The organism is Ruegeria atlantica, from assembly GCF_001458195.1.
GTDB classification, from domain to species: domain Bacteria; phylum Pseudomonadota; class Alphaproteobacteria; order Rhodobacterales; family Rhodobacteraceae; genus Ruegeria; species Ruegeria atlantica.
The window spans coordinates 1-57,074 of the sequence record NZ_CYPU01000031.1; the positions used below are offsets into that span (position 1 = coordinate 1).

The following is a 57,074-nucleotide window of genomic DNA, read 5'->3' on the forward strand; positions in this document are numbered from 1 at the left end:
ACGGAGGACCAAGAATGGCAAACAAGCGACCGAAGCCGGAAGAAATTGTCTCGAAGTTGCGGCAGGTTGAAGTTCTGATGGGGCAAGGGATGCCGCGTCTGGATGCGATCAGACAGATCGGCGTTGTGGAGCAAACCTATTACCGCTGGCGCAAGCAATATGGCGGAATGGGTGTAGACCAATTGAAGGAACTTAGGCGGCTTCAGAAGGAAAATGAGCGGCTCAGGCGTGCGGTATCAGACCTGACGCTCGACAACATAGCAATCATGTCTGGAGCTATGACTTCGTGCATTGTCGCACCGATGATGGGAAACCTTTCCGGACGTTGAACATCATCGACGAGTTCAGCCGGGAGTGCTTGGCAATCAGGGTAAAGCGAAAACTAAACTCGGCGGATGTGATCGATGCTCTGACGGATTTGTTCATTCTGCGCGGCACACCGTCCTACATCCGTTCAGATAACGGTCCTGAGTTCGTTGCTCTGGCGGTTCGCGACTGGATTGCAGCTGTCGGAGCCAAAACGGCATACATCGAACCAGGCTCGCCTTGGGAGAACGGATTTTGTGAAAGCTTCAACGGTCGCATGAGGGACGAGCTGTTGAACGGGGAAATCTTCTACTCGCTCAGAGAAGCGCAGATCATCATCGAAGAATGGAGGAAGCACTACAACACCAAACGACCACACAGTGCACTGGGTTATCGCCCTCCGGCACCAGAAACCATCATCCCGATGGAACACAGGCCGATCATGCACTAACAATCACGTTGGACCCGTCAGATAGGGCTGCTCAGTCAGTCGCCCGGATGATTGGGTATGCCTTTTTGCTTGAATTGCTTTAGTCAAACGAAAGCCCTGAAACGCTACTAAACTAAGGATCTATCAAGTTGAAGAATTACAGTAGGATAGCGCCAGCGTTCTTTACGGCCACCTTGTCGGTTTACGCAAGTTCTGTTGCTGCTATGACCTGCACAAAGACAAACAGTAAACACGGCAATTACTACCAAGTTGTTGGAGACAACATTTTAGACGTTTGGCTTTGGGAAGTTGGTAACGAAAAAAAAGAAAAGGTGATGTCGATTTTCAAATGTGACGTTTCAAAATTTGGACAGCAAGGTTCCGATATCCAGTGTGTTGGGGAAAGCTCGACATTAGGGGGATATTCGGTTATCGACTTGCGGCCTGAAGAAGGAATGGCGCTCCTTTCTTGGGGCAATCACGAATTCGATAATCACGTTGTCACGTATGAACCAGTGGAATGTACAGACGACTGACCAATGACATCGGTACCAGCGCCGGACCCCCGCCATCACTGGCGGGGGTTTCCTTTTCTGGGTGAAAGGAAAGTGAAAGCGCCGAGCGACGCCCCTGCCTTATTTGTCCTTGGATCCGTCGCGTATGTTTTTTGGTGGGCGGTCACCTGTGTAAGTCGGGGACTCCTACCCTCAGGGGGCTTACACGCCTATTTGACAGGCCACCCCTTCAATCTAAATAGCGAGGGGTGCCAATCCCGTGAGTGTGGCACGCAGCCCCACCGATACCCCATAGAGCCGCTAGTCTGTCATTCTCTATGAAGGCGTAGGTGGGGCACCTTTAACAGCCCTAGCTATGGGTGAGACAGAATGACCGTTTGCCCACCCAATTACTCAGCCTATCTTTTTCACGTGTCTAAACGTCCTCAGGCACACAGCCTCGCTCATACCTCATGGATGAATCTCTTCCAGCAGTTCCCCTGTCAAGATGTGAGCGAGGCACCTATCCAGCTCACGGATATTCATATTTATCCAGAACCCAAAGCCTGTATTTTTCTGGGCAAATATTTTTCTGCGCAGTTCACACTTGTATCCGAGCAGTTAGAGCCAGCCTACGTTTGGACATCCCGATGATCCCTGTTTTGTGCGTCACAAGGAAAATACACGAATAATCGCGTGAGGTAGCCTAGACAGGAAAACGGCTTACCTAGTAGTTCAGAAATAGTTCGCTAAGTGATTGATTTTATTGGTACCGCCTGCTGGATTCGAACCGGCGACCTCTGGATCCACAATCCAGCGCTCTAACCAACTGAGCTAAGGCGGCACTCGTGAGGGGCGATGTACCGAACACGCGCAGGGAATGCAAGAGAATTAAAGACGAATTTCCCAGCTTTGTTCGACAAGATCACAGCCAAAGGAATGAACCTTTTTGCTGCCGGTTAATTGCCATCCGGAAGCCCTGTAAAGTGCACAAGCTGCCCGATGGCTTTCATGGGTCCATAAGGCCATATCACGATAACCGGAATCGCGGGCGAACCCCATGCATGTGTTGAGCATGCGTTTACCCAAGCCCTGTCCACGGGCCTCTGGCATCAACAGAAGCAACCTCAATTTTGCGGTGTGGTCGTTCAGCGCGACACAAAAAATACTGCCAAGGCGCACGCCATCCCGTTCCGCGATCCAGCCCTTCTCACGTGTTGGATCGTGTGATGCCATGAAATCCGCCAGAATCTGTTCAACCAGAGGCGCGAATGTGTCATCAAACCCCTCGTTCCGCTGATAGAGGCGGCCGTGCTGTTCTACCAACCAGGGCGCATCATCTGGCCGGAATGGTCTGATCAGAACATCATTCATACCTTACCTGACCTCAAAGGCGGCTTGATTCTCAACCCTTTGCGCGCTAGCAGGAACGCTCAGTCCCGGAGGCGCAAATGGGCATCAACACCGAACGTGACATTCAGGCAAACCTTCAGATCGGCCCGACCGACCACGGCATGGTGCGCCTGTTCATCGAGGCCGACGGCGTCGAAATTCCGATGGATTTCGAACCTGAAGAAGCGGAAGAAATCGCGGACGAAATTCTCGCCGCTGTGCAAGCTGCCCGGATCGTAAAAGACTGACAGTTCAAATTCTTGGATCACGCAATGCCTGCAATCTGCGGGCTGTATCTGTTGCAAACTTCTGAATCATCTTCTTGCGCCGCGCAGGTGCCAGCTTATCTTCCGGTGCCATTCGGATAATTTCGGCGTCATATGCATCTGCGATGATCAGCCCGGTTTCCTCGGGCAACAGATCGGTTGGGAAATCGGTATCGACGGCCCAGAAAAAGCGATCGCACCAATCCAGATACCCCTGCCATTTGGAATCCGTCAGATAATCTGCGCGGCTAGATTTGCACTCGATCACCCACAGTTCCCCCTTGGGGCCCAATCCCATGACGTCGACGCGCAAACCGCGGGTGGGAACAAATTCCTCAACAGATACAAAGCCATGCGCCAACAAGTGGCGCGAAACCCCACGGGCCAGTTTTTGTCCGGGCTGTAAATCCAGTGTCATTCCTAAAATGTGAACAATTCGTGAACAAAAATCAAGCACCTGCAAGACTCTTGACATGATACCATTTGGTACCCCATAAATCGCAATACCAAATGGTATCACTATTGAGGTGACCAATGCAGATGCAAATTCAAAACGCGTTCCGTGCCCTTGCGGACCCGACCCGACGGGAGATCGTCCAGATCCTTGCGTCCGGCGACATGACGATCGCTCAGCTGACCGATCAGTTCGATATGACCCGTGCAGCCGTCAAAAAGCACCTAACCGTTCTTTCCGATGGCGGCCTTATCACCGTCGAGGCGCGTGGACGCGAGCGCATAAACCGACTGGAGCCGAATGGATTGGCCCCCATCCTCGACTGGTTCAGCTATTTTGACCAGTTCTGGGATGATCGCCTGAATAATCTGAAGGAAGCTATTGAAAGGAATAAAAAATGACGAATGCAGTTCTGCAAAAGCAAATTTTCCTGAGGGCCACGCCGGAAACCGTTTGGGCCTATTTGACCGAACCCGCCCGCTTGGCAGAGTGGTTTCACAAACCAGAGCGTCCGTTGGCCGCCGGTCAGAAGCTTGAGATGTTCGGTACATCCAGTGGCGATCTTCTGATCTGGGGTGAGGTACGCGCTGCCCGTCCGCCCGAATATCTCGAATATACATTTACCATCAAACCCATGGGAGACGCTGTTAGTGTCGTAAAATGGACGCTGGACCCGGTACCGGGCGGTACCCGGCTGGGCTTGGTTCACGAAGGGCTGCCGCAAGGCGCAGAGGCATTTGGCCTGATCCTTGCACTCGATGACGGTTGGGACGAACATTTGGGCAAGATGCGCAATGCGCTGCACGAAACTGTTGACGCCTGACCCCTTGTGCAAACCCGCCGCAACCCCTACTTAGGCCCGTGGCGGGTTCTGCCCTTCTTGTGATTGGTAGCATTCTGGTGGCCTTAAGCAATTCCGAGGGGGCTGGCTCTGTTCAGGTCCTGGCCTGATTACCTGGCGCCCACCTGTACATACAGGTCCTCGGGAATCACACCGCACGGTTGACTGGCGGTCCCGCCACATAAACTTATCTCTCGCCCGGTCTGGGTGAGTCTTCATTTTCCGAAATAGGTTGGCTCAGCCCTTGTCCACCGCAACGCGGGCGGGTTCGAATTTGGCCGCAACAGGTGTACCGCGTCTAGGGCCCTGCGGCTTTTCCGCCATACTCATGATCGCGTAAGCGAACTGAACACCGGCGAAAACAATGCCATTCATGAACCAGATCATTGCAAGAGCGATTAACCCGATCTCGGATCCGAAAATCAGGCCGCGCAAGTTGGCCACGTTCAGCGCCAGCAGCACCCCGACAAACAGGGCCGAGATGACAAATCCCCATGCAACTTGCGTGATGTAAAGGCGGATCAGTTTGGGCACGACAAAGCTCCTTGTCTGATACCGTGATGATAGCGCATGGTCGTGCTGAGTAAACTGCAGCCTCAACGGGTGCGACACTATATTCGGAGTCTCTATGAATGCCCTCAGCCTGTTCACGCTTGATCTTCTCGAAGAGCTGTCATTGCGCCATGATGATCAGGAACGGTGGGAGTTCACGTTAGACCGTCTGACTGAGATCGGATTTAACGCTCTAAACATGCTTTGCTTCACACCCGAGACTGGCGCAATTCATTGGGTTCGAAGTTCAATGTCCAAAGGTTGGCTGAACCGCTATGACAGCCAAGGTTATGCCGAAGCGGATCCGATGCTGGCGCAGGTTCAAAATGGCAAGGAAAGCCTCTACGTGCAGGCCGCAAGCCTCCGGTCTGCGGACGGCCATTCCTCCAAGGCGCTGGGTCTGAATCACGATCTGGAAAAGGCCGGATATATCCACCTTTACTCTCTGGTGGTTCCCTGCCCCAACAACGAGGCCAAGCTGGTGGTTCTGTCATCGGACCGACCGGACGCCCAGGCTCAAATGACTGAACGGCAGCGCCAAATGCGTGTCCTGGCAACCGTGCTGGCCACCAATCTGGGATCGGATATTCCCAGTAATCACGGTCGTGTGTACGACATCACAAGTATTGCTCCAACCACTCCGGACCTGACACCGCGTGAGCTGCAGGTCCTGGACCTTTTGGCTCTTGGGCACCGAAACGATAGAATCGCCGAACTTTTGAACCTCTCGGAAGTTACGGTACGAACCCATTTGAAGAATGCGCGCGAAAAATTGAGAGCCCCGACCCGAGAATCCGCACTGGTCCGTGCGATGCAACTTGGCCTGATCAATCCGCCGGGCTATCGGAATCGATAGGTGGCACGCCGGATGCGTTCCGATAAAATGCTGGTGTCTTTGGAAAAAACTGTGAGTGGTGGAGGCCGAAGACTTGTTTGAACAAGTGTATTTGTAGATTTCAGGCGCAGCGCTTTGTGTGGCTGCGCCTTATTCATCTGGACTAAGGCTTTACTTAAAACGCCTCTGGCTGTGCTTCGCGGGCCATGTGATCCAAAACTGCGTTGACGAATTTCGGTTCTTTACCTTCCGGGAAGAACGCGCGCGCCACATCAACGAACTCGGTGATGACGACCTTTGGTGGCGTATCGCCTTGGGTCAGTTCGGCCCCGGCTGCACGGAAGGTGGCGCGCAGGGTCGGGTCAATGCGCGCGATAGGCCATTTGGCGACCAAAGCGCGGTCGGTCATCTGGTCAATCGGTGCCTGATAATTCACCGCGTCTTCAACCAACTTGCGGAACACGCGGATATCGCCGTCCAGCATTTCCTCACCCTCATAGACAGCGCCAAACCGATGATCCAAAAACTCGTTCACGACTGCTTCCGTCGTTTGGCCCGATTGCTCCATCTGGAACAGCGCCTGCACGGCATAAAGCCGGGCGGCGGATTTCATCAGGCGTTTCTGGTTGGCCGGTTTCGGCGCGTCTGTCTGGGTCATGCTGTCGTGGGTCCGTTGTTGTCGCCCGCCACAAGGATGGACTCGGACGGCGGCTTGAACCCGACGCCCTTTTTGGAAGAGCCCCACTTACGGCTGAGTGCAATCAGATGCAAGGCCGCAGCTGCAGCGCCGCCACCTTTATTCATCTTTTTAGGATTTGCGCGGACTTCGGCCTGATCGTCATTTTCGACCGTCAGGATGCCATTCCCAATAAGAAGACCCTGCAGACCCATCAACTGGATCGCCCGGCTCGAGTCGTTGCACACCGTTTCATAGTGCGTGGTCTCGCCACGAATGACACAGCCCAGCGCCACGTAGCCATCATAGTTGCACTGGCGATCTGCCATGGCGATGGCGGTCGGGATTTCAAGCGCGCCCGGAACCTCAACAACTTCGCAGGTACCGCCAGCGGCTTCGATCTCGGCCATGGCACCAGTAACCAGATTGTCGGCAATGGCGCGATAGAACGGGGCCACCACGATCAAGAGTTTCACAGGCTTGTCGAATGTCGGCGTTGGCAGTACGCCATGTTTGTCTTGTTCAGCCACGATCAATCATCCTTGAGAATGGAACGGGTTCCGACGATGGAGATTCCAAACGCGTCAAGACCCAGATATTTCGTTTCCGGTGTATCGGTCAGCAACAACAGTTCCTGGATACCCAGCTTGGACAGGATCTGCGCCCCTAGACCGGTTTGCTTGATGGTGCGCGGGCCTTCGTCATCGGTTGCGTAAAGCGCATTGCGCGGCTCACGAAACAGGCAAACCACGCCGCGTCCTTCGGCGGCGATCTTTTCCATAGCACGCGGCAGTTCCTGCGGCGATTTTGGACCCAGGCCCAGAACATCAGGCGCTTCATGCAGTGCATGGGTTCGGGTCAAAACTGGCTCGGGCGTGGTGATGTCACCCTTGATCATGACGACATGTTCGATGCCATGTGTCTGATCCGTGAACAGACGCATTTCCCATTCGCCGCCGTATTCTGACGTCACAGTCCTGCGCGAGGTTTCGACGACCAGATTGTCGTTGCGCGAGCGATACGTGATCAGATCGCTGATCGTACCGATCTTCATGTCGTGCTCTTTTGCAAATGCAACCAGATCGGGCAGACGTGCCATAGTGCCGTCAGGCTTCATGATCTCGCAAATCACCCCTGAGGGGTTCAACCCGGCAAGCCGAGAGATATCGACCGCCGCCTCTGTATGACCGGCGCGCACCAGCACCCCGCCCCGCTTGGCGCGCAGCGGAAAGATATGACCCGGTGTCGCGATGTGCGCCATCGTATTTTGCTCGTTGATCGCCGTTTCAACGGTCAGCGCGCGATCTGCTGCTGAGATACCGGTCGACACGCCTTCGCGTGCCTCTATGGACACGGTAAACGCGGTTTCGTGACGAGATGAGTTGTTCACAGCCATCATCGGCAGGCCAAGGGCGTCGACGCGCTCTGCCGTCATCGGCAGGCAGATCAACCCGCGCCCATGGGTGGCCATAAAGTTGATTGCCTCGGCATCCGCAAACTCGGCCGCGATGACCAGATCACCCTCGTTCTCGCGATCTTCATGATCGACCAGGATATACATCCGGCCCTTGCGCGCCTCTTCGATGATATCTTCGATCGGGCTGATAGCGTCGCGCAGCTGGGCCTCGACGGGACCGGGGGTTTCAAAGCTCATGGGGCAGCCTTTCACAAGAGCGTGTCTGGACGGCTGGATAGACCACCAAGCGCTCAAATACCAGAGCGCTTGCGGCCACGGATCGTCAAAACGCGGCGTCGAAACCGTTGGGTCAGGACATCTCGGCCAAACGGGCGACGTACCGCGCCAACGTGTCAATCTCGAGGTTCACCTGATCACCGACCGAGACATCGCCCCAGGTTGTCACTTCTTTGGTGTGGGGGATGAAATTGATCCCAAAATCGCAACCGTCCACGTCATTGACCGTCAGCGAGGTTCCATTCAACGCAACTGATCCCTTGGGCGCTATAAAGCGGGCCAATTCTCTGGGCGCGCGCAACGTTACACGGGTGCTGTCGCCTTCGTCCTGCAGGGCAACAACCTCGGCCACGCCGTCGATATGGCCGGAAACGATGTGCCCACCCAGTTCGTCCCCTACCTTGAGGGCGCGTTCAAGGTTCACGCGTTTGTCAACTTGCCATGTGTTCAGATTGGTTTTCGACACAGTCTCCGCACTGATCTGCACATCGTACCAATCATCCCCAAGGGCAATCACAGTCAGACAGACACCGTCACTGGCGATGGATGCGCCAATATCAATACCCGCAGTGTCATAGCCGGTTTTGATCCGAGCGCGCAGATCCCCTTGCTGGTCCAACTCGGTAACAATTCCGATATCGGTGACGATCCCTGTGAACATTGCTTCACCCTTAGCTTATAACCTGTGCGTATGTGTAACCGCCGAGGTAAGCCCAAGAAACGCTGCGGGCAAGCCCTGCCTTGCCCGCATCGATGTATACAGGCATAATTTTGTTACGAAACGATAAAGAGCAGACCAGGATGCATCCACTCGCCTCGCGCTCGCATCGCCGTGTATTCCTGTTTTTGCAGGGACCGCATGGCCCTTTCTTTAGCGCACTGGCACGCGCTTTGCGCGCCGCCGGGGCTGATGTTCTGCGAGTGGGGTTTAACGCGGGCGATCAGGCGTTCTGGTTTGATCGCAGCACCTACATCCCGTTTTTGGAAAATTCCGAGCGATGGCCCGAAACCCTTAGGGAACTGATCCGGTCACAGTCGGTCACAGATATCGTTCTATACGGCGACACCCGCCCAGTTCATGCCAAAGCTGTGGATGTTGCGCGCGAAATGGGCGTGACTGTCCATGTCTTCGAAGAGGGGTATCTGCGCCCTTGGTGGGTCACCTACGAACGGAACGGATCAAATGGACACTCACGGTTGATGTCTTTGGACGTCGCCCAGATGCAACATGCGCTTGATCAGTCCGAGGCACCGGTCCCACCGCCACCGTCCCATTGGGGGGATATGCGACAGCACATATTCTACGGCGCGCTTTATCACTGGTTTGTTCTGTTCCTGAACCGGAGGTACTCCAACTTCAAGCCGCACCGGGAATTGCCGGTATCAACAGAGTCTCGCCTGTACTTCAAGCGGCTTTCGCTGATGCCTTTCCATAGGATTAGGCGTCGCTGGGCCACCATGCGCGTACGGCAAAACGGTGCACCCTATCACTTGGCTCTGTTGCAACTGGGTCATGACAGTTCGGTGCAAGCCCATTCAGACTATACCTGCATGTCAGACTTTTTGGAGCATGTCATATCAGGTTTTGCCAAAGGCGCCCCGGCCCATCACCTTCTGGTTCTGAAGGAACATCCGCTGGAAAATCATCGCGAGCCGCTGCGCCGCAGAGCGCGCGAAATAGCCCGCGCGCATCAAGTGGCGGATCGCGTGCACTACGTTCCCGGCGGCAAACTGGCCCGGCTGCTGGATGACGCGAACACGGCGGTGACGATCAATTCCACCGCAGGTCAACAAGTTCTGTGGCGCGGAATCCCGTTGCGCAGTTTTGGGAAATCCGTCTACGACAAACCCGAGTTTGTTTCACAGCAACCCATTGCCCAGTTCTTTGCCGATCCAGACGTACCGGATCACAAAGCCTATCGGGCTTACCGGCAATTTCTTCTGAAAACCAGTCAGTTACCCGGCGGCTTTTATTCACTGCGTGGGCGACGGCAACTGCTGCGCCGCGCCGCCGACATGCTGTTGCAGGCGCATGATCCCTATCAGTCCGTTCAGTCCGACAACGAGGCGTCGACGCCACAGTTGAAGCTCGTCGAATAAGCCGGGTTGGTTGGTGCTGGATGTTGAACCCCGAACAAGCTAAGTTGACGCAAACAAAAGACGACTGAGGATAATCGGCAGTGCAGTGCTTTCCAATTGGCTGGGTGCGAGGGACCGCCCTTGTGGCTGTATGTGGCGTGCTTGCCGCGTGCCAGCTTCCTAAATCTGGCCCCAACAAGTCCGAGATTTTGGCGGGTTCAGTTGAAAATGGTGGCAATGCCTTTGTCGTCGAGGTGGATGACAGGGTCGCACAAGCGACATCCAAAGTCCCCCAATTTGGGTTCTCGTCGTCCTTCACCAGCGCGCAAAGCCTAACGGCGGATACCGTTCGCCCTGGCGACGTATTGGGATTGACGATCTGGGAAAACGTCGATGACGGCCTGCTGTCGGGTGAAGTCGGATCCTCGACCACACTGAGTGAAGTTCAGGTGGACGCCGACGGATTCATCTTCGTGCCATATGCCGGACGTGTGCGTGCGTCTGGAAACACACCCGAGCAGCTGCGTCAGGTGATCACTGCAAAACTACAGGATCAAACGCCAGACCCTCAGGTCGAGGTCCGCCGGTCCGCCGGGGATGGCGCAACTGTCGCGGTGTCTGGAAGCGTCGCGGCGCCGGGTATCTATCCAATCGAACTCCCGACCCGCACGTTGACCGGCATGTTGTCAAAGGCCGGAGGTGTATCAACTGGTGCAGGTGCATCAGGTGGTACTGACATTTCGCTCGTGACATTGATCCGCGGAAACCAAAAAGGGACCATCTGGTACGATGACCTCTTCGGCAATTCCAAGCTGGATGTAGCCCTTCGCGGCGGCGACCGAATTCTGGTCGAAGCGGACAGCCGGTCGTACATTGCCCTTGGTGCTACTGGTGGCCAGTCGCGCGTGGCGTTTGACACGCAGGACCTTTCGGCGCTTGAGGCTTTGGCGCAAGTCGGTGGCCTGCTGTCGCTGTCTTCGGATCCAACGGGGATTTTTATCCTGCGTGACGAACGTCAGGATATCGCGCGCTCGGTGATGGGACGTTCGGACCTGCAGGGTGATCAGCGTATGGTCTACCTGTTGAACCTGACCGCCCCCAACGGGCTGTTCGTTGCACGGGATTTCGTGATCCGCGACGACGACACTATCTATGTGACCGAAGCACCATATGCGCAGTGGACCAAGTCAATTTCCCTGATAGCTGGTGGCCTTACGCCGCTGGCCAATGTCGCTACGCTGACAGGCAACTGATGTCGCCTGAAACAACAGCCGGGTCTGAACGTACCCGGCTGCTTGTCTACAATGGTGGTTTCCTGACATCCCGCCGAATTCGCCGAATATTGTCCCTGTCCGGTTACGACATCCGGATTGGCCTGCCCAAAGACGGTGATGCCGTCGGAGTTTGGGGCAACAGCCCGACGGCCCATCGCGGCCTTGCTGTTGCGGCTCGGCACGATCCCCCAGTGCTGCGCGTCGAAGACGCCTTTCTTCGGTCTTTGCATCCCGGCCGCAGCGGAGAGCCGCCTCTTGGCCTGTTGCTTGATCGATCCGGCTTACATTTCGATGCGGCTCAGGCGTCGGATCTGGAAACGCTGTTGGCCACCGATCCCTTGGACGACACCGCCCTGCTGAACCGCGCACGGGGCGGGATTGAACGGATGCGCGACCTGCATCTTAGCAAATACTCGGCCTTTGATCTGACCGCTCCGCCCCCTGACCCCGGCTATGTACTGGTGGTGGATCAAGTTCGCGACGACGCAGCTGTGACGGCCAGCGCTGGAGATGAGGCCCGGTTTCGCGAAATGCTGGTCATGGCGCAGGAAGAGAATCCTGGCGCCAAAGTTCTGATCAAGACACATCCCGACACCATCGCCGGGCATCGTTCAGGCTATTTCTCCACCGCTGACCAAACCGATCGCGTCTCGGTCATCAGCACATCGGTCAGCCCGTGGGCTTTGTTGGAAGGTGCGGTTGGCGTTTACACCTTGTCCTCACAGATGGGGTTCGAGGCGATTTTGGCCGGACATAAGCCGCGTGTTTTTGGCCAGCCCTTCTATGCAGGTTGGGGACTGACGCAGGATGAAGCACACCTGCCACGCCGCCAACGCAACCTGACGCGCGCGCAATTGTTCGCTGCAGCGATGATCCTCTATCCGACCTGGTACGATCCATACCGGGACCAGCTGTGCGAGATGGAAACCGTTCTGGACACGCTTGAGGCGAGAACCCGCGCCTGGCGGCAGGATCACAAGGGATGGACCGCCTCGGGTATGCGCCTGTGGAAACGCAAACACTTGCAACGGATGTTTGGGCGCGAGAAAACGATCCGCTTCACCGACGATCAACCAGCGCAGTCAGATCGACCTCATATGGTCTGGGCAAGTAAAGCCAAGGGCACGGAAAGTGCCGTCCGGGTCGAGGATGGCTTTCTACGCTCGCACGGGCTGGGCGCAAAACTTGTACCGCCCCTGTCATTGGCAACGGACAATAAGGGGATCTATTACGACCCGACGCATCCCAGCCAACTGGAAGGGTTTATTGCCGCCCGGGAAACTCTGCGGCCAGATCAGGAATTGCGTGCCGAAAGGCTGATCGCTAAAATCGGGTCCGCCCAAATCACCAAGTACAACACAGGGGTCGGCGCACCGGATTTGCCAGTTGGGCATCGCATACTCGTCCCCGGTCAGGTTGAAGACGATGCTTCAATCCAGTTGGGCACCAGCACTGTTCGCACAAATGCTGATCTGTTGCGCGCCGTGCGCGAGGCAAACCCAAACGCCATTCTGATCTACAAACCGCACCCCGATGTCGAAGCGGGCTTGCGCGATGGGGCAGTCGAGGCCGCAGCCCTCGCCGATGTCATCGCCACCCATTGCGACCCGGCAGCTCTGCTGTCGCAGGTCCAGGAGGTCTGGACCATGACCTCATTGCTAGGGTTCGAGGCTTTGATGCGCAGTGTCAGTGTGACCACCCTGGGCGCGCCTTTTTATGCGGGTTGGGGGCTGACGAACGATTTGGGAACCGTCCCTGTCCGCAGGGGCGCACGACCAACGGTTTTAGGTTTGGTTCACGCGGCGCTGATCGATTATCCCCGGTATATGGACCCTGTGACAGGTGAGCCCTGGCCCGTAGAAGTTGCAGTTGAACGGCTGTCACAAGGTGCGACGCCCGCAGGCGGTCCACTGCTTCGAGTTTTGTCAAAACTACAAGGCGCATTCGCGACCCATGCACATATCTGGCGTCGTTAACGCAGCGCCCGCGCCCAACGGTGCATGATGTCCGGCCCGATGACCTGGGTCTCGATCAACTCAAAACGCGGGGCATTGTCCAACTTGTCCAACCCAAGTGTGCCGATGGCTGACAACCCTTCGGCACCGATCGCAAGCCCGGCGGTGAACCCGACCAATTCATCGACCAAATCCGCAGCAAGCAGCGACGCCGCCAATGCCGCCCCGCCCTCGCAGAATACGCGGGTCAGACCTGCTTTACCCAACTGCTGCAACAAGTCCGCTGCATCGATCTGGTGATCGTCCAGCGCGCAAGGCAGCAGTTGCGCCCCAAGCCCGTCCCACGCGCGGGCACGCTCGGCATCCGGGGATGGGCCGTGACATAGCCATACGGGTATCTCAGCAACCGTGCGCGCCAACTGCCCCAACAAGGGAATGTCCAAATGGCGCGAGACCACAATTCGCACAGGCTGAGCGTCGACCCCTATATCCCGAACAGTCAAGGATGGGTCATCGGCGCGCGCAGTGCCCGCCCCGACCATCACCGCATCATGACGCGCACGCATGGCATGCACGGCACGCCGCGCCTTTGGGCCAGTGATCCATTGGCTGTGCCCCGTTTCGGTAGCAATGCGTCCATCAAAACTGCTAGCCAGTTTCAGGGTTACGAAAGGACGCCCCTGTTCGGTTTTCAAGAAGAACCCCGCAAGATCCTGGGCTGCCTGTTCGGCCAGAACGCCGGTGGTCACTTCGATCCCCGCCTCGCGCAGCATGGCAAAGCCTTGTCCTGCAACACGCGGATCGCTGTCTTCGATGGCCGCGACAACACGGGCCACACCGGCAGCGATCAGGGCCTCGGCGCAAGGCGGTGTTTTGCCGTGATGGGCGCAGGGTTCAAGCGTGACATAGGCCGTGGCACCCCGTGCCGCGTCTCCGGCTTGTGCCAGCGCTTGCGGTTCGGCGTGTGGGCGACCACCCGGCTGGGTCCAGCCGCGTCCCACAATGCGCCCGTCACGCACGATCACGCAACCGACGGCTGGGTTTGGCCAGCACGTCCCTTGACCGCGCCGCCCCAAAGACAAGGCAAGCGCCATGTATCGCTTATCTGTTTCGCTCACTCGTCCGTCGAAGGCTGCGGCGGGCGCAGTTCGTGGACAAACTCCTCGAAGTCATCGGCCGCCTGGAAATTCTTGTATACGCTCGCAAAGCGAACATAGGCGACGGTGTCGATCCGCGCCAGAGCTTCCATGACGATCTCGCCAATTTTGCTGGACGGGATGTCGGTCTCGCCCATGCTTTCCAGACGTCGCACGATACCAGAAATCATCTGGTCAATACGTTCCGGATCAATCGGGCGTTTCTGCATCGAAATGCGGATCGAACGCTCCAACTTGTCCCGATCGAAATCTTCGCGTTTGCCGTTGGTTTTGATTACCACCAAATCACGCAACTGGACACGTTCGTAGGTCGTAAACCGCCCCCCACACGCGGGGCAGAACCGGCGTCGGCGAATGGCCGCATGGTCCTCTGCCGGGCGTGAATCTTTGACTTGAGTATCGATATTTCCGCAAAACGGGCAGCGCATCCACCGTCTCCTCGTCCCTGGTTCCGCCTCTTATTGTAAGCACTATGACTTACTTATCCACAACTATAGGGTAGCCGCTAGGATTTGGGTAGTCGGAAATTTCCACCGCAAGATAAAGGGGTCAGGCAAAATGTGCCGCGACCCTTCGCACATGCGCTGCGGTGCGGTGTTCAAACAGGTAAATACCTTGCCAGATGCCTAACACCGGTTGCCCAACGGACACGGGAATAGTCAGTGAAACAGGTAAAAGAGCCGCCTTGATATGGGCGGGCATGTCGTCGGGGCCCTCGTAAGTATGGCGCAGATAGGCCATCGCGGGGTCGTCGGACGGCGGCACCAATCTATCAAAAAAGGCGCGCAGGTCCGATTGCACCTCGGGATCGGCGTTTTCCTGAATGGTTAGCGAACACGAGGTATGCCGCACGAACAATGTCAGCAAACCATCGCCTGAGACCGAGTTAAGCCAGTTGCGCACGTCCCGGGTGAATTCATACAACCCCGGCCCGTTCGTCGAAATAATAAACTCGGTCTGCATATGGCGATCAGTCCTCGATCAGTTGCGGAATGGGCGGATGTTGCAACGTCCGTTTGCCCCCTGAACCGACATGCTTTCGCCAGCCTTGAAGCCGACTGAGATCGAACTGCTTTGCTGGGCAACGTTTGTAGGTTGCTGCAGCGAGAATTGAACCGCGGTGCGGCGACCCGTTGCTTCGCTGGGGCCATAGCCGCGCACCACATAAATTCGTTGCTGCCAACCTGCACCCAAAGTCCGGCGCGCAAAGTCTGCAGCCGCGCACCAATACCCGTCCACGTCCTGACGGGCCCGCGGGATCACTTCGAACATATTGCTGTTGACGGCAACCGTCTGAAATCCGTTTCGCGCAGCCGAGGCCGACGATAGGGGCACAGACAGCAAGATCGCGGCAGAAACCGCCAATGTCATAACCTGTTTCATAATCATGCTCTCATTCATTTCGAGGTAGTTTCTCAAATAGTATACATTCTTACCGGGCAAAGCTGGTTCACAATCAATTCAGTCAACGCGGGTCCTCGCGTGATCGAACGTTAGCCAGCCCTGATACCGGATCAAAGCCCCAACAAGCGGCATCCGGGCCGACACGTTAAACCGAAACCGTCCTTCATCATCCTGCCATTCCTCGGTCTTTGATTGCGGCAGAAGCACCTTCGGGAAAGGAACTCGCAACAGGCTGAGGCGCATGATCTGGATCTCTAACCTCTCGGGTGCAAATACCGGCTTTAACCATACGGAGACCTGCCCAAACTGCTCGCAGACGCATCTCTGGTCCTGGTCCAAAGTCAGCCGCGATCGGGTGATGTGACCATCGAAATCGCGCGTCCATATCCAAGCGTTCCCCTCTTGCTCGACCCTGAGACGCACCGGGATGTCGTCACCCCCGGACGGCATGCCGGCAAAACGCAACGCGAGTTTGGCCAGCCACCCCTTGCCCGGCGTGACTGAGCATCGCCCGGAATAAATTCCGCCCGTGCTGTGCAAGGCCTGCAGAGACTTGGGCAGGTTCGTACCCACGGGTAAGGCTTGCAAAAAGGGATCAGGGTGCACTCAGAACCCCTCAGGCAGAAAGCGAGCTTGCAGCGTTTTGTCCGGGATCATGCAGGTCGGCGAACGTCCGAAGATTGCATACCGGTTTCTGGCGATTACGTAGTACAGCGGGTCTTTGATGAAGCGAGGAAGAAACCTGCAGACCGAAAGAACCCACCAAAACCCCGGCAACTTGCGCATCGCTGCTGCGAAAGCATCCAACCGTTGATGAACCACGCCATCGGTAACGACGAGATTGGTTTCAAAGTCCCGCGTCGGTAGTCCGAGGTGAGAATACAGCCTTTGCCCCAATGGCGACTGCGCGGTGGCAAATTTGAACCGCTGCGCCTTGTCCCGGGCGACCATAAAACGAAAAAACCCCGAACACAGAACGCATTCGCCGTCAAAGACAATGAAATCCTGACCATCTGCCGCATCGGTTGCCAGTGTGGTCATATCAGTAACGCCTGCTAACCCAATTTGAAGCACATTCGCATCACTGCACATTCCGGGCAATGCGACACTGGGCCATCTTTGCGAATTGATATGTGTCGGGGAGCCGCGGGTCATCTGGGCGACAAGTTTCCTGGGCTCTAACCTCATCCCCACAAGGCTTAACCCGACAGCACGCGGAAAATACGTATGACACCCAATGTAGTCTTGCGAAATTCTGCCATTGTTATTTGAATAGATGACAGCGGCCGGAACAAAGGCCGCGAAATGAAATACGCTGCTAACTCGGGTTTGAACATGGACGTCGATATTGCCCGCATTCAAGTGTTGTCCAAAACACTAGATCAAAGGGCAGAAGATCCTTCGATTGGTGATCGCGTGCTGGCCAAATCCGGTCTGAGCCGCAGCGACATTGCGCCACCTTCAACAGCCTATAGCGCGCACAAAGAGGCGTTGTTTGTCCGCTACGCCTGCGACGCGCTGAATGACATCACCTTTTCGGCCAGTGCTGGGCTTGGCTTCAGGTCGTCCTCCAGCCTGACGGCGTATATCAGTAAATACTCGCGTGATCTGAAGCAGGTGATCGAAAACTCGTCGCGGTTTCACGGGATGATAGACCCGGCTTTGCACTTCAGCCTGCGCGTTTCTGGAAATTTTGCTGCAATCGAAGCCGACTGGAAGGATGCCAGTTTTGCCCGATATCACCGTCGTACCGAATTTTTGATTTTCGCGGCCCTCGCCCGCATACGCTCGTTAACGCAGACAAGTTTTTTTCCTATCGAAATCCGCTTTCAGCACGAGGTCGGCGAAGCCAGAAAAGAGTTTCAGAAATTAGCGGGCTTTCCTGTGTCCTTTGGTGCAGAACGGTTGGAAATCGTACTGACCCTGTCCTCATTGGATCTGCCGGTGCCGACATATGACCCCTCTCTGCGAGAGCATCTTCTGTCATATGGCGACAGGGTTCAGGCCGAAAGTGACCACCCCGCGCAAAAACTCAGGGCGCAAGTCGAGGGGCTGATCACCCGGTCTATGCCCGGCGCGATTATTCAGGCGGACGACGCAGCCTCGAACCTTGGGATGAGCCCGCGCACGTTTGCCAGGCGGTTGAATGATGAGGGCACAAGCTATCGTGAGATTGTCGAAGACTTGAGGTGCGATCTGGCGCAGACTTTTATCACCAACGGGATGCCCTTGTCGGAAATCGCCTATTCGCTGGGTTATGCGGATCAACCTGCGTTTTCTACGGCCTTCAAACGCTGGACCGGTCAGGCACCCAGCACGTTCCGCACTCGGTTGGGACCGTAACACGGAAAGGGTGGCCGGGGGTCGTCAGCGGCACAGCCTCGCCCCGGCCTGTCCCATGAGTGGACAAGGCAGAAATAGGGGCCACATCGCCGCATGACTTGTGAGTTCTCGCCAATTTGAGGTTTGAACCGGTCACCGTGATCAACGCGTGAACGGATAAGAAAAAGGCGCCTCGATTGAGGCGCCTTTTTGATTACTGATCCAGGAAGGACCGCAATTTGCGCGATCGGCTGGGATGTTTGAGCTTGCGCAGCGCTTTCGCCTCGATCTGGCGAATACGTTCGCGGGTCACGCTGAACTGTTGACCAACCTCTTCCAGAGTGTGGTCGGTATTCATACCGATGCCAAAACGCATCCGCAGAACACGTTCCTCACGCGGTGTGAGCGAGGCCAGAACCCGGGTGGTCGTTTCCTTGAGGTTTTCCTGAATGGCGCTGTCCAAAGGCAGCACGGCATTCTTATCCTCGATGAAATCGCCCAGTTGGCTGTCTTCCTCGTCGCCAATCGGCGTTTCAAGGCTGATCGGTTCCTTGGCGATCTTCATCACCTTGCGAACCTTCTCAAGCGGCATCTGCAGCTTTTCGGCCAGTTCTTCCGGAGTCGGCTCACGTCCGATTTCGTGAAGCATCTGACGACCGGTCCGGACCAGCTTGTTGATCGTTTCGATCATGTGAACCGGGATACGGATCGTACGGGCCTGATCCGCGATGGAACGCGTGATCGCCTGACGGATCCACCAGGTCGCATAGGTCGAGAACTTGTACCCGCGGCGGTATTCGAACTTGTCCACCGCCTTCATCAGGCCGATGTTGCCTTCCTGAATAAGATCAAGGAATTGCAGGCCACGGTTCGTGTACTTTTTGGCAATCGAGATCACCAGACGCAGGTTGGCTTCGACCATTTCCTTCTTGGCCTGACGCGCCTCTTTTTCACCCTTTTGAACTTGCTGCACGATGCGGCGGAATTCAGGGATATCCAGACCGACATACTGACCGACCTGAGCCATATCGTTGCGCAGTTCCTCGACCTTGGCGGTCGAACGTTCAATGAACATTTGCCAACCCCGGCCCGGCTTTTCTGCCATCTCGGTCAGCCAGTTCGGGTCCAGTTCGCGTCCACGATAGGCGTCGATAAACTCACGACGATTGATGCGCGCCTGATCCGCCAGTTTCACCATCGAGCTGTCCAGAGACATGATGCGACGGTTAATGCCGTACAGCTGGTCGATCAGCGCTTCGATACGGTTGTTATGCAGATGCAGACCGTTCACCAATTCGACGATCTCAGATCGCAGCTGTTGATAGGTCGCCTCTTGTTTTTCCGAGAAGGTGTCGTCTTCGTTCAGGGTCGCCGAGATCCGGCTATCTTGCATTTCCGACAGCATCGAGAAGTCGGTCGAGATCCGTTCCAGTGTGGTCAGAACCTGATCTTTCAGCGCGGCTTCCATCGCGGCCAACGACATGTTGGCCTGCTCGTCGTCGTCATCATCGTCATCGTTATTCAGCGGGTTGCCATCGGCGTCCAGCTCGGGGCCGGTGTCCTTGGCAGGTTTTGCCGCCTGAACCGCAGACGTGTCGACAACCGGTTCTTCGACATCCCCGTCTTCGTCTAACTGGTTGCCAAACGTGGCCTCCAGATCGATGACGTCGCGCAACAGAATGTCTTCGGACAACAATTCGTCGTGCCAGATGGTGATCGCCTGGAAGGTCAGCGGGCTTTCGCACAGACCGGCAATCATTGTGTTGCGACCGGCTTCGATCCGCTTGGCGATGGCAATCTCGCCTTCGCGGCTCAGCAGTTCGACGCTGCCCATCTCGCGCAAATACATGCGGACCGGGTCATCTGTGCGATCCAGCTTTTCAGCACCAGCACCCGCCAGCGCAACCTCTCGGTTGCTTTCTGCGGCAACCAGTTCGGTCGAGCCTTTATTCTCTTCTTCCTCGGCCTCTTCATCTTCGATGATGTTGATGCCCATCTCGGACAGCATCGACATAACGTCTTCGATCTGTTCCGAGCTCACCTGATCAGGCGGCAGAACCTGATTGAGCTGGTCGTAGGTGATGTAACCTTTCTCGCGGGCCTCGGCGATCATTTTCTTGACGTTGGCCTGGCTCATGTCCAGCGAGATTTCCTGTTCCTGCTCGTCGGATTTGCGGTCTTCGTTTGTATCCTTGGCGGCCATTCAATGCTCCTGCAGGGATGGGTGATTCGTTTGTACCGAATCATTAGCGCGTAGAAGTGATTCGGCCACCCGTTTACCCGTTTTTCTTTTCCAGTGCCTTACGAAAACACCACTTTAGCGACGTTTCCGTTCAAAATTGATGCCAGACATGATCGCCTGAAACGCGTCTTTCTCGTCGCGGTTGATTCGTGCGCCGTTATCGGCGATGTCAAAAACCGCCCTATCCTCGTTCTGACTGCGGCTTGTGCGGTTACGCTCTTCGGCGGCCTGGGCCAGCCGGTACGTGAGCGCTTCATCAGCCAGATCAGACAGTTCCTCTGCAGCTTCGGCAATCTCGGCATCCAATCCCCGGAGCGCTTTGATTTTCGCGAGTTCCTCGGCCAGAGTCATCTCGGCCTTTTCGACGTCGCCTGGTTTGAACACACAAGGGATTACTGCGACATGGCGAAGGGCCAGCAGGTTTTCAAGGATTTCGCCGCCCAAAGTTTCAAAAATGTGGTCTTTCAGATGCTCTGGGTCGTCGATCGCATGCCGAAGGATGGCGGCGCGCAAGGCGGCATGATCGGGATCGTGGCACTCCATTTCTTCAAGCTGATGTTCGAATTGAACCACAACGGTGGGATTCAGGATGGCGATTGCCAGAATTGCAGCCTCGCGCATCTGTATGTCCGCGGTTTCTGAAGACGCCAGAAAAGATGAGCGCGCACCAGGGGTTGCTGGCTGTTTCGGAGGTTGCCACTTACCGCGTGGCTGCCATTGGCGATTTTGCGGCTGACGTTGCGGGCGGAACAGTTGCCAGCGCAGGTCTTTGATCTCTTGCCCGTAATGCGTCCGGATTGAGGGGTCGCGGATCAGTTTGATCTTGTCCCTCAGCGACTTATCCAACGCAGCTTTGCGTTCTGGACTGTCGAACACCTTGCCCTCTGTCTCACGCTGCCACAGCAGTTTGACCATCGGGATCGCGCCTTCAAGCACTGATTTCACAGCTGCCGGACCCTCGGCCCGCAGCAGATCATCGGGATCCTTGCCCTCGGGCATCAGGGCAAACCGCAGGGATTTACCCGCCTCCAGCAGCGGCAAGGCCAGATCAACCGCGCGCATCGCGGCGCGCAAACCCGCCGTGTCGCCGTCCAGCGCAATGATCGGTTCGTCCGAGACGCGCCACAGGAGCTGCAACTGGTGTTCGGTAATAGCCGTGCCCAGCGGCGCGACCGACGCTCCGAACCCGGCTTCGGCTAGGGCGATTACATCCATATACCCTTCGGCTACAATCAAGGGCTGCCCCTTGCCGGAGGCTTGTCGTGCCGGACCGTGGTTATAAAGACTGCGCCCCTTGTCGAACAATTCCGTTTCGGGCGAGTTCAGGTATTTCGCATTGTCATTGGGGTCCATTGCGCGACCGCCGAACGCAATGCACCGCCCGCGCGGATCGCGGATGGGGTACATGATCCGATTGCGGAACGTATCATAAGGCTTTTTGCCCTTGTTCGAAGGTTTGGCCAGCCCTGCCCCAAGGATCAGGTCCTCGGCCACGTTCTTTCCGCGCAGGTGATCCCACAACCCTTGCCAGCCATCCGGCGCAAACCCGATCTCCCACCGGTCCAACGCCTGTGCATCCAATCCTCGACGGATCAGGTAATCGCGCGCGGCGCCCCCTGCCCCGGTCTTGAGTTGCAAGCGGAAGAATTGCGCGGCCTGCTCCATGACGTCGGCCAGTTGCGACCGGCGGTCCTGTTTTTCCTGTGCCTTTGGATCGCGTGCTGGCATGGGCATGCCTGCCTCGCGCGCCAAAATTTCAACCGCTTCGATGAATGAGACATTCTCAGTCTCTTTCACAAAGCTGATCGCATCGCCTTTGGCATGGCACCCGAAGCAATAGTAGAACCCCTTTTGGTCATCGACGTGGAAGGACGCGGTCTTTTCGTGGTGAAACGGGCATGGCGCCCACATGTCCCCCTTGCCTTGGTTGGACTTGCGCGGATCCCACATGACTTTACGCCCGACAACCTGAGACAGGCTCAGGCGGGTGCGTAGTTCATCCAGAAATCCGGGGGGCAGAGACATGGGTCAAACCTGACAGAAACAAGAACGCGCGCCAAGGGTATGACGCGCGTTTGTCCACAGGGAAATGATGGGGCTGTGGATTATTGCAGCAAACACAGCTCAAGCCACGCGGCGCCCAGATCCTTTTTGCGTACATCGCGCATCTTTTGCTCATAAACCCAAGGCGCGATCAACGGGATGGCAGCATTGTAATTTTCGGGCCATGTCGGGCTGGTTTCGGCAACTGCCTGGGGCACGTTGCGCTCTTTTACACGGTCCAGCCGTGCCTTCTGGATCGCCGCAACAACTTCAGCCTGGTATTGGCAGCTTTGCTCTTTGGTCTCTTCCGCAGCTAAAGGGGTAGCCAGCAAAGCGGCAGCAATGGCGATACGCAACATAGGGAACTCCGGTAATCGATTCTGTCGATGCAGCTTACCTGCCGCAAGCACGGCCTGCCATTGCCGTTTTTGGCGCATCTGCCGAGGCAAGTCCGCCACCGCTTACCGTGGGGGCAGCCTGGCAAAGCCAAGCTGCCCCTGATTTCAAAACATCACAGCCCTTTGGCGCGATAGCTTTTCGAGACGCGGTCAATGGCCACGATATAGGCCGCCGTCCGCAGATCCTCGACATCGTCGCGGCTGTGCCAGACTTCGCGCATGGATTGATAGGCAATGCGCATCGTGTCATCGAGGCCCGAGCGTACCAGTTCCAGCTCGTCCGCGCCGCGAAGATACTTGGCCTTAAAGTTCGGAGACATCGACCAGGCATCGCCAAGGTAACGATCCAGCCGCTCCAGCTCACTGACAATCAACTCGTGCCGCGCCTCTTCCTGACGGCGTTGCATGCGACCGAAACGAATATGGCTGAGGTTTTTGACCCATTCGAAATAGGAAACGGTCACACCGCCCGCGTTTGCATACATGTCCGGAATGATCACCGTGCCTTTCTTGCGCAAAATCTCATCCGCACCGGCAGTCACCGGGCCATTCGCAGCCTCGATAATCAAAGGCGCCTTGATCCGGTCTGCGTTAGACAGGTTGATGACCGCTTCCAGAGCAGCCGGGATGAGGATATCGCATTCTTCTTCAAGAACTGCACCACCCTCGGCCGAGTGCGTCGCATCCGGATAATCACTGACACCGCCATGCTTGACGATCCATTGCCGCACGGATTCCACGTCGATCCCGTCGGGATTATATAGCGCGCCATCCCATTCGATGATGCCGACAATTCTGGATCCGTCCTCCTCACTCAGGAATTTCGCGGCGTGATAACCCACATTGCCCAGCCCCTGAACGATGACACGTTTTCCATCCAGCTTGCCGGACAGCCCCGCCTTTTGCATGTCTTCCGGGTGGCGGAAGAATTCACGCAGGGCGTATTGGATGCCGCGACCTGTTGCTTCGACCCGGCCTGCGATACCGCCCGCGTTCAGCGGCTTTCCTGTAACACAGGCGCGCGCATTAATATCCGTCGTGTTCATCCTGGCGTATTGATCCGCCATCCAGGCCATCTCACGCTCACCCGTTCCCATGTCGGGGGCCGGCACGTTTTGCGAGGGATTGATCAGATCGCGCTTGGCCAGCTCATAGGCAAAGCGGCGGGTGATCTGCTCCAACTCGTGCTCTTCGTATTTACGGGGATCGATGCACAACCCCCCTTTCGATCCACCAAAGGGCGTTTCGACCAGAGCACATTTATAAGTCATCAGGGCGGCAAGCGCCTCGACCTCATCCTGATTTACGGCCGTGGCATAGCGGATACCGCCCTTCACGGGCTCCATATGCTCGGAATGGACCGAGCGGTAGCCGGTGAAGGTATGAATATCTCCGCGCAGGCGGACGCCGAACCGAACCGTGTAGGTGGCGTTGCAAACACGGATCTTTTCCTCCAGCCCCGGCGGCAGATCCATAAGGGACGCCGCTCTGTTAAACATCAAATCTACACTTTCGCGAAAGCTGGGTTCATTAATGGCCGTCATTTAATCCTCCGTGCCGACGAACGACGAGCGTTCTGACGTTTTGTCGCACCCATTGGCTAAACGTTCAATAATTAAGCAACAATAAAACCCGAAATCGTCATGGAAGCTCTCGGACCGGGCTGAGTCGCGCACGGCGCTTAACTTTGGAAGAATTGTCGCCTGACCAAAAACAGAGGCAAAAAAGCCGTTCAATTATCTACGGTTCGCGCCCAAAGTTGCCATATCTTCGGCAATTCCGCCCAATTCACGCCACGATTCGCCGTTAGTTTTCAAATGTTAACTTTTTCTTAGCAGCGCCGGATGTCTGCTCAGCGAGGTCGGCCAGATGAAAATGCGCGAATTTAAGTGCAACACTAAAAGATTTGAGAAAGCAGCCGAGTCAGCTCGTCGTTTTTCGCGCGACGAGGATGGCGGGGTGTTTACGATCTTTGTGACCGTTGGCTTTTTGCTCATATTTGCGACAGCCGGTATCGGCGTCGACATTATGAACTTTGAACGTGACAGAGCAAGCCTCCAGGGCACGCTGGACCGCGCGGTTCTTGCGGCGGCCAACGTTAAACAAAAACTCCCTCCGGCAGAAGTGGTCAAATCCTATATCGAAAAATCCGACGTACGCGGCGAGCTTTCGGAAGAACCTGAAGTAGAGGATGATCCCAGAGTTGGGTCAAGAAAAGTCACAGCAAAAGCTGAAGTCGACGTTCCCACACATTTTATGTGGTTCTTCGGGTATCCCCAACTGACGGCTTCGGTCACGAGCGTCGCGGAAGAGGCCATTGGGTCGCTCGAAATCGCGATGGTTCTGGATATTTCCGGCTCAATGAGCTGGGATTCCGCAACCGACGATAAATCAAAAATGGAAGTGCTTCAGGAAGCGGCCACGCAGTTCGTGACTACGATGTACACGAAAGAGAACCCGGACAAGATTTCGATCTCAATCATACCTTACAACAACCAAGTGAATGCGGGCGCGAACATCCTGGGCAACATGCCGGGTGTTACTACCGAACACAGCTATTCGCACTGCGTAGACTTTGTCGATAATGATTTCACGGAATACTGGATCGATCCAAACAAAAAACTCAATCGCACTGCCCATTTCGACCGCAGAAACTATAACGACGATTACAATGATGAAATACACAATATCTCGCGCTCGGTCTGCACAACCCGCGCGGGCAGCGATATTACAGCAGTGACGAACGTCATTTCCGACCTGCACAGTCAGATCGCGGCCATGTCACCCGGCGGAAACACGTCGATTGATATCGGTGTGAAATGGGGTGCTGCGCTGTTGGATCCTCAGTTCCAGCCTGTGATAAACAAGCTTTCGAAACAGTACGCCGACCCTGATGCAATTGATCCGGACACAGGGTTAGACGTAAACACGGGCGTGGCACCAAAGAAAATAGTTCCGGTGACTTTTGATAATCGTCCCATGGCATACGAATCCAACGTCAAAAAAATCATGATCGTCATGACGGACGGCGAGAACACCGAAAACTGGATTCTGAACGAGGCATACCGCGATGGAGATTCGGATGTCTGGTACAACCCCAACTATGAGCATGAGGTCGAAACTTGTTGGTACAACAATCGGGGTCGACTCCGCTGTAGGACCGACAGGTACGGCGGCGAATACAGTGTCCGCACATCGGCTCCCGGCGACACACCTGAGTATTACTGGACAAGACAGGAGCTGGAAGGTCAGTCCGAACCCTTTGGCGGTGAGGCGGCAGATCAATCAGTGCGCCTGACCTACCCGCAGTTGTGGAACCGCGTCACCTTGGATTGGAATGCCGAGTATAACTATGCTTGGCAGTCCAACCACAATCAAACTTGGTATAACAACGCTTTTACCGAGATTTACAGGACCAAAAAGGACACGCGGCTGCAAGATATCTGCACCAAGGTCAAAGGTAAGGATGTAGATGTCTATGGGATTGCCTTTGAGGCACCTTCAGTAGGTGTAACGGCGATCAGAAACTGCTCCAGCGGTGCCGGATTCTTCTACGAAGTCAAAGCCGACGGCAAATTGGGTGATCTGACGCTTCCGCAAGTCTTTGATTCTATTGCTACTGCAATCAAACAACTGAGACTAACGCAATGATCCGCAAAGCGTTGGGAAAAATTGTACAGTTCAAACGGGCTGAGGACGGTTCATTGACCGTTGAGTTCGCCATTTGGTTCCCTCTTTACATGTTCTTTGTTCTGGGCGTCATCGAATACTCACTAGTCACAATCCAGCAGGCAATGCTGGATCGCTCTATGGATTTGGTCGTGCGCGATATTCGTCTTGGGATAAATTTGCCAGATTCGCAGCATGACACAATCAAGGATGCCATTTGCGGTGAAATGGTCGCGCTTCGGAATTGTTCCGATAACCTGCAATTGGAGATGATCGTTCAAGACCCGTACGGTGGTGTGAATCTTCCAGTGGAACCAGACTGTTCAGACAGAGCCGAAGAGGCCAAGCCGGTTCGTGAATTCTCGAATGGCGGATCGAATGCCCTGATGATTTTGCGTGCCTGCGCCAAGGTGGATCCAATTTTCCCAACAACGACAATGGGGCGGGCTGTGTCCGGCAATGATGGTCTGGTCACACTTACGGCGACGACCACCTTTGTACAGGAGCCTTAAAATGACGTGCCTCTCTTTACGCATCCGACATTTTCTTAGCACCTTTGCGAGCCGCGAAAACGGAAACTTGTCCTTGGAGTCGGCTCTGATAATGCCGGTTCTCGTATGGACGGTCACCCTTACATATACGTTTTTTGATGGTTTTCGCGAAAACACCGCGAACCTTAAAGCCGCGTACACGGTGAGCGACCTGATTTCGCGTGAGGGTGAAGATGCAATAACAGATACCTACGCGGAATCCATGTATTTAATATACAACCGCATGGTAAACAACAATTCACCTCTAAGAATGCGTTTGTCGGTGATCCAGTACATTGCCGCTGATCAAGATGCGGGGACAGAAGAACGTTATCGAATTGAGTGGTCGACAGCTTGTGGGTTTGAGAGCAACTGGACCGATGCCAACCTTGATACGTTGGTTGAGAGGCTTCCGGAAATGGCAGATCTAGACACTTTGATCGTTGTCGAAACCTCGAAAGACTACGTTCCGCTTCTGAACACTGGTTGGCTAACCCGGGATCACAAATTCAATAACTTTATTTTCACACGGCCACGTTTTGTTCCAATAGTCAGAGGGCCTAACTCTACGCATTTTTGTCAGCAGGATGTAGCACCAGTGGGTGTAGCACCTGGAGCATGAATTTGGTTTCGGCAGCTGTGGTCAAGCCGCCGATGCCAACACGGCGCCCCAATCGCCACCACAGTCCCGGTGCCCAGCTGTTTTCTGCGCTTTCCGTAGTCTTCAACAAAAATCCATTTGACGGCTTGAACGCAAACACCCCCTGATCGATCGACTCGATATCTTCGACACGCGCAATCACCTGCCCTGAACCGGTCCGCAATTCAGTCTCGGTCAGCTCGATCCAGTCACTGGTGGCTTGCCACATGCGATAGGCCAGCCAGAACGCCGCCACACCAACGACAAGTAAAAAGACCAGCCAGGCCGGTTCCGGTGGCGTGGTCAAAGCGACATAGATGACCAGCACACCCACGGTCGACAGCATCCCCACCCCTATCCAACGTCTGGATGATGAAGGTCGGACCGTGGCCAGAATTTCTTGTTGCATTGACGTCCCCTGCTCTGCTCGGTCCGGGTTTATCCGCTTTGTCTGCCGAAAAACAGAGGGAAGCCGACTATGGAATTGCGCACAGCACCCGTGTTTGCACGCAAATTGACGCATATCGCCAACAGCATACATGATCCCCACAAATTCAGGAGGCCATCATGTCCCTTAGACCAACATTGGAAACCCGCCAGGCTGTGCCGACCATGGAAGGCGCAGGCGTCAAATTGCACCGGGCCTTCGGATTTCAGGACCCGTCCGAGCTTGACCCGTTTCTGTTGTTCGACGACTTCCGAAATGAACGCCCCGAGGATTATCAGGCGGGCTTCCCCTGGCATCCGCATCGCGGCATCGAAACCATCACCTATGTCTTGTCCGGCTCGGTCGAGCATACGGATTCGCTGGGCAACACCGGCACATTGGGCGCAGGCGACGTTCAGTGGATGACCGCCGGGTCCGGAATCCTGCATCAGGAAATGCCCAAGGGAAACGGTGCGGGCCAAATGCACGGGTTCCAGCTGTGGGGTAATCTTCCCTCGGATCAAAAGATGACAACGCCCCGCTATCAGGATGTCCAAAGCAAAGAGATCCCCGGGGTCACTGATGATGACGGCACCACCGTGCGCGTCATTGTTGGTGAATTCTGGGGCAAAACCGGCCCGGTAGACGGTATTGCCGCCGACCCGCAGTACTTGGATATTCAGGTTCCGGCCGGTGTGAGAAAGACCTTTCGCATCGACACCTACCGGCGGGCGTTTGCCTATGTGTTCCAAGGACAGGCGGCCTTTGCCGATGCATCACAACCTACCGGCGTGCTTTTGGAAAAAGAGGTCGCGGGACAAGAGGTCAACATCCGTGATCTGTCCGGTGACCGCACTCTGGTTCGGTTCGGCACCGGTGATGAGGTCACGGTTCAAGCTGGTCCGGAAGGTGTCCGGTTTCTGTTGATCTCGGGCGCGCCCATTGATGAGCCTGTCGCATGGCATGGTCCAATTGTCATGAACACGCGTGCCGAGCTGGAACTGGCGTTCAAAGAACTGCGCAATGGCACATTCATCCGCGCCGCGCACTGATTAAGCAAAGTTGGTCAGGCGGTTACGGCGCGTCTGACCATATCCCAATAAACCTGCTCTACTTCGTCCAGCGACAAGCGTCCGCCTGCACGGTACCAGGTCATCACACCGTTCAGCATCGCGATCACGGCCAGGGTCGCGATTTTGGTATCGGCAACCGAGAAGAGCCCAGACTTCTGCCCATCCTGCAAGATGGCTTCAAGCGAATCCTCATAAGCCCGGCGCAGGCCTTCGATTTCCGAGAAGTTTTCGGGCGTTAGGTTGCGCAGCTCCATATAGGCGATAAAGACTTCATCCGGTCGCTCCATATGAAACCGAATGTGAAAGCCGACAAAGCGGCGCAGCGCGGTCTCGGCATCGGCGGGTTTTTCAAGTTCACCATAAGCAGCCAACAGATCCTGCATGTGATCCTGCATCAGGCGAAACAGCAGGCTTTGCTTGTCGGGCGTGTAGTTGTACAGCGCCCCCGCCTGCACACCCACATCTTTTGCGATCTGGCGCATGGATACAGCGGCATAGCCATGCCGGGCAAACAGCCCCAGCGCTGCTTTTCGAATGCGCGGGCCGGTGATATCGGAGTGTGAGCCTTGGGTACGTGCCATACCGCCACCGTATATGAACAAGCGTTCATATAGAACCCCGCTTGAACGACCGCCGCAAAAGGTGCATCACGGGGTCAGTCTCCATTGAAAGGGTTCGGTATGAAGCCCCTGCCACTTTTGGTTCTGCTTCTGACTTGCGCAGCCTGCACGGACTTCCCGGAATTGGAAGGACGCGAACAGCCGAATGTGCGCTCGGCCGCGTATCCGAAGCTGGTCCCACTTCAGGACATTCTTGGCCCGCCCATAGATCCCGTGAACGAAGCGGCCGAGGTTGAAGAAGACCTGACCGCGCGCCGCGAAGCGCTGGCCAAAAGGGCCGAAGCGCTGCAGAACGCGCAAACCAACTGACCTTTCGCGTTTCAACCGACTGTTACCGCTGTCCCGGATTGCGCCTCGACGCCGAACCCGTTAAGGCACCTATGAACGGGCAAACAGCCCGAAACCAAGGACATTCGAGCGGAAAGGAACCCACGGGATGACACAGGCGCTGCGGCTGGGAATTGCCGGCTTGGGAACAGTTGGCGTGGGTGTCGTGCGGATCGTGCGCCGCCATGCCGACCTGCTGCAGGCGCGTACAGGTCGCGCGATCGAAATCACCGCTGTTTCTGCGCGCGACGCAAACAAAGACCGTGGCGTGAACCTGTCGGAGTATGCATGGGAGACTGATCCCGTCTCATTGGCGCAGCGCGACGATATCGATATTTTTGTCGAACTTATGGGCGGCGAAAACGGCCCCGCCAAAGCATCTGTCGAAGCCGCGTTGGCCGCTGGCAAGGATGTGGTGACCGCGAACAAGGCTTTGTTGGCCATTCACGGTCAGGAGCTGGCTGAAAAAGCCGAGGCCGCAGGCCGTGTGATCCGTTTTGAGGCCGCCGTTGCGGGCGGTATCCCCGTGATCAAATCCCTGACCGAGGGGCTGGCCGGAAACGAGATCACCCGCGTCATGGGCGTGATGAACGGCACCTGCAACTATATCCTGACGCGGATGCAATCGCAGGAGCTGGGGTATAACGCGCTGTTCGAGGAATGTGCCGAGCTAGGCTACCTCGAGGCTGACCCGAACCTGGACGTGGGCGGCATCGACGCGGCGCACAAGCTGGCGCTTTTGTCCTCGATCGCGTTTGGCACCAAACCGAATTTCGACGGCATCCAGATCGAAGGCATCCAGCACATCAGTCTGGATGACATTCATCAGGCAGCCGACATGGGCTATCGTATCAAGTTGCTGGGTGTCGCTCAGCGCTCGGCACGCGGTCTGGAACAACGGATGCAGCCGTGCCTTGTACCCAGCGGCTCGCCCCTGGGTCAGCTGGAAGGCGGCACCAATATGGTTGTCATCGAAGGCGACTCGGTCGATCAGGTTGTCCTGCGCGGCCCTGGCGCAGGCGAGGGTCCAACGGCAAGCGCCGTGATGGGCGACGTCTGCGATCTGGCGCGGGGGTTGCAAATCCCGACCTTTGGCCGCCCTGCAGAAACGTTGGAAGACGCAAAACCCGCTATTACCGGGCTGCCCGCCCCCTACTACCTGCGCCTCGCACTGTTCGACAAGCCCGGTGCGCTGGCCAAAGTTGCCGCCATTCTGGGTGGCGCGGGCGTCTCGATCGACCGGATGCGCCAGTACGGGCACACCGAAGCCACCGCGCCGGTTCTGATTGTGACCCACAAAACCACGCGGGCCACTTTGGATGTCGCTTTGGAAGGCTTCCGGACGACCGATGTCGTGTCGGGGGAACCCGTCGCATTGCGGATTGAAGAGGTTTGACCCTTGCGGCCTGCACAAAACGCAGGCTATGCCCGATGAAACGCCTTTATTGACCTGAGGATACGAAAAATGAGCGCTGCCAAAATCGATTTCAACGACCGTCTGTTGTCTCTGGGCCTTGCACGGGTCGCAGAGCAGGCCGCACTGGCCTCGGCCTCGCTTGTCGGACGTGGTGACGAAAAGGCTGCGGATCAGGCGGCTGTAAACGCGATGCGCGAACAGCTGAACCTGCTGGACATTGCCGGCGTGGTTGTCATCGGCGAAGGCGAGCGTGACGAAGCACCGATGCTGTATATTGGCGAAGAGGTCGGCACCGGAAACGGCCCCGGTGTGGATATCGCACTGGATCCGCTTGAGGGCACGACTCTGACCGCCAAGGACATGCCGAACGCGCTGACCGTGATCGCCATGGGGCCGCGCGGATCAATGCTGCACGCACCCGATGTTTATATGGACAAGCTGGCCATTGGTCCGGGCTTTCCGGAAGGCGTCGTGAACCTCGACATGAGCCCACGCGAGCGTGTTGAAGCGTTGGCCAATGCCAAAGGCTGCAAGCCTGCCGACATCACCGTCTGCATTCTGGAGCGTCCCCGCCACGAAGCGATGATCGCTGAAGTGCGCGAAACCGGCGCCTCGATCCGCCTGATCACCGATGGTGACGTGGCCGGCGTCATGCACTGTGCCGAAAGCGAAGAGACCGGCATCGATATGTACATGGGGCAAGGCGGAGCACCCGAGGGTGTTCTGGCCGCTGCCGCGCTGAAATGCATGGGTGGTCAGATCTTTGGCCGCCTGCTGTTCCGCAATGATGACGAGCGTGGCCGCGCCGCCAAAGCGGGTATCACCGATCTGGACCGCGTTTATTCTCGCGATGAGATGGTAACCGCAGACGTGATCTTTGCTGCAACTGGCGTGACGGGTGGCTCTTTGCTGCCTCGGATCAAACGCCAGCCGGGCTGGGTTGAAACCACCACCCTGCTGATGCGTTCCAAAACTGGTTCGGTGCGCCGCATGTCCTACCGCACGCCAACCTGGCCGCACGACAACGCGTGATGGCTTGCACCTTTGCCTTTGGCAGAGGTTTCGATAGATACAATGAGGCCGGATCCGAGAGGGCCCGGCCTTAGCATGTGAGAGGCAGGCATGAGCTTTTTAGGGGTTGAGCAGTCACTGACCGGGCGGCGTTGGATCGGACCGGAGGCCGAGGTCGAACGGGCCACGGAAATGCTGGTGCAACAGTCCGGGCTGCCACGTGCGCTATGTCAGGTTCTGGCACGGCGCGGAGTGCCACCCATGGAAGCCGAAAGCTTTCTTGAACCAAAGCTGAAGGAATTGCTACCCGATCCCCGGTCCATGAAGGATATGGAGACCGCCGCAACGCGGTTTTTGGAAGCTGTCCGAAACAAGCAGCGGATCGCGGTTTTTGCCGATTACGACGTCGATGGGGGCAGTTCGGCGGCTTTGTTGCTTGTCTGGATGCGTCAGATGGGGCTGCAAGCCACGCTGTATGTGCCAGACCGAATTGATGAAGGTTATGGGCCGAACGTGCCTGCAATGCAGGAACTGGCGGCCGCGCATGACTTGATTATCTGCGTGGACTGCGGAACGCTCAGCCACGAACCCATCGCGGCGGCAAAAGGCGCGGATGTTATTGTGCTGGACCACCACCTTGGCGGTGAAACGCTGCCGGATTGCGTGGCTGTAGTGAACCCGAACCGGCAGGATGAAAGCGGAGATTTGGGGTATTTCTGCGCCGCTGGCGTGGTGTTTCTGATGCTGATTGAGGCCGGGCGGCAACTGCGAGAGGCTGAGGTTAAGGGTCCCGACCTGATCGGGCTGCTGGATCTAGTGGCATTGGCAACCGTTGCAGACGTGGCCCCGCTGATCGACGCGAACCGGGCGCTGGTGCGGCAAGGCCTTAAGGTCATGGCACGGCGGCAACGACCAGGGTTAGTGGCGCTGTCGGATGTGGCGCGTATGGATTCAGCCCCTACCAGCTATCACCTGGGTTTTCTTCTGGGTCCGCGCGTCAATGCGGGCGGGCGGATCGGTCAGGCCGATCTGGGCGCGCGACTGCTGAGCACGGACTCGATGACCGAAGCTGAAGCGCTGTCTCAAAGGTTGGATGAGTTGAACACCGAGCGTCGTGATATCGAAAACGCAGTACGTGCGGCAGCACTGGAACAGGCCGAGGAACGCGGATTGGAAGCTCCTCTGGTTTGGGCGGCGGGCGAAGGGTGGCATCCCGGCGTTGTCGGCATCGTGGCATCCCGCCTCAAGGAAAACGCCAACAGACCCGCCATTGTCATCGGCTTTGATGGTGATGAAGGCAAGGGTTCAGGACGGTCGGTTTCTGGCGTTGATCTGGGGGCATCAATCCAACGATTGGCGGCTGAGGGACTTTTGGTCAAAGGCGGCGGGCACAAGATGGCCGCAGGGCTGACCGTTATGCGGGATCAGTTGGAACCGGCCATGGAACGCCTCAGCGAGTTGTTGGCCAAGCAAGGCGCGGGCAAAGGCGGTCCTGCAGACATGAAGCTAGACGGAGCGCTTATGCCGGGCGCAGCTTCGGTCGATCTGATCGAACAGATAGAAAAAGCCGGTCCTTTCGGGGCCAGCGCCCCTGCCCCACGCTATGCGTTGCCGGACCTGCAGGTGCGCTTTGCCAAGCGTGTGGGGGAATCGCATCTGAAACTGTCGCTGTCCGACGAGGTTGGTGGTGGCCTTGATGCCATTGCCTTTGGAGCTTTTGACGGACCGATGGGGGAAAAGCTGTTCAACCATGGCGGCGCGCGCTTTCATATCGCCGGACGGCTTGAGGTGAACACATGGGGTGGACGGCAAAGCGTTCAGCTGAGACTGGAGGACGCGGCAGAGGCAAACTGAGCCCATTTCCAGCCTTGCCAAAAAAGTTTCGCATCCCTGCATTTTTCGGCTTGCGGGGGTCAGAGGTAAACCGTAAAAGGCCCTCCACAAGCCAGCGTGGCCCGTTCGTCTATCGGTTAGGACGCCAGGTTTTCAACCTGGAAAGAGGGGTTCGATTCCCCTACGGGCTACCACTTGTGCTAATGCCACTACCAGATGGCCCGTTCGTCTATCGGTTAGGACGCCAGGTTTTCAACCTGGAAAGAGGGGTTCGATTCCCCTACGGGCTACCATTTCCCTGAACTACACTCCAAATTTTTCGCGGCTCAGGTCCTGTATCTGTCCCCACAGCGACTTGAATTCCGGTGTGTTTCCCGCGGCGTAGTGGAAGTTCTTCATAAGACCTGTGAGCTGGGTGAACACCTGACGCACTTCACCCTTATCTTCGAATTCCGCAGTTGATTGCGTAACATCATAGATCAGCTTGAACGTCATCTTCTGACGCTCCAGCGGGACGGTTGCGTCGACTTTGTCAAAGGCATCCTGCTGTAGGTACACCATGTCCACGAACAGCGCTTTTTGCTGCGTGACGAAGTCCTCGATGGTGACACCTTCTTCGCCGGTCACCTGCATCATCTGGTCGACCTGTTCGCCTTTTTCAATCAGGGCCAGCAGATCGCGCACCTTGCCTGTCCAACCGGGCTCAGCGTTCTTGTCGTACCAATCCGAGAGCTGATCGGTGTATCGCGACCAGCTAAGCATTGGGTCAACCGCAGGATAGAACCGTTTATAAGCCCGTTCCGAGGACAGGCCCAGAAAGCACTTCACGGTAGACAACGTGGACTGCGTCACAGGCTCGTCAAAATTGCCACCCGCTGGTGAAACCGTTCCAATCAGCGTCAGACTACCCAGATCGCCATCATTGGTCTTCATCGCTCCTGCGCGCTCGTACAGGCCCTTGATCGAGCTTTCCAGATAGGCAGGGAAGCCCTCTTCCCCGGGGATTTCCTCCAGCTTGCCGGAGGTCTCGCGCATGGCTTGAGCCCAGCGGCTGGTGCTGTCAGCGATCAACAGCACGTCATAGCCCATCTGGCGGTAATACTCGCCCAGGGTGATGCCGGTGAAGATCGAAGCCTCACGTGCCGCTACAGGCATGGAAGAGGTGTTACAGATGATGATCGTCCGATCCATCAAACTGCCGCCCGACATCGGGTCGGTCATCTTGGGGAATTCGTGGATCGTTTCCACCACCTCGCCCGCACGCTCACCGCAGGCCACCACGATCACGATATCCACTTTGGAGTTCCGAGCGATCAGGTTTTGCAGCACGGTTTTGCCCGCACCGAACGGGCCGGGAATACAGGCCGTGCCACCGCGCGCTATGGGGAAAAACGTGTCGATCAGGCGTTGCGAGGTCAGCACGGGTTCCGTTGGGTACAACCGTTCCGACAGGGCGCGTTTCAGGATGGTTTCAGGTAACGGTCGTCGTACCGGCCACTTTTGGCACAGGGTCAGCGTGTGCTCCCCACCCTGCTCGTCTTCAAGACGCGCGACAATCTCGTGGATCGAGGCTGCACCTTTCTGTACCCACACAACATTGTAGTCGCCGACCCAGTTGAAAGGCAGCATGATTTTGTGGGTAAACCGGCCTTCGGGAACAGTACCGATGCTGTCGCCGGCCTTGACCATATCGCCAACTTTGACTGTGGGAGTGAAAGACCATTTTGCCTGATCATCCAGCGGCGCAACATCCGCCCCGCGCGGCAGGAAAGTCCCGAACTCGGCCGCAACCTTGGTCAAAGGCGATTGCAGGCCGTCAAAGACCTGCCCCACAAGCCCCGGCCCAAGTTCGACCGAAAGCAGCTGTCCTGACTGTTCAACCGGATCACCAACCGCTACGCCGTCCGTGCTTTCGTAGACCTGAACGTCGGCAGTATCGCCGCGCACGCGCAGCACCTCAGCCTTTAGGCGTTCCTGACGCCCGCCCGGGCCCGGACGGGTAGGAAGGATGAACACGACCTCGTTCTTGACCAGTTGTCCCGGAACGCCGGCGGCGTCTTGGTTGGCCTGAATTCTCACAAGCCCTTCCTGGACAGAGACAACGCGGGCGGTTGCGGTTTGAACCGAAGATGTTTGGGCAGTCATGCGCTTACTCTCTCAAAATCGAAATCTGCGACATTGCTCATGGCTTGCTGGGCTAGCTTCTCAAATCTTGCGGCCGCGTTCTGCGGGTTGCTTTGCGCCCAGCGATCGAAAATGTTCCAGATCAAGACATAGATGGCCACGGCCTCAAAATCGAACAGGTGACGGGCGGCGTGTCGTTTCAATTGCGTATGGCTGACTGACAGCAGCAGTCGTTCCAGACCCAAGGGGTCCTCGGCCTCAAGCAACTGGCGTGCTTCCTTGATCCACGGCATCGCCGTGGACAGACGGAAATCTGGGTCACCCCAATTGGCGGGGATGTGACGGCTCCAAAGTCCAAACCCATACGCACCGGACGGTGGATTGCCACCCTGCCCGCGCAGGCGCAATGCCGCAACAACAGTACGCAGGTCCATCCGTTCAAGGAACAGGCTGCGCAAAGATGATTGCGGGATTTCGGCCAACGCTTGTTTGCACCTCAATACAGCCTGCGCGTCAGTGACATCCATGTCATATGCGCTCCAATTCAGAGCATGTTCCATAACCTTCAGAACCTTAGCGTCCTCGGGCGTCAGCGCCTTAAGGCGACGATCCAGCCGCAGCCGCGACAGCGGAGGTTGTTTGGCCACGAACAACCGCTCAGAGCCTGGCAGGCTGCTGATCAGGGCGATATAGGCGTCTTGGTCAGACATCTCAGCGGATCACACCTTCCAGCACGGCGCGAAACCGGGGCTGCAGATGCTCCATCAGCAACGAGGCGACCGCCTTGTCTGTTAGATCAAGTACAACGCCCTGATCTTCGGCCCTCACGCGGATACCGCCCTGCGCGTCATCCGATGCATGCAGCTCTACCTGTTCACGCAAAATGTCGGCTGTCAGGCCGAGGACGTATTTAGTCAGCTTACCGGATTGAATGTCATCGGCGTTCTGCTTGATGTCTTCTTGCGTTGCGACTTTGGCGGGCAGAATGACCTGCACCTTGCCATCCAGGTTGACGCCTTCGGATTCGCGGCCGACGACCTCCAAAATCATCTGTTTCAGCAGGCCCGGCTCAGCCATTTCCTTGGTCACCAGACGTTCAACATCTTCGCGAAACCGGTCGGTCAATCCACCCTTCATGGTCAAAACCGCGTCACGCATGGCGGTGTTAAGCGCCTCTTCCCCAGCAGCGCGATATTTGTCGGAATCGGTGCGCGCCTTTTTTTGATAATCGTCCGCCTCGCGTTTGGCATCCGCCAGAATTTTGGCGGCTTCGGCCTTGGCGTCAGTGCGCAGTTTTTCGGCGTCGGCCTGACCAGCAGCCACGCCATCGTTGCGCAGCTTGTCGATCAGTACATCCACGCCATGAGAAATCATGCCATCCTGTGCCATCAACTGATCCCCGCGCTAATGACAAGGGCAAAGACAAAGGCGAACACGCCAAACCCTTCGATGATCGCTGCCGGGGCGAGCGCCAGGCCAAAGATCTCGGGCTTTTCCTTGGTGGCGTTGATCGCTGCAGCACAGGCCCGACCCTGCCAGATCCCGCAATACATCAATGCGATGCCCGACAGGATACCAATCCCGAACAAGCCGCCCGCGTTTTCGGGTGTTACGTCTCGGTTTAAGGTAAACATGATGACGATGCCGTAAATCACCATGGTCGACGGGAAGGCCGATACGCCGACAAAGCGCCCATAGCCGCCTTCGGTTTCTGTCATGGCGCCAATACTGGCCATGCCAGCGATGGAGCACCCGATCGCGCTGGAGGCCGCGCCCAACGCCATAGGCGCGTAAATGCCCAGCCAACCCAATGTCAAAACAAGCTCATTCATTCCTGAACCTCCTTGCGGGCGAACGGGCGAAAGACAACGCCTTCGTCCGGCATACCCCATTTAAAGAATTCGATGTAATTGAGACGTAATCCATGGACGACGCCGCTCATCATGGCGAGGGCGAAGTTGAGAATGTGGCCGATGATCAGGATCAGCAGGGCAAACAGTACGCCCAGCCCCTTGAGGGACTGCATCACCGACCCCGCCAGATCGTTAAATGTGATCGCCAACGAGGCCGAGGCCAGCCCAAGTGCAAACAGGCGCATGTAGCTAAGGACATCGCCAAATGCACCCATCGCCCCGGCAAGGCTTTGCAGCCCTTCAATCAGACGCCATAGCCAGTCGGTAGGTTTCTTGATGGCCCGCTCGCTTGAGAACCAGACGATGGCCAGAACCCCGACCCCCATCAGCAGCGCGCCGGGCGCCGGAGAATTGCCCTTCATGTAACTGAGCCATAGGACAAATCCCCCGATCAAGGCGGCGATCCAGCCTAGGTTGGCTATAGCCTTTCGGCAGCCCCATGCCGCACGGGCGGCAAGCGCATTGGCCAGCACCAGATGCAATACCCCAACGACAATCGAAACCATCATCATCGCGCCGAAATTGTTGAGATCGAGCACTTGGAGCTTGGCCCAGATTGATCCGTCTGCCGGCGATACGCCGAAATAGCTGCCGACTAATATGCCGTACAGGATCGTCGCCCCCGAGATGATCACGCCAAAGCGTCGCCAGGAACGCTCATGTGGTGTGCGATCAAGCCGTTTCCAAAACAACAAAAGCCCCGCCAAGATAATTGCCCCGTACCCCGCATCGGCCACGATCATCGCAAAGAAGATCGCGAACGAAACGGCGACAATGACACTGGGGTCCCAATCCTTGTAACCCGGCACTTGATAAAACAGCGCTAAGTCTGCAGCAGCAATGCGCTTTTCTGGTTGTTCCAACAAGGTAGGCGGGCTGTCTTCGGGGCCGGGTTCTTCAATCAGCACAGCGGCATCCTTGGCGTTTGCCATGTCCAGAACCGCATCTATACGATCCTCGGGCACCCAGCCCTGAAGGGCAAACATCGCCTCTTCGTCGCGCACCTTTTGCGTGGCATGGGCCAGCTCAGCCGCGCTTTCGGCAACCGAAAGGTTCCGGCGCATCAGTGTTAGGTATCGGGTTTGCGCAACGCGTTCAGCCTCAAGCGCTTCGATCGCGATCTCGGCTTCTTCCAGTTGTGCCTCAAGCTCGTGAATGGGCAATGATCCGGTGTGCGTGCGCGGAACCGGAAGGATATCGTCATCCGGCTCATCCGGCACAATCAATACGGCGTAAATAAACCGGTGGTCCTGTTCGAGAATGGCCCAGGGTATATCCAATGCCTCCAGCGCATCGCGATGTTTGAGCGGCAGTTGATAGAACCACAGCCGGTTCCCCGCCAAAACATCGTCTGGTGGAAAATCCAGATCGCCCCAAGGGCGCACCTGTGCAATTCGGTTGGCAAGAAAATCCCTGTGATCCGTCATGTCACGAGTGCGCTGCATCAAGTCCAGCACATCCCCGACGAATTGGTCCATGTCAAAACCGGGATCGCGCTGAATCTGTCGGCGCGGCTCGGACACATCATTCAGGAATCGGAGTGCCTTATAGGCATTGCGCGCGCCGCGCTCACTGATCTTTTCCGGCTCAGAGGGGGGCGGGGCCAGAGGCAAAACGTGCATGCACCCCAGTTCCTGCAGCGCCTCAAGGGTCGCAGCCTTCTGGCCTGCCCGCCCGACCAGTGACAGTTTTTTGAGCCTCGCAACACTCACGACAAAGCCTCCTGCGCATGTTTGCGTTTCGAGATTTTAGAGCGCACGACGGCCTGCATCTGCTCATCGCTCAGATAGATACGGATTTTCTTAATGTTGGCTTTGGCGCGCGGGATCAGAACCTTTTCGAACAGATTGACACGCTGGGTGATGGTGGCCACGGCCTTGTCGAATATCTTCACCCGCTCTTCGGCCACTTTGACCCGTAGACGCGCCTCGATCATATCGTGCAGCAACCGAGCCGCAGCATCGACCCAGTGGGGTTTGGCCAAATAGGAATACGGACGCACGGCAACCTCAATCCGGTCCAGCGCGGGCATCGTGACCCCCACGACGTTTACCTCTTTGACTTGGTAGTCCTTCAACTCAACCAACCCGTCCAGATCAACGCCTTGCTGCGCCAGCATCGGCAGTTTTTCTCCAACCTTTTGCGCCAGTTCCTGCACCTCATCCTGAAGGCGCTGCACATCTTCGCGCGCCTTCGCGCGCTCGGCCATCAATTGCTGACGCTTAAGGTCCAGCGATGGCAGGAACCGCTCATAGCTTTTCAGCTGCGTCTGCTCGCGCGCGAGCGACGATTTATTCAGCTGCAACCGCGCCATCGGCATCCTTTGGGAAATATTTGTCGATCAGGGTTTGCTTCATCAGCAATTGCTCGGGCGCGAAGCACTCCGCCAGAGTTTTCCAGCCCAGATCCAGCGCATCTTCGAGCGGGATCGAAACGTTGATGTCCATGAAGCGCGCTTTGAACAAAGCACCGAACTTCAGCAACTGGTGGTCATAGTCCGAAAGGTCGAACGCCATCGCCTGTTTCTGCGCGGCGTCTCGGCTTTCGGAATAGAACCGGATCATGGTGTTCATGATCTGACTGTGGTCCTCCCGCGTAGTTTTGCCGATCACGTTCTGCTTGAGCCGCGACAGGCTGCCGAACGGGTCAATCACGCCCGAATGCAGATAGATCTGCCCCTCGGTGATATAGCCCGTGTTATCCGGCACAGGATGGGTCACGTCATTACCGGGCATCGTCGTCACGGTCAGCACAGTGACCGATCCGCCCTTGGCATAATCACAGGCTTTTTCGTACCGGCGGGCCAATTGGGAATAGAGGTCACCCATATACCCACGCTGCGACGGCACGCGTTCCTGGCTGATCCCAACCTCTTTCATCGCATCGGCATAAGCGGTCATATCGGTCAGCAGGACCAGAACGCGCTTGCCTTCTTCCACCGCGAATTTTTCGGCCACGGCCAGCGCCATATCGGGTACTAGCAGCCGTTCGACCAGCGGATCCATCGCCTGGTTGACGAACATCACGGTGCGGGAAAACACGCCCGCATCCTCAAAGGACGTCCTAAAGGTAAAGTAGTCGTCAAAGATCAACCCTAGCCCGCCGAACACCACGATATCCGCGTCCGCCTGAACACCAATTCTGCTGAGGAACGCGTTAAACGGCTCACCCGAGACCGAAAAAATCGGGATTTTCTGACTTTCGACCAACGTGTTGAACACGTCGATCATGGGCACATCGGTTCGGATCATCTTGTTGGGAACGGCGCGTTCCGCAGGGTTCACGGTCGGCCCGCCGATATCCACGCGCGTCTCAGACGACAGGTTAGGTCCACCATCAATAGATACACCCGCGCCGTCAAAAACGCGGCCCAGTATGTTCTGTGAATATGGCGTCTGCATCGGGTGGCCCAGGAACGTCGCCGTGGCCTCAGTCGAGATGCCCTTGGTGCCGGAAAACACCTGCAGGGTGACAACATCCCGGTCAATGAAAATGGCCTGCGCCAGTGTCTTGTGGCCGTCCACGGTTTCGATTACGGCCAGATCATTGAAACGCACTGCTGCGTCGGTCGACCCGCCCAGAGGCACCCTGACCTTTATTGTGTCTCCGACTATCTCAAGAACACGCGTGTATTTCAAAAGACTTCCGGACATTGCTCATCCTCGGTCGTTAAAGGTGTTTTTGAAATCAACGCCCCGAAATAACTTGGCGTTTTTTGCAATCTTAAGCTCAGCTTACAACGAATTCATGAATTGGCAAATGAGGATGTCTTAGTTGCGGCAAAGGAGACAAATGTCGCTTCTGGTGACCAAAAACTGATGGTATTTTGGCGCCCAGGGACGGTTCACCACCCCCTGCGCCCAAAGAGGGATTGCAGCCGGCTTTGTCCGGCAAATGGATCAACCTCTGTTGGCGCAGTCAGGCCCGAGACAACGCCGCGCACCATTACCCAGCAGATTGCAGCAAATATCACACCGCCCAGCGCCTGCCCCAACAACACCCCCGGAGCGCCAGCCAAATAGGCCCCGGCGACCGCAAAGGGCCACGTGCCCAGCGTATGTCGCCCCCAGTTAACCCACGTGGAATAAATGGGATAGCCAAGGTTGTTAAAGCTTGCATTCGCAACGAAGATCACCCCGTTGAAGAAGGACGCCAAGGCCAGCGGTCCGCAGAACAGATAGATCAGCGCCCGCGTCTCGCCTTGGGCCTGAAACAAGTCGGCGATGGGGGCACGCAGGACAAACAGCACCGCCGCCATCAGAACCACATAGACGGCGGTGAATTTTACACCTGCCAGAAATGCGCCCTTCACCCGATCATACTGCCCTGCCCCAAAGTTCTGCCCCACGATCGGGCCTATGGCCCCGGACAGTGCAAACACGACGGAAAAGGCAACAGGCATCAGCCGTCCTATTACGGCCATGCCTGCCACGGCATCGGTGCCAAACTGCGCAACCTCACGGATCACGATGGCGTTGCCGACCGGCGTGGCGACATTGGTCAGAACCGCCGGTATCGCAATCGCCCGCACCGGCTGGAGGTCTTCCCTCAAGTGCCTCAACGACGGTCGCGCAAATCCACGGTGCACGCGCACGGCGGGCCGGACCGCTGCTATCAGCATACAGATACGCGCAATGACCGAGGCAATCGCCGCCCCATCCAGGCCAAGACCAACAGCAAAGATCAGGATCGGATCCAAAATTGCGTTTGCCAGCCCGCCGTAAATCGTAGCCTGCATGGACCGGCGCGCATCACCGTGCGCACGCAACACAGCCATACCCGTCATTGCCGCAGCCATCACCCACATGGTCGGCAGAATGATGCTGACATACCGTGCGGCCAATTGCAGAACCTCACCCTGCGCGCCCAGCAAAGACAGCAGAAACTTGATATTAATCATGACCATGGCAGACACAATCAATCCCATCAAAATACCAAGAAGAGCAACGCTGGTTCCGAATTGCCGGGCTTTTCCGGGCCGCCCGGCCCCCAACTCGCGGGCGACAAGAGCCCCGGCTGCGATGGACAGCCCCACATTGATCGAGTTGGTGAAAAACAAAAGCGTGCCCGCATAGCCGACCGCTGCGGCCAACGCGTCGTTGCCCAGCATCGAGATGAACACCATGTCCACGAAATCCACGGCAAAGATTGCCATAAGACCAATGCTGGTGGTCAGCGACATTCGGGTCACATGCCGCATCAGACTGCCGGTCAAAAAGACAGCCATGCCCTTGGGTTGTTTTGTCATTGGCTGGTCCGTCCCTTTGTTCTGGAAATCAATCTGCCCCTGATGGGCGCCAGCCAGCAACCTCAAACTGGTGCGGGTCGTGACGAATACAGCCCTACCATTTTTGGCAATCCGCATTTTGCACCGCTGCTATGATGTTGCAGTACCAAAATCCTTGCCGCTTTGGATATCGGCATCCAGCGCTGCGTCCACGGGCGGCTCGCACCCGGCATTCTAAGTCAACGGATTTTGCCGGAATTGCCTGATCGACACGAAGGTCACCGTTCTCAACGAACTGGACAAACTCACCCATCCCGGCGTGTACAACCTTTTCGGCGCCAAGGTGCGCGCAGTGTATATTGAGGGCGGGCACGCAAGTGGCGGCCGTGCGAAACGGTCGATGGTAGTGAGGTATTCTGAGCGCGGGTACCGCCAGGCGCGGCACCAGCCTGCGCTGGAGGCGGGTCCCAAGGTAGAAAAATCAGTACCAAAACCCGCTCAATACATTATAAGAAATGAATATACTGAATTTACGATATTCGATTTGCGCGACGACCTGGGGAGGATTCAATGCTTCGACTTACAACCTGTTTGATCTCTTTGCTGACATTACCATCACTTGTATGGGCAGACGCGGTCCCCAGCAAAGAGGCTGCCGAGGGCACCTTTGCCGACCGCCCATATTCGCCTTACGCCAACCGATCATTTCCTGAACGGCCACTCTGGGGTGACACGCACCTGCACACCGGTTTGTCGCTGGATGCGGGCGCATTCGGAAACACCTTGCTTCCTGATGAGGCATGGCGGTTCGCAAAGGGGGAACAAGTTATTTCGTCAACCGGTCAGGCCGTCAGGCTGGCGCGGCCCCTGGATTGGATGGTGCTGACGGATCATACTGATTTGATGGGTTTCGCCCCGGACCTGCAGGCCGGTAAACCTGGCGTTATTGGTGACCCAAAAGGCTTGGAGTGGTACGAGGGATACAAAGCAGGCGGTGAAGAAGCCGGGAAAGCGGCCTTCGACATTATTACAAATTTCTCTCAAATGACCCTGCCGGAAATCCTACTTGAGTCATATAGCCCAGGCGCGGACGCATTCGCATTTACATGGGAAAGCATCGTTATGGCAGCGGAACGGCACAACGACCCCGGCAATTTCACCGCCTTTATTGGGTTTGAATGGACGTCCGTTCCCAAGGGGTTCAACCTGCACCGCAATGTCATGCTACGTGACGGACCAATTCGGGCACTGCAAATGGTGCCACCCGTGACTCAGCCTCCTTACGGCGACACCGACCCCAAGGCGCTTTATGCGTGGCTTGAAGAATATCAGGGTAAAACCGGCGGTCGCGCGGTTGCTTTTGCACATAACGGCAACCTGTCAAATGGCTGGATGTTCCCCACTGAGGATACTTATCACGGCGGCAAGGTAGACGAAGAATACGTGCAGAACCGCGCCAAGTGGGAGCCGCATTATGAGGTCACCCAAATCAAAGGCGACGGAGAAGCACACCCCTTCCTAAGCCCGGAAGACGAATTTGCGGACTATGAAAACTGGGACGTCGGCAACCTCGACATTACCGAGCTGAAAACAGAGGACATGCTGGCCGGTGAATATGCCAGAGAAGCCTTGAAACGTGGCCTGATGCTGGAAGAAAAATTCGGGGTGAACCCTTATAAATTCGGAATGGGTGGGGCAACAGACAGTCACACATCGCTGGCAACAGCTGAAGAGGACAATTTTTTCGGGAAATCCGTCAGCGTTGAACCATCGGCCACAAGAATCCAGCACCCCTTCATCGCCAATGACCTTGGCGAAATCCCCGGCGACCTTCTTGTCGCATCTGGTTACACTGCCGTCTGGGCCACCGAGAACACGCGTTCGGCGATCTTTGATGCTTTCAAACGGCGTGAAACCTATGCCACGACTGGTCCCCGGATCGGTCTGCGGTTCTTTGGTGGATGGGAATTTGACGAAGCAGATCTTGAGACCCGGTTCCTTGCGGACGTTGGCTACACCAAAGGCGTTCCGATGGGCTCGGACTTACGCCCTAACGAAGGTGATGGAGCGCCTTCATTCCTGATCGCAGCGCTACGCGATCCGGTTGGGGCCAATCTGGACCGGGTACAGGTCGTAAAAGGGTGGCTCGATGGCGAAGGAGAGTTGCACGAGAAAGTCTACGACGTTGCATGGTCGGATGACCGGGCTGCTGATGAAAACGGCAAAGTCCCGGCTGTCGGCAATACCGTCGATATCGAAACTGCCAGCTGGAGTAACACGATTGGCACCGCCGAGCTTGTGTCGGTTTGGGCCGATCCAGACTTTGATCCAAATGCGCGGGCCTTCTACTATGTCCGGGCGCTTGAAATTCCCACACCCCGTTGGGTCCTGTACGACAAGGTCCGGTTCGGTATTGAATTGCCGGAAGAGGCGCAGCTGATCCATCAAGAGCGCGCGTATTCGTCGCCAATCTGGTACACACCTAGCGAATAACCGAACAATACACTAATGACATTGCCGGGCGGTCAACCCCGCCCGGCAATATTGCGACACGACATTGAGAACCCGAATGCAAATTCTAAAACAGCCGTTATTCCACTTCATTTTGATCGGGGTTGCCATTTTCGCTTGGTTTGCATGGGTTTCCCCGCAACAGGACGTCGCTGAAGAAACCGACACGATCACAGTCGACGGTAATGATGTCGCCCTCCTGAAAACACGTTTCCAAAACAGCTGGAACCGCCCACCGACGGAAGATGAGTTACAGGCCCTGATAGACGGGGCGATCCGCGAAGAAGTTCTTGTGCGCGAAGCACGCAAGCTGGGTCTGGATCAAGGTGATCAGGTCATCCGTGCACGCCTGGCGCAGAAGATGGATTTTCTGACTGACGCAATCGCAGCCTCGATCGAACCCGAGCCCGAAGTGTTGCAGACCTTTCTGAACGAAAATCCGGAACGGTTTACCAAACCGGCACAGATTGCTTTTGATCAGATCTACCTGAACGAGAACGCTGAGCTGGATGCCATCGAAAACGCGATTGAGGCTGCAAACACTCAGCAGGACTGGCGCAGCATCGGATCGACAACTTTGCTTCCAAAGTCGATGCCCCTGACGGTAGTGCGCGCGGTGGACGCAAACTTTGGCACTGGCTTTTCGGCAGCTCTGAATTCGTTGGAGCCAGGCAACTGGTCCGGCCCAGTCCGATCCGCATATGGCATCCACGTCGTTCGCGTTACAGACAAACAAGACCCCATATTGCCAAAGTTGGAAGATATCCGCGATACCGTTTTACTGGAATGGCGCCGCGAAGCCGGGTCGGACCTGGCGCAGGCGCAATATGAAAGCCTGGCGTCGAATTACCAGGTCGAAACACCCGACATGGACAAGGCAGTCGAATGAAGCGGCTCTTTTGCCTGTTATTCTCGGGCTGGCTGATGTTCGCTGCACAAGCGGGACATGCACATGCACTTGACCCCGGTTATTTGGACCTGCGGCAATTGGCGAGCAACACCTGGCAAGTGCTATGGCGCAAGCCTGATGTGAATGGCCGCCCCATGGGTATCGATGCCATATTGCCCGCTCACTGTGCCCAAAACCGAGGACCCGAGCCACGGTCCGACGGAACGGCTTGGATCGCGACCTGGGTTCTTGAATGCGAGGACGATATCGCCGGTCACACCATCACCATTGAAGGGCTGGAGCAACAACGAAACGACGTTCTGCTGCGCATCCAACCCATCTCGTCGGAACTATCCACTTTGCGGTTCACGCCCGAGACGCCTGCTTTGATCATACCAGAACAGCCAACGACCTGGTCGGTTCTGAGCAGTTACTTCCGCCTTGGGTTCGAACATATTCTGGAAGGTTGGGATCACCTTCTGTTTGTTTTTGCCTTGTTTGTGCTGGTGCGCGATCCATGGCGGTTGGTCGGGGCGGTGACCGCCTTTACCGTCGCGCATTCCATTACGCTGGCGCTTGCAACTCTGGGCGTACTGAACGTGCCCGGCCCTCCGGTCGAAGCCGTGATCGCCTTGTCAATTGTGTTCCTCGCTCTGGAAATCCTCAACCGAAAAGATGGTGAGCTGCGCCTGTCCGAACAATATCCCTGGATCGTCTGCTTTTGCTTCGGGCTGTTGCACGGGCTGGGATTTGCCGGCGCGCTGGCCGATATTGGAGTTCCAACTGAGGATATCTTCGCCGCACTGCTGGCCTTCAACATCGGGGTCGAGGCCGGGCAACTTTTGTTTATTGCCGGACTGTCGGCCCTGATCTTGGTGTGGCGCCTTACGCTGCCCACAATTTCCCAAAGGGCTAGCGTAGTCGCCGTACCCTTCACAGGATATGCCATCGGCTGCGTGTCGATGTACTGGTTGGTTGAACGCCTCAGCGGGTTTTAGATTGGAGCGACCGCTACTTCGCGGCCTCTTGCTGCTGCAATAAACGCGCCTGAACCCGGTCCGTTTCCACCTGAGCCCAGCCTTCGTTGGTTAGTTTCTGGTGCTTGCGTGCCTCGAACAATACCTGCTGGGCACCCTCGGGATCGCCGGCTTTCAAAATCAGCTCGGCGATTAAAGTCAAAAGGAACGGTTTGTAGTTCCCCGCACCGCTGTCCCACCAGGCCTCGGCCGCCTGACGTACCGCGCTGATGTTGTTAAAGGTCGGCACATCATAAGCAGTCGCCCAACTGCGCCACAGATTGGCAGTAACAGTCATGAAGGTAAACGAGTGCCTCTCGGACACCTCTTCAAGCTGTTGAGCGGCTTTCAAAACATGATCCGGTTCACGACGCAAAGTATGCAACATGCAAAGATAGGTCAGCGCCTGGGCGATACTGTGGACATGCTTTAGGTCCTTGGCGGCATCGACGGCCCTTCGCTGGATATCAACGGCTCGGTCAGGATCGCCTTTCAACCACAGCGCCATGCTTAAAAAACACGACGTTATCGCTGCGTGGTCGGATCCGTAGACATAAGCAAGCCGTCCATGCAGATCGGGTTGATAGAGGTCCAGCGCCAACTGTAGGTGTTCATGCGCCGCGTCCAGATCACCGATATGCAGCAAAACCGCCCCCATCGCGCGATGGGCAATCATGACATGATGCGCCTCGTCAGACTGACCTGCCAGATCGAGGATTTGCCTTGCCGCGTCCTTCGCCAAATCGTATTCGGCCCGCACCAAATGGAACGAATAAAGGCCATTGAGAACAGGAAACAGGTTCTCGGTCTCGTCCAGCCGATTGCACAGCTTTCGAATTCGGGCATAGACAGCGCCCGTTTCGTCGGCGGCAATGCCGGCCGTCGAACGGGTCACGCCCGCGCGAAGCACTTGAATCTCGACCTCTTTGCGGTCGCGCTCAACGGTGCTTTCCAATTCGTGCAACTGCTGTATTGCATGTCCCAGCTGGGTCACCGCTTCGACATTCGCAGAGCGCTTGGCTGCGCGTTGGCCTGCAAGGTGCCACTGTTCGATGGCCTCGCGGGGCATTTTCGCCATGGTGTAGTGGTGCGCCAGAACTTCGGGGCCTGCATCTGCGTGACTATGCGTTCCGTGATGCAAGGCCTCTGCTACGCGCGCATGCAACCCGCGGCGTTCGCTTTTCAGGAGGCTGTTATAAGCCGTGTCACGAATAAGAGCGTGACGGTAGGCAAATGTCTCTTCTGCCTTTTTCTGCGTAACGGTCACAATGCCCGCGTCGACCAGCAGATCCAGACCCGCGCGCAACGCCTTATCTCCAAACCCGGACACGCCGGAAATCAATTGATAGGTGAAATGCGGACCGATCACGGAACCGATTTGTGCGACTTCTTTCGCCGAACTCAAACGGTCCAATCGCGCCATCAACGCATCCTGTAACGTGCTGGGGACCAAAGGCGCGGGACCGGGCGCGCCATCCAACCCAAGTGCATATGCCCGATCGGCCAATTGACCAGATTCCAGCAAATCCTTTGTCACCTCTTCAACATAGAGGGGAATACCGTTCGTCCGCCCCGCGATCACGCCGAACATTTCGGGCGAGATCGGCTTATCCCCAGCCACCTGATGAACAATCTCGCGGACCTGCGCGAAATCCAACTGCCTGAGAGGGACATGAGTGACGTTGGGCTTAGCGGTCCAATTCGGATCAAAAGCCGTCCGGTAGGTCATGACGATCAGAACCGGTACTTCCTGAATTCTGTCCACGATCCGGTCAAGCAAGGTTTTCGTCGTCGGATCAATCCAATGCGCGTCTTCAATGAGGCACAGGATGGGCTTTCGCGCGGCCCGTGCAATAAGCTGACCGGCTAACATGTCCAGGGTCTGATCCATGACTTGCTGTGGCGTCAGATCCAGCGAACCAAGTTGGTCTTCGAATTGAACAGACAAAAGTGCCGCAGCCAGCTTCACGCTGTGGTCAGGCGGATCTTCCAGATGTTTGGCAATTTTCCTGAGCCGGACGCTCCCTGTATCTTCAACACGCAGGTCCGCAGCGTTTTCAATCTGACGGATCACAGGGTAAAGCGCACTTGTCTCATGATACGGTGAACACTGAAACCGCACTTGCAACGCTTCTGCCTTGGCAATACCCAACCGTAGCTCTTCGATCAAGCGGGATTTACCGATACCTGCTTCGCCGGATACCAATGCGACCTGCCCCTGGCCCGCCCGGGCCAGCGCCAATTTGCTGCGCAGAATGTCAAACTCCGGGTCGCGTCCAATCAACGGGCGCAACGCGGTACTGTCAGTCGTCATGAACCGGCTGATCGTCTCTCGTGTTCCGGTGACCTGCCAGGCCTCAACCTCTTTCGCGAAGCCTTTGAGTTTGAACGCACCGCGCAAAACATACTCGAACGCGTCGCCTGCCAACTGGTGCGTGGTCGGAGCGACAATCAGGGTGCCCGGATCGGCCATAGCCTGAAGGCGCGCTGCCAGGTTTGGCGTTTCGCCCTTGGCGGTGCCGTCTTCGAACATGTTTTCACCGCGCAGGTCACCGACAACGACCAACCCCGTCGCGATCCCTATCCGCACTTCGAGCTTTGCGTGGGTGCGAACTTCCGGCATTTCCTGAATGATCCTCAGCCCCGCACGTATCGCGCGTTCGGGGTCATCCTCATGCGCATGCGGAAAGCCGAAAAAGACCATGATGCCATCGCCATAATAACTTGCGATATGGCCGTCATACGCAGCCACAGCCGCCGCGCAGGTTTCCTTGAACAGGCGCAGAACCTCAGCCAGATCCTCAGGGTCCAAGCGTTGCGCGATCTCGGTGGACCCGACGAGGTCGATGAACATGACAGTCAACTGCCGCCGTTCGGCAACGATCGTCGGGCTGAGGGTCGAATGTAGTGACGGAACGCCAGCCCCGGATTGTTCGCGCAAGGCTTTTGCAAACCGTCGCCTTGGCCCAAGCGGCAGTCCAATTGCGACAAGATCGTCTTCTGTCAGCTCAGGCAGATCACCCTCCACTATTTCATGACGGGCGAAGGCCTCGGCGTATTTTGACAGGCCGTTTTTTTCCAACCAGATCTCGATTTCAGACATGCAATCGTTTCATTTGCGTCAATCCAAACAGGGCTCATTCAAGCGAACCTTCCCTGATCGCGCCCAGGATAACGGAATTGCCGGTTCAGTTACCGGCGTGACCGACAGGGCTTGTCACCATCAAGGACGACCCCAAGGCTTTGGTCAAGTGAAACGAAAAAGGCGGGTCCACAGTCGAAATTGGGCAGAACGAACGCGACGGAAAGGTGGCAACCAAAGGCGATACGCTCTTAACTCGGACGAAATCCGGAGACAAACGGGAGGCGGCCGGTACGACCGGTTCGAAAATCGATTGATCATCAAAGCGCTGAAAATCGTCGCAGGCACGCTTATTCTGGGTGTCGTCGCAATTCTGGGTTATCTGCTGATCTCCCCGCCTGACCTCTTAAAGGTTGGGACGAACTATTCGGCCAAGATCGTCTGTTCCAACGTCTTCATTGCCGGGCGCGACCCGGAAGACGTTCTGACCGTCGATGTTCAGGCCCCGGGGCACCCACTGCTTAAGCAGATCTCGATCGATGTGGACGCCGAAGCCCAAACCGTGACCGCGCGGATTTTCCGGTTCTTTGCCGCCGCGACCTCGCAATACCGCGAGGGGCTTGGCTGCACCAATGTCCATGACGCGACGCTCAGCGACGCGGCCCTGACCGCGATTGAACCCTTGCCCACTGGAATCTGGCCCGTCGGTAACGAAGTTCAACTGTCACAAGATCCTGAAGTTGCGCGTGTCCTAGCGGATAGCACCCTTCTGGGCGAAGGATACCGCGCCGTGGTTGTCGTGCGGGGTGGGCGTATCGTCGGCGAGACCTATGCGGAGGGGTTTGACGAAAACACGCCTTTGCTAGGGTGGTCGATGACCAAGACAGTTACTGCGGGCTTGATCGGTACCCTGATCAAATCTGGCCAGATGTCGCTGGAGGATACGCTGACCGACAGTTATCCCGACTGGGCACAGGACGGACGCAAAAACATCACCCTTAAGGACATGCTGGCCATGTCCAGTGGCCTGCAATGGAATGAGGAATATGGCGACGTCTCGGACGTGACCAAGATGCTGTATCTTAATGATGACATGGCAGGTTTTGTCTCGGGCCGTCCGGCGGAAAGTGAGATTGGGGCGGATTTCAACTACTCTTCGGGGACAACTACAGCCCTGTCGCGCGTCTGGCAGGACAAACTGACCGATGGCAGTCTGACCTATCCACAAGAGGCGCTGTTCGAACCATTGGGCATGACATCCGTCGTGCTCGAGACCGATGCGGCGGACACATTTGTCGGGTCCAGCTATATGTATGCCACTGCGCGCGACTGGGCACGTTTTGGGCAACTTCTATTGCAGAAAGGCGAATGGAACGACCAACAAATCCTGCCCAAGGGTTTTACGGACTGGATGTTTGAGCCGGTTGCCGCATCTGACGGAATGTACGCCAAAGGTCATCTGTGGCTGGACTCTCCGGGTGGGTTACCACCCTATGAAGATGCCGTCTGGCTTCAGGGGCATGACGGGCAGTTTATCGGCGTGTTTCCATCCCAAGACATGGTCGTTGTGCGGCTGGGTCTGACACCCTCCCGGCACGGATATTCCTCGTTGCCGCTGGCCGAGGCGCTCATCTCTGTCTTGCAGGATTGATAAGAAGGACCCGCTGGTCGGGTCCTTTTTGCTATTCCAGAATTTGCGTTGCAATACCGGTGCTTGTCAGCTCATCTTCTACAAGGGCATAGATCTGATCCGGCGGCGTGTTCAGAGAATACAACATCAATGCAGGATCGACACCCATGTCGATCAGATGCTGCATCGTCTCGCCCTGTCCTTTCTGGATGCTTTCAACGGCAAAGACCACGGGGATCAGGCGCGGTTGGTCATAGTAATGCTGATGAAGTCCGACAATGCCTTGCAGTGACACGATACGCGCGACCCCACCGGCCAGAATATATGGACAGGCGGACATGCAGACCGCGCCGGGCAGTACGGCCGATGACAACCCGGCCTCGCGTATCTGCGCGCCGATCAACAAAGCTTCGGACACTTGGCCGCCCGGGCTGTGCAGCGCGATCAGGTCGGGTTGTTCTTGCATCTCGGACAAATAGGTATCGAACCGATCAGCATCACCTGTTTCGATCTGACCGCTCACCAGAAGGACCCGCCCCAGATCACCGGCTTGCTTTTCAGTAAATTCCAACCGTGTGGGAAAGCTCTGAGGCACCGGCACATCCAGCGGTTGGTCCTGCGGCAACAGCGACGGATCGGTGCGGTCGGTGCGGTACTCGCGCCGCTGATCCCCAGGTGAGATGGGGCCGGTCGGCAATTCAACCCTTGGCTTAAATGGGTTGGGGACAACGTCGGCCACATCCGACAGGATCAGAATACCTGCGATCAAAAGCTGGAACACCAGCACGTATCGCAGCCCCCTGCGCACATCAATTCGGGACAGGAAGCCCATCATGTTTCGTCTTTTTTCGGCGTGGCGCGATCCAGAATTGCGGCATCTGCGACGCCCATGGTTGCCTCGACATCTTTCATCGCATTCATGGCCGCGCGCAGGTCAGACAGCGTTAACGTGTCCTCAATGCTCATACCGTCCTTCCCGCTTCGGATAGCGGCTTGGGTGATCGCCAGCACGAACACAAGAACGGCTGGCAGCAGGTCGATTGCGATGGCTCCGGCCCAGGACGGCACAAAGTTGTGCGCATACTTGATTACCGCATCTGCACTGGAAATGGGATTATAGGCCGTCTCAATTGGCGGCTCGATCTCCAGAACCTCTTCAGCAGCGGTCCGAAGGGTTTTGCCACGCTGATCAAGTGCGTTCAGGACCGAGTTGATGGTCGATGACTGGGCATCGCGCACCTCGGAACTGCGCCCATCAAGTTCGGGCAGCACGACCGACGACGGCAAATCCCCGGCAGCGCGCGCAACAAGCGGCGCCACGTTGTATTGGTTCAGACGCGAAATCACGCCGGCCAGCTTGACGCTTTCTTCGGAAAACTGAACCGACCGGCGATCAACCGGCCCCGGGGCAACGGTAAGCTCACGCATTCGGGCGAGGATTTCGTTGCCCTGCTGGAACGCATCTTCGATCAGCGGCTGTTGATTGGCGATCTGCTCTTCCAGATTGCGCAGCTCTTCGGCCTTTTGGGTCAGCACGCGAAACACTGCCCCACGGCCCGCCGTGCCCGAAAGATCACCGGATTGCTCCAGCTCGGCCAGTTCTTCGAAGCTTTGACGCGCGCGTTCGACCTCGCGCCCCAGCGCCTGACCGCTGAGTGCAATGTCGTGCGCCTGCTCAAGCGCCGCCTGGTAGTCGCGCACGGTGTTTTCAAGGTGCTGTTCGACCGCAGCCGCGCCGGCCAGGGCAGCAGCGTTAAGCCAGCTGGACATGGCGATGATTGCAACCGATCCAACGATCGTCGAGATCGTCAGGCCTATGAAACCACTGGCCGTGCGCATCGACGGCAGTAAGCGCAGCATATAGCTCCAGAACACAAAGATGCCGACGGACACTGCGATCGAATAGGCGACCGCAGCGAAGAAGGTCACCGCGCCATTGTCTTCCAGCAATGATGAAACGCCAAGGTAAGTGTAAATACCTGAGGCTATGGCCAAAACACCCAAAGCGGCGGGCGTGAACGTGTCCAACCACGCTAGATGCGCCTCAAGCTCTTTGGCCGTCCGCAGACCCCTCGCCTCCTCCGCGGTCAGTCGGTCCCTTTTCTCTGTCATGTCACCCCACGCTCCAAATCGTTAATCTTTGTTAATCACTAGATAATAACGCACGGGACCATTTGATATGGTCCTATGCGTAACTTCAAGTTGAGCGGGTTGGGGCGAAGCTGTTTGATGGTCTCTGGATTACCCGGACGGATCCAAAACACCGGTGAGCCCAGCATGACAGAACTGCAACAGGTTCCGGATTGCACCCTCGGCGTCGCGTTTTTGGTCAGGGCCGGAAAGTGCCCTGATCCGCCATTCCGACGTGCACAACGCCAGCATGGACGACACCGAAAAAACCAGCGCCCCAGCAACGTTCGCCGGGTCGGCCTTGGGGTATTTTGTGCACAGCTTGTGAACGACCAGCGAGGCGACGGGATCAAAATGGGTTTTCGCCAGTGTATGCCAACGCGCATCAGCGGAAACTATCGCCACAATGCGCGCATAGGCCAGCCATTGGGGATCATTACTGAATGCGCGGGTCAGCAACGGCCTCATGAAGGCTGACATCAGGTCCGCGGCGTCCCAATCGCCGCACTCCTCCAATCGGCTGATGGTTTCACGGCGCTCTTGCGATAGTTCACTGGCGCGACGCGCCACGATGCGTTCAAAAAGCTCATCCTTTGGACCGCCGTGAAAGTTCACGTTGGCCTTCTGAACCCGCGCCCGCTCGGCGATGTCGCGAATCGAGGCACCGTCGAATCCCTGCTCGGCAAAGACCAGTTCCGCAGCGTCAAGAATACGTTCTCGTGCCGCAATGGATCGCTGCGAAGGCGCCCTTTTTCTTTCTTTTACAGCGTGTTGTGCCATTTCAAAAACTAATTTGCCTTATTTCGAACGATCGTTCAAGATAAATAGTATCGCAGGAGGAGAGACGGATGGAACAGGTGCAAGTCGGAGCGGGCCAGCCGGTCACGGTGAAGGCCCGCCCGGAAGAGTGTTTTGCTCTGATCGGAGCTGGGCCCATGGGTCTGGCAATGGCCAAGACACTTGTCGAGCAGGGAGTGCCATTTCAGGGATTTGAACTGGCTGATGATGTGGGTGGTCTGTGGAACATCGATGCCCCTCGGTCTACGATGTACGAGACCGCCCACCTCATATCGTCCAAGAAAATGACCGAATTCACCGACTTCCCTATGCAGGAAGAAACGGCGGAGTATCCATCACATCGCGAGCTCAAGACGTATTTCCACGACTTCGCAAACGCATTTGACCTGTACCAGCACTATCACTTTGGTGCCGAGGTCCTGAGCACCACACCGCTGGACGCAGGCGGATGGGAGGTGAAGTGGCGCGACAAGGCAGGCACTGAGCACTGCCAGATCTTTGCGGGTGTTCTGATCGCCAACGGCACATTGTCTGAACCCAACCTACCCAAGTTTGAGGGAGAATTTACCGGCGAGCTGATCCACGCCTCGGACTACCGTTATCCGACGCAATTCACAGGCAAGCGGGTTCTGGTCATTGGGGCCGGAAACTCGGGCTGCGACATCGCGGTTGATGCCATTCACCACGGGCAGTCCTGCGATATCTCGATGCGCCGGGGGTACTATTTTGTACCCAAATACGTCTTCGGTGTTCCGGCCGACACGATGGGCGGGAAGATCAAACTGCCCATGTGGCTGAAACGAAAAGTCGACGGTGCAATCCTGAAATGGTTCGTGGGTGATCCGCAGAAATATGGCTTTCCCAAGCCAGATTACGCCCTGTACGAGTCACACCCCGTCGTCAACTCGCTGATCCTGTTCCACGCCGGGCATGGCGATTTGAAGGTGCGCCCTGACATTGAAAGATTTGACGGCAAGACGGTCCATTTCCGTGATGGCACCAGTGCTGAATACGACATGATTCTGGCCGCGACCGGGTACAAATTGCACTACCCGTTCATCGACAAGTCGCACTTGAACTGGCAGGGCGACGCCCCGCACTTGTACCTGAACTGCATGCACCCGACCCGCGATGATCTGTTCGTCCTGGGTATGATCGAGGCGTCGGGCCTAGGGTGGCAAGGACGGCACGAACAGGCCGAGATGGTGGCGCGCTATATCGCGGGACTGAGATCCGGAAACTCTGCCGCAAAGACCATTCACGCGGCCAAATCCCAAAAATTCGAACGTGCGACCGGCGGCATGAACTATATCGACTTGCCCCGGATGGCCTATTATGTCGACAAAGCGACCTACCGCGGTGAAGTGACCCGGCAGATCGCGGCGTTGAAAGCG

53 protein-coding genes, 3 tRNA genes and 1 pseudogene (1 of these 57 running past the window's edge) are annotated in these 57,074 nt (G+C 56.7%); 25 read left to right on the forward strand and 32 right to left on the reverse strand.

Translation table 11 applies throughout. The features are described 5' to 3' along the window. Positions 1-14: 14 nt before the first annotated feature. Positions 15-757 (forward strand): annotated as a pseudogene (locus RUA4292_RS08995) (IS3 family transposase). A gap of 128 nt (positions 758-885) precedes the next feature. After that, the gene (locus RUA4292_RS09000) at positions 886-1,272 is read left to right on the forward strand and encodes a hypothetical protein (RefSeq protein WP_145974916.1); all 387 of its coding nucleotides are present in this window, start codon (positions 886-888) and stop codon (positions 1,270-1,272) included. A gap of 725 nt (positions 1,273-1,997) precedes the next feature. Here RUA4292_RS09000 and RUA4292_RS09005 read toward each other — a convergent pair. Together RUA4292_RS09005 and RUA4292_RS09010 are read right to left on the reverse strand one after the other, a co-directional pair. Next, positions 1,998-2,074: transfer RNA gene (locus tag RUA4292_RS09005), tRNA-His, on the reverse strand. 47 nt (positions 2,075-2,121) lie between these two features. Beyond that, a complete protein-coding gene (locus tag RUA4292_RS09010; protein ID WP_058277309.1) occupies positions 2,122-2,604 on the reverse strand; it encodes a GNAT family N-acetyltransferase in 483 nt (160 codons plus the stop codon). A 77-nt stretch (positions 2,605-2,681) separates the two neighbouring features. On the opposite strand from RUA4292_RS09010, the gene RUA4292_RS09015 reads away from it, so the two are divergent. Continuing rightward, entirely contained in the window at positions 2,682-2,870 is a 189-nt protein-coding gene (locus RUA4292_RS09015; RefSeq protein ID WP_058274816.1) for a DUF6324 family protein, read from the forward strand. 4 nt (positions 2,871-2,874) lie between these two features. On the opposite strand, the gene RUA4292_RS09020 is transcribed toward RUA4292_RS09015, so the two are convergent. Beyond that, positions 2,875-3,306 (reverse strand): MmcB family DNA repair protein, encoded by a 432-nt coding sequence (locus RUA4292_RS09020; RefSeq protein ID WP_058274815.1) that lies wholly within the window; start codon positions 3,304-3,306, stop codon positions 2,875-2,877. A gap of 116 nt (positions 3,307-3,422) precedes the next feature. On the opposite strand from RUA4292_RS09020, the gene RUA4292_RS09025 reads away from it, so the two are divergent. Together RUA4292_RS09025 and RUA4292_RS09030 are read left to right on the forward strand one after the other, a co-directional pair. Then, positions 3,423-3,743: an ArsR/SmtB family transcription factor gene (locus RUA4292_RS09025; RefSeq protein ID WP_058277310.1), complete on the forward strand. Its 321-nt coding sequence runs from the start codon at positions 3,423-3,425 to the stop codon at positions 3,741-3,743. Beyond that, positions 3,740-4,165 carry an SRPBCC family protein gene (locus RUA4292_RS09030; RefSeq protein WP_058277311.1) on the forward strand — a complete coding sequence of 142 codons (426 nt, stop codon included), beginning with the start codon at positions 3,740-3,742 and terminating at the stop codon, positions 4,163-4,165. The genes RUA4292_RS09025 and RUA4292_RS09030 overlap by 4 nt, the downstream gene beginning before the upstream one ends. 255 nt (positions 4,166-4,420) lie before the next feature. Here RUA4292_RS09030 and RUA4292_RS09035 read toward each other — a convergent pair whose 3' ends face one another. Next, positions 4,421-4,717: a hypothetical protein gene (locus RUA4292_RS09035; RefSeq protein WP_058277312.1), complete on the reverse strand. Its 297-nt coding sequence runs from the start codon at positions 4,715-4,717 to the stop codon at positions 4,421-4,423. A 94-nt stretch (positions 4,718-4,811) separates the two neighbouring features. Between RUA4292_RS09035 and RUA4292_RS09040 the strand changes: the two genes are divergently transcribed. Beyond that, entirely contained in the window at positions 4,812-5,591 is a 780-nt protein-coding gene (locus RUA4292_RS09040; protein ID WP_058277313.1) for a helix-turn-helix transcriptional regulator, read from the forward strand. 154 nt (positions 5,592-5,745) lie between these two features. Here RUA4292_RS09040 and nusB read toward each other — a convergent pair whose 3' ends face one another. From nusB to RUA4292_RS09060, 4 genes are all read right to left on the reverse strand, one after another. After that, positions 5,746-6,228, reverse strand: coding sequence for a transcription antitermination factor NusB (gene nusB, locus RUA4292_RS09045; RefSeq protein ID WP_058274810.1), 483 nt, complete (start codon positions 6,226-6,228; stop codon positions 5,746-5,748). Next, entirely contained in the window at positions 6,225-6,776 is a 552-nt protein-coding gene (locus tag RUA4292_RS09050) for a 6,7-dimethyl-8-ribityllumazine synthase (protein ID WP_058277314.1), read from the reverse strand. Before RUA4292_RS09050 ends, nusB begins: the two co-directional genes overlap by 4 nt. Before the next feature lie 2 nt (positions 6,777-6,778). Further along, a complete protein-coding gene (ribB, locus tag RUA4292_RS09055) occupies positions 6,779-7,900 on the reverse strand; it encodes a 3,4-dihydroxy-2-butanone-4-phosphate synthase (RefSeq protein ID WP_058277315.1) in 1,122 nt (373 codons plus the stop codon). Positions 7,901-8,012: 112 nt separating this feature from the next. Next, positions 8,013-8,600 carry a riboflavin synthase gene (locus RUA4292_RS09060; protein ID WP_058277316.1) on the reverse strand — a complete coding sequence of 196 codons (588 nt, stop codon included), beginning with the start codon at positions 8,598-8,600 and terminating at the stop codon, positions 8,013-8,015. Positions 8,601-8,740: 140 nt separating this feature from the next. Between RUA4292_RS09060 and RUA4292_RS09065 the strand changes: the two genes are divergently transcribed. From RUA4292_RS09065 to RUA4292_RS09075, 3 genes are all read left to right on the forward strand, one after another. Continuing rightward, positions 8,741-10,039 (forward strand): capsule polysaccharide biogenesis protein, encoded by a 1,299-nt coding sequence (locus RUA4292_RS09065; RefSeq protein ID WP_058277317.1) that lies wholly within the window; start codon positions 8,741-8,743, stop codon positions 10,037-10,039. A gap of 80 nt (positions 10,040-10,119) precedes the next feature. Next, the gene (locus RUA4292_RS09070; protein WP_058277318.1) at positions 10,120-11,271 is read left to right on the forward strand and encodes a polysaccharide biosynthesis/export family protein; all 1,152 of its coding nucleotides are present in this window, start codon (positions 10,120-10,122) and stop codon (positions 11,269-11,271) included. After that, positions 11,271-13,268, forward strand: a complete 1,998-nt coding sequence (locus RUA4292_RS09075) for a capsule polysaccharide biogenesis protein (protein ID WP_058277319.1) — start codon at positions 11,271-11,273, stop codon at positions 13,266-13,268. The genes RUA4292_RS09070 and RUA4292_RS09075 overlap by 1 nt, the downstream gene beginning before the upstream one ends. Here RUA4292_RS09075 and ribD read toward each other — a convergent pair. The 6 genes from ribD to RUA4292_RS09105 form a co-directional block, all read right to left on the reverse strand. Beyond that, positions 13,265-14,365, reverse strand: coding sequence for a bifunctional diaminohydroxyphosphoribosylaminopyrimidine deaminase/5-amino-6-(5-phosphoribosylamino)uracil reductase RibD (ribD, locus tag RUA4292_RS09080; RefSeq protein ID WP_082637059.1), 1,101 nt, complete (start codon positions 14,363-14,365; stop codon positions 13,265-13,267). The genes RUA4292_RS09075 and ribD overlap by 4 nt on opposite strands. Continuing rightward, positions 14,362-14,832, reverse strand: a complete 471-nt coding sequence (gene nrdR, locus RUA4292_RS09085; RefSeq protein ID WP_058274803.1) for a transcriptional regulator NrdR — start codon at positions 14,830-14,832, stop codon at positions 14,362-14,364. The genes ribD and nrdR overlap by 4 nt, the downstream gene beginning before the upstream one ends. Positions 14,833-14,953: 121 nt before the next feature. Beyond that, positions 14,954-15,367 carry a secondary thiamine-phosphate synthase enzyme YjbQ gene (locus tag RUA4292_RS09090; RefSeq protein ID WP_058277321.1) on the reverse strand — a complete coding sequence of 138 codons (414 nt, stop codon included), beginning with the start codon at positions 15,365-15,367 and terminating at the stop codon, positions 14,954-14,956. Positions 15,368-15,385: 18 nt separating this feature from the next. Then, positions 15,386-15,787, reverse strand: a complete 402-nt coding sequence (locus RUA4292_RS09095; protein WP_058274880.1) for a hypothetical protein — start codon at positions 15,785-15,787, stop codon at positions 15,386-15,388. A 78-nt stretch (positions 15,788-15,865) separates the two neighbouring features. Continuing rightward, complete coding sequence (locus tag RUA4292_RS09100; protein ID WP_058277322.1) at positions 15,866-16,414, reverse strand: DUF4166 domain-containing protein; 549 nt, start codon at positions 16,412-16,414, stop codon at positions 15,866-15,868. Continuing rightward, positions 16,415-16,849, reverse strand: coding sequence for a thiol-disulfide oxidoreductase DCC family protein (locus RUA4292_RS09105; RefSeq protein ID WP_058277365.1), 435 nt, complete (start codon positions 16,847-16,849; stop codon positions 16,415-16,417). A gap of 264 nt (positions 16,850-17,113) precedes the next feature. Here RUA4292_RS09105 and RUA4292_RS09110 point away from each other — a divergent pair, with 264 nt between their 5' ends. Further along, entirely contained in the window at positions 17,114-18,151 is a 1,038-nt protein-coding gene (locus RUA4292_RS09110; protein WP_233493403.1) for a helix-turn-helix domain-containing protein, read from the forward strand. Positions 18,152-18,344: 193 nt separating this feature from the next. Here the strand turns inward: RUA4292_RS09110 and rpoD are convergent, their stop codons facing one another. The 4 genes from rpoD to RUA4292_RS09130 form a co-directional block, all read right to left on the reverse strand. Further along, positions 18,345-20,333 (reverse strand): RNA polymerase sigma factor RpoD, encoded by a 1,989-nt coding sequence (rpoD, locus tag RUA4292_RS09115; protein ID WP_058277324.1) that lies wholly within the window; start codon positions 20,331-20,333, stop codon positions 18,345-18,347. 114 nt (positions 20,334-20,447) lie between these two features. Then, on the reverse strand, positions 20,448-22,397 hold the full coding sequence (gene dnaG / locus RUA4292_RS09120) for a DNA primase (RefSeq protein ID WP_058277325.1): 1,950 nt from the start codon (positions 22,395-22,397) through the stop codon (positions 20,448-20,450). An 80-nt stretch (positions 22,398-22,477) separates the two neighbouring features. Next, positions 22,478-22,774, reverse strand: coding sequence for a hypothetical protein (locus tag RUA4292_RS09125; protein WP_058277326.1), 297 nt, complete (start codon positions 22,772-22,774; stop codon positions 22,478-22,480). Between the two features lie 152 nt (positions 22,775-22,926). Further along, the gene (locus RUA4292_RS09130; protein WP_058277327.1) at positions 22,927-24,357 is read right to left on the reverse strand and encodes a Glu/Leu/Phe/Val family dehydrogenase; all 1,431 of its coding nucleotides are present in this window, start codon (positions 24,355-24,357) and stop codon (positions 22,927-22,929) included. A 415-nt stretch (positions 24,358-24,772) separates the two neighbouring features. Here RUA4292_RS09130 and RUA4292_RS09135 point away from each other — a divergent pair, with 415 nt between their 5' ends. From RUA4292_RS09135 to RUA4292_RS09145, 3 genes are all read left to right on the forward strand, one after another. Beyond that, positions 24,773-26,464 (forward strand): Tad domain-containing protein, encoded by a 1,692-nt coding sequence (locus tag RUA4292_RS09135; RefSeq protein WP_233493404.1) that lies wholly within the window; start codon positions 24,773-24,775, stop codon positions 26,462-26,464. After that, positions 26,461-26,994, forward strand: coding sequence for a TadE/TadG family type IV pilus assembly protein (locus RUA4292_RS09140; protein WP_058277329.1), 534 nt, complete (start codon positions 26,461-26,463; stop codon positions 26,992-26,994). The genes RUA4292_RS09135 and RUA4292_RS09140 overlap by 4 nt, the downstream gene beginning before the upstream one ends. Positions 26,995-27,085: 91 nt before the next feature. After that, complete coding sequence (locus RUA4292_RS09145) at positions 27,086-27,634, forward strand: pilus assembly protein (RefSeq protein ID WP_145974917.1); 549 nt, start codon at positions 27,086-27,088, stop codon at positions 27,632-27,634. Here the strand turns inward: RUA4292_RS09145 and RUA4292_RS09150 are convergent. Then, positions 27,579-28,061 (reverse strand): hypothetical protein, encoded by a 483-nt coding sequence (locus RUA4292_RS09150; protein ID WP_058277366.1) that lies wholly within the window; start codon positions 28,059-28,061, stop codon positions 27,579-27,581. The two genes, RUA4292_RS09145 and RUA4292_RS09150, sit on opposite strands and share 56 nt — an antisense overlap. A gap of 158 nt (positions 28,062-28,219) precedes the next feature. Here RUA4292_RS09150 and RUA4292_RS09155 point away from each other — a divergent pair, with 158 nt between their 5' ends. Next, the gene (locus RUA4292_RS09155; RefSeq protein WP_058277331.1) at positions 28,220-29,131 is read left to right on the forward strand and encodes a pirin family protein; all 912 of its coding nucleotides are present in this window, start codon (positions 28,220-28,222) and stop codon (positions 29,129-29,131) included. 14 nt (positions 29,132-29,145) lie between these two features. Here RUA4292_RS09155 and RUA4292_RS09160 read toward each other — a convergent pair whose 3' ends face one another. After that, positions 29,146-29,733 carry a TetR/AcrR family transcriptional regulator gene (locus RUA4292_RS09160; RefSeq protein WP_058277332.1) on the reverse strand — a complete coding sequence of 196 codons (588 nt, stop codon included), beginning with the start codon at positions 29,731-29,733 and terminating at the stop codon, positions 29,146-29,148. A gap of 99 nt (positions 29,734-29,832) precedes the next feature. Between RUA4292_RS09160 and RUA4292_RS09165 the strand changes: the two genes are divergently transcribed. The 6 genes from RUA4292_RS09165 (at position 29,833) to RUA4292_RS09190 (ending at position 34,653) form a co-directional block, all read left to right on the forward strand. Further along, positions 29,833-30,081, forward strand: a complete 249-nt coding sequence (locus RUA4292_RS09165) for a hypothetical protein (protein ID WP_058274791.1) — start codon at positions 29,833-29,835, stop codon at positions 30,079-30,081. Between the two features lie 127 nt (positions 30,082-30,208). Then, positions 30,209-31,495: a homoserine dehydrogenase gene (locus RUA4292_RS09170; protein WP_058277333.1), complete on the forward strand. Its 1,287-nt coding sequence runs from the start codon at positions 30,209-30,211 to the stop codon at positions 31,493-31,495. A gap of 69 nt (positions 31,496-31,564) precedes the next feature. Then, positions 31,565-32,548, forward strand: a complete 984-nt coding sequence (glpX, locus tag RUA4292_RS09175) for a class II fructose-bisphosphatase (RefSeq protein WP_058274789.1) — start codon at positions 31,565-31,567, stop codon at positions 32,546-32,548. 90 nt (positions 32,549-32,638) lie between these two features. Then, complete coding sequence (gene recJ / locus RUA4292_RS09180) at positions 32,639-34,381, forward strand: single-stranded-DNA-specific exonuclease RecJ (protein WP_058277334.1); 1,743 nt, start codon at positions 32,639-32,641, stop codon at positions 34,379-34,381. A 98-nt stretch (positions 34,382-34,479) separates the two neighbouring features. Beyond that, positions 34,480-34,554: transfer RNA gene (locus RUA4292_RS09185), tRNA-Glu, on the forward strand. A gap of 24 nt (positions 34,555-34,578) precedes the next feature. Beyond that, positions 34,579-34,653, forward strand: a tRNA-Glu gene (locus RUA4292_RS09190). 10 nt (positions 34,654-34,663) lie between these two features. On the opposite strand, the gene RUA4292_RS09195 is transcribed toward RUA4292_RS09190, so the two are convergent. The 8 genes from RUA4292_RS09195 to RUA4292_RS09230 form a co-directional block, all read right to left on the reverse strand. Then, entirely contained in the window at positions 34,664-36,505 is a 1,842-nt protein-coding gene (locus tag RUA4292_RS09195; protein ID WP_058277335.1) for a V-type ATP synthase subunit A, read from the reverse strand. Beyond that, a complete protein-coding gene (locus RUA4292_RS09200) occupies positions 36,502-37,194 on the reverse strand; it encodes a hypothetical protein (RefSeq protein ID WP_058277336.1) in 693 nt (230 codons plus the stop codon). Before RUA4292_RS09200 ends, RUA4292_RS09195 begins: the two co-directional genes overlap by 4 nt. Before the next feature lies 1 nt (position 37,195). Beyond that, positions 37,196-37,873: a hypothetical protein gene (locus RUA4292_RS09205; protein ID WP_058277337.1), complete on the reverse strand. Its 678-nt coding sequence runs from the start codon at positions 37,871-37,873 to the stop codon at positions 37,196-37,198. Further along, entirely contained in the window at positions 37,873-38,316 is a 444-nt protein-coding gene (locus RUA4292_RS09210) for an ATP synthase subunit C (protein WP_050602715.1), read from the reverse strand. Before RUA4292_RS09210 ends, RUA4292_RS09205 begins: the two co-directional genes overlap by 1 nt. Continuing rightward, complete coding sequence (locus RUA4292_RS09215) at positions 38,313-40,109, reverse strand: V-type ATP synthase subunit I (RefSeq protein WP_058277338.1); 1,797 nt, start codon at positions 40,107-40,109, stop codon at positions 38,313-38,315. Before RUA4292_RS09215 ends, RUA4292_RS09210 begins: the two co-directional genes overlap by 4 nt. Next, positions 40,106-40,711 carry a V-type ATP synthase subunit D gene (locus RUA4292_RS09220; RefSeq protein ID WP_058277339.1) on the reverse strand — a complete coding sequence of 202 codons (606 nt, stop codon included), beginning with the start codon at positions 40,709-40,711 and terminating at the stop codon, positions 40,106-40,108. The genes RUA4292_RS09215 and RUA4292_RS09220 overlap by 4 nt, the downstream gene beginning before the upstream one ends. Beyond that, positions 40,689-42,050, reverse strand: coding sequence for a V-type ATP synthase subunit B (locus RUA4292_RS09225; protein WP_058277340.1), 1,362 nt, complete (start codon positions 42,048-42,050; stop codon positions 40,689-40,691). The genes RUA4292_RS09220 and RUA4292_RS09225 overlap by 23 nt, the downstream gene beginning before the upstream one ends. 191 nt (positions 42,051-42,241) lie before the next feature. Beyond that, the gene (locus RUA4292_RS09230) at positions 42,242-43,645 is read right to left on the reverse strand and encodes an MATE family efflux transporter (protein ID WP_058277367.1); all 1,404 of its coding nucleotides are present in this window, start codon (positions 43,643-43,645) and stop codon (positions 42,242-42,244) included. Positions 43,646-44,194: 549 nt separating this feature from the next. On the opposite strand from RUA4292_RS09230, the gene RUA4292_RS09235 reads away from it, so the two are divergent. The 3 genes from RUA4292_RS09235 (at position 44,195) to RUA4292_RS09245 (ending at position 48,022) form a co-directional block, all read left to right on the forward strand. After that, complete coding sequence (locus RUA4292_RS09235) at positions 44,195-46,117, forward strand: DUF3604 domain-containing protein (RefSeq protein ID WP_058277341.1); 1,923 nt, start codon at positions 44,195-44,197, stop codon at positions 46,115-46,117. Between the two features lie 76 nt (positions 46,118-46,193). Continuing rightward, positions 46,194-47,024 (forward strand): peptidylprolyl isomerase, encoded by an 831-nt coding sequence (locus RUA4292_RS09240; RefSeq protein ID WP_058277342.1) that lies wholly within the window; start codon positions 46,194-46,196, stop codon positions 47,022-47,024. Next, the gene (locus tag RUA4292_RS09245) at positions 47,021-48,022 is read left to right on the forward strand and encodes a HupE/UreJ family protein (protein WP_058277343.1); all 1,002 of its coding nucleotides are present in this window, start codon (positions 47,021-47,023) and stop codon (positions 48,020-48,022) included. The genes RUA4292_RS09240 and RUA4292_RS09245 overlap by 4 nt, the downstream gene beginning before the upstream one ends. Before the next feature lie 13 nt (positions 48,023-48,035). On the opposite strand, the gene RUA4292_RS09250 is transcribed toward RUA4292_RS09245, so the two are convergent. Further along, positions 48,036-51,143 carry an ATP-binding protein gene (locus tag RUA4292_RS09250; protein WP_058277344.1) on the reverse strand — a complete coding sequence of 1,036 codons (3,108 nt, stop codon included), beginning with the start codon at positions 51,141-51,143 and terminating at the stop codon, positions 48,036-48,038. 292 nt (positions 51,144-51,435) lie between these two features. Here RUA4292_RS09250 and RUA4292_RS09255 point away from each other — a divergent pair, with 292 nt between their 5' ends. Continuing rightward, a complete protein-coding gene (locus tag RUA4292_RS09255; protein ID WP_233493405.1) occupies positions 51,436-52,773 on the forward strand; it encodes a serine hydrolase domain-containing protein in 1,338 nt (445 codons plus the stop codon). 31 nt (positions 52,774-52,804) lie between these two features. On the opposite strand, the gene RUA4292_RS09260 is transcribed toward RUA4292_RS09255, so the two are convergent. The 3 genes from RUA4292_RS09260 to RUA4292_RS09270 form a co-directional block, all read right to left on the reverse strand. Further along, positions 52,805-53,584, reverse strand: coding sequence for a COG3904 family protein (locus RUA4292_RS09260; protein WP_158506997.1), 780 nt, complete (start codon positions 53,582-53,584; stop codon positions 52,805-52,807). Then, complete coding sequence (locus RUA4292_RS09265; protein ID WP_058277346.1) at positions 53,584-54,864, reverse strand: hypothetical protein; 1,281 nt, start codon at positions 54,862-54,864, stop codon at positions 53,584-53,586. The genes RUA4292_RS09260 and RUA4292_RS09265 overlap by 1 nt, the downstream gene beginning before the upstream one ends. A 129-nt stretch (positions 54,865-54,993) precedes the next feature. Further along, positions 54,994-55,662 (reverse strand): TetR/AcrR family transcriptional regulator, encoded by a 669-nt coding sequence (locus tag RUA4292_RS09270; RefSeq protein WP_058277347.1) that lies wholly within the window; start codon positions 55,660-55,662, stop codon positions 54,994-54,996. A gap of 68 nt (positions 55,663-55,730) precedes the next feature. On the opposite strand from RUA4292_RS09270, the gene RUA4292_RS09275 reads away from it, so the two are divergent. Next, on the forward strand, positions 55,731-57,074 hold the 5' portion of the coding sequence (locus RUA4292_RS09275; RefSeq protein WP_058277348.1) for a flavin-containing monooxygenase. Its footprint extends 12 nt past the window's final position; 1,344 of the gene's 1,356 nt are visible here — the first part of the coding sequence; the start codon lies at positions 55,731-55,733; its stop codon lies off the right edge, out of view.

Excerpts from the sequence above, each read along its gene's own strand:
- RUA4292_RS09110 (WP_233493403.1), top strand. The coding sequence starts at position 17,114 with ATGAAATACGCTGCTAACTCGGGTTTGAACATGGACGTCGATATTGCC.
- ribB (WP_058277315.1), bottom strand. The coding sequence starts at position 7,900 with ATGAGCTTTGAAACCCCCGGTCCCGTCGAGGCCCAGCTGCGCGACGCT.
- RUA4292_RS09105 (WP_058277365.1), bottom strand. The coding sequence starts at position 16,849 with ATGACCACACTGGCAACCGATGCGGCAGATGGTCAGGATTTCATTGTC.
- RUA4292_RS09220 (WP_058277339.1), bottom strand. The coding sequence starts at position 40,711 with ATGGCGCGGTTGCAGCTGAATAAATCGTCGCTCGCGCGCGAGCAGACG.
- recJ (WP_058277334.1), top strand. The coding sequence starts at position 32,639 with ATGAGCTTTTTAGGGGTTGAGCAGTCACTGACCGGGCGGCGTTGGATC.
- RUA4292_RS09025 (WP_058277310.1), top strand. The coding sequence starts at position 3,423 with ATGCAGATGCAAATTCAAAACGCGTTCCGTGCCCTTGCGGACCCGACC.
- RUA4292_RS09250 (WP_058277344.1), bottom strand. The coding sequence starts at position 51,143 with ATGTCTGAAATCGAGATCTGGTTGGAAAAAAACGGCCTGTCAAAATAC.
- RUA4292_RS09210 (WP_050602715.1), bottom strand. The coding sequence starts at position 38,316 with ATGAATGAGCTTGTTTTGACATTGGGTTGGCTGGGCATTTACGCGCCT.
- rpoD (WP_058277324.1), bottom strand. The coding sequence starts at position 20,333 with ATGGCCGCCAAGGATACAAACGAAGACCGCAAATCCGACGAGCAGGAA.
- RUA4292_RS09245 (WP_058277343.1), top strand. The coding sequence starts at position 47,021 with ATGAAGCGGCTCTTTTGCCTGTTATTCTCGGGCTGGCTGATGTTCGCT.
- RUA4292_RS09155 (WP_058277331.1), top strand. The coding sequence starts at position 28,220 with ATGTCCCTTAGACCAACATTGGAAACCCGCCAGGCTGTGCCGACCATG.
- RUA4292_RS09075 (WP_058277319.1), top strand. The coding sequence starts at position 11,271 with ATGTCGCCTGAAACAACAGCCGGGTCTGAACGTACCCGGCTGCTTGTC.
- RUA4292_RS09040 (WP_058277313.1), top strand. The coding sequence starts at position 4,812 with ATGAATGCCCTCAGCCTGTTCACGCTTGATCTTCTCGAAGAGCTGTCA.
- RUA4292_RS09020 (WP_058274815.1), bottom strand. The coding sequence starts at position 3,306 with ATGACACTGGATTTACAGCCCGGACAAAAACTGGCCCGTGGGGTTTCG.
- RUA4292_RS09240 (WP_058277342.1), top strand. The coding sequence starts at position 46,194 with ATGCAAATTCTAAAACAGCCGTTATTCCACTTCATTTTGATCGGGGTT.
- RUA4292_RS09090 (WP_058277321.1), bottom strand. The coding sequence starts at position 15,367 with ATGCAGACCGAGTTTATTATTTCGACGAACGGGCCGGGGTTGTATGAA.
- RUA4292_RS09130 (WP_058277327.1), bottom strand. The coding sequence starts at position 24,357 with ATGACGGCCATTAATGAACCCAGCTTTCGCGAAAGTGTAGATTTGATG.
- nrdR (WP_058274803.1), bottom strand. The coding sequence starts at position 14,832 with ATGCGCTGCCCGTTTTGCGGAAATATCGATACTCAAGTCAAAGATTCA.
- RUA4292_RS09170 (WP_058277333.1), top strand. The coding sequence starts at position 30,209 with ATGACACAGGCGCTGCGGCTGGGAATTGCCGGCTTGGGAACAGTTGGC.
- RUA4292_RS09150 (WP_058277366.1), bottom strand. The coding sequence starts at position 28,061 with ATGCAACAAGAAATTCTGGCCACGGTCCGACCTTCATCATCCAGACGT.
- RUA4292_RS09160 (WP_058277332.1), bottom strand. The coding sequence starts at position 29,733 with ATGGCACGTACCCAAGGCTCACACTCCGATATCACCGGCCCGCGCATT.
- RUA4292_RS09230 (WP_058277367.1), bottom strand. The coding sequence starts at position 43,645 with ATGACAAAACAACCCAAGGGCATGGCTGTCTTTTTGACCGGCAGTCTG.
- RUA4292_RS09205 (WP_058277337.1), bottom strand. The coding sequence starts at position 37,873 with ATGGCACAGGATGGCATGATTTCTCATGGCGTGGATGTACTGATCGAC.
- RUA4292_RS09010 (WP_058277309.1), bottom strand. The coding sequence starts at position 2,604 with ATGAATGATGTTCTGATCAGACCATTCCGGCCAGATGATGCGCCCTGG.
- RUA4292_RS09260 (WP_158506997.1), bottom strand. The coding sequence starts at position 53,584 with ATGGGCTTCCTGTCCCGAATTGATGTGCGCAGGGGGCTGCGATACGTG.
- nusB (WP_058274810.1), bottom strand. The coding sequence starts at position 6,228 with ATGACCCAGACAGACGCGCCGAAACCGGCCAACCAGAAACGCCTGATG.
- glpX (WP_058274789.1), top strand. The coding sequence starts at position 31,565 with ATGAGCGCTGCCAAAATCGATTTCAACGACCGTCTGTTGTCTCTGGGC.
- RUA4292_RS09145 (WP_145974917.1), top strand. The coding sequence starts at position 27,086 with ATGCCGGTTCTCGTATGGACGGTCACCCTTACATATACGTTTTTTGAT.
- RUA4292_RS09235 (WP_058277341.1), top strand. The coding sequence starts at position 44,195 with ATGCTTCGACTTACAACCTGTTTGATCTCTTTGCTGACATTACCATCA.
- dnaG (WP_058277325.1), bottom strand. The coding sequence starts at position 22,397 with ATGTCTCTGCCCCCCGGATTTCTGGATGAACTACGCACCCGCCTGAGC.
- RUA4292_RS09225 (WP_058277340.1), bottom strand. The coding sequence starts at position 42,050 with ATGTCCGGAAGTCTTTTGAAATACACGCGTGTTCTTGAGATAGTCGGA.
- RUA4292_RS09195 (WP_058277335.1), bottom strand. The coding sequence starts at position 36,505 with ATGACTGCCCAAACATCTTCGGTTCAAACCGCAACCGCCCGCGTTGTC.
- RUA4292_RS09015 (WP_058274816.1), top strand. The coding sequence starts at position 2,682 with ATGGGCATCAACACCGAACGTGACATTCAGGCAAACCTTCAGATCGGC.
- RUA4292_RS09265 (WP_058277346.1), bottom strand. The coding sequence starts at position 54,864 with ATGACAGAGAAAAGGGACCGACTGACCGCGGAGGAGGCGAGGGGTCTG.
- RUA4292_RS09125 (WP_058277326.1), bottom strand. The coding sequence starts at position 22,774 with ATGTTGCGTATCGCCATTGCTGCCGCTTTGCTGGCTACCCCTTTAGCT.
- RUA4292_RS09140 (WP_058277329.1), top strand. The coding sequence starts at position 26,461 with ATGATCCGCAAAGCGTTGGGAAAAATTGTACAGTTCAAACGGGCTGAG.
- RUA4292_RS09060 (WP_058277316.1), bottom strand. The coding sequence starts at position 8,600 with ATGTTCACAGGGATCGTCACCGATATCGGAATTGTTACCGAGTTGGAC.
- RUA4292_RS09200 (WP_058277336.1), bottom strand. The coding sequence starts at position 37,194 with ATGTCTGACCAAGACGCCTATATCGCCCTGATCAGCAGCCTGCCAGGC.
- RUA4292_RS09270 (WP_058277347.1), bottom strand. The coding sequence starts at position 55,662 with ATGGCACAACACGCTGTAAAAGAAAGAAAAAGGGCGCCTTCGCAGCGA.
- RUA4292_RS09065 (WP_058277317.1), top strand. The coding sequence starts at position 8,741 with ATGCATCCACTCGCCTCGCGCTCGCATCGCCGTGTATTCCTGTTTTTG.
- RUA4292_RS09030 (WP_058277311.1), top strand. The coding sequence starts at position 3,740 with ATGACGAATGCAGTTCTGCAAAAGCAAATTTTCCTGAGGGCCACGCCG.
- RUA4292_RS09165 (WP_058274791.1), top strand. The coding sequence starts at position 29,833 with ATGAAGCCCCTGCCACTTTTGGTTCTGCTTCTGACTTGCGCAGCCTGC.
- RUA4292_RS09095 (WP_058274880.1), bottom strand. The coding sequence starts at position 15,787 with ATGAAACAGGTTATGACATTGGCGGTTTCTGCCGCGATCTTGCTGTCT.